A 57,671-nucleotide genomic window follows, 5' to 3' on the forward strand; every position below is an offset into this window, starting at 1 on the left:
ATAAATTCGGCAAACTGGAATACCGCACGGTGCGGTTTGAGACGGAAACGTTGGACACGCCGAATTACCAGGGCAATGCGGTGGTGAACTACACCGAACGGGAAGTGCCCTACACACGCGTCATCGAGCACAAGCATTTCGAAATGTTCGGTGCGGAAGTGTACCAATGTCCTAAGACCGTCGTGTCACGCGAATACAGTTCGGAATGGACCGAGGGAAGCGAACCTTATTATCCGGTGAATGACGAGAAGAACAATGCACTCTACTTGAAATACAAAGAGCTGGCAGACAAGGAAACCAACGTTATCTTCGGCGGACGGCTGGCAGAATATAAATATTACGACATGCATCACATCGTAGAAAAAGCCCTGCTTTTATAAAGAGCCAGTCGTTTCTATACACGGTACAGAATACCTCGAATCAGAAACGCACCATCATTTCCACCACCAGCTTATCCTGTTCCGACTCCAAGGCAAGCGAACGGCCGGCATAAAAATACTTTTCGTAATTTATAGTCAATCAGAAATGAATTGCGAAAAAATCATTTGTCATGCTGAGTGCCTATTTCCTGCGGAAAACCCATTCGATTATGACAAATTGTAAATTCGTCATTGGTAACGAAGTGAAGCATCTCGGATGCGCCCACGTGGATGTACACGAGATCCTTCACGTTCGTTCAGGATGACAATACAGGATGACAATACATCAAGAATTTTTCGCAAACCAATTTTGTTTTACTATAATCCTCTATAATCGAAGCTTTTCTTGGAAAACGTGTTCCAATGTATAGAATTGGTATTGCTCTAAAGATATAAATTGTATGTATCCTTCAGCATATACAGGAGTTACAATTTCTCTACAGGAATCCTGCCCAACATTCCATTCCAAACCGAATCGACTTCCTCATCCGAAAGAATCACGCCTTGAATGAATTTGAGTAAAGAGGAGAGTTTTCTTCCTCTTTACTCTTTTTATAGCATGTTATTTTATACCTTTGTAAACAAAACTAAGATAGAAAGTATGGACAAACCCATGAACCGAATAAAAGAAGTGCTTGAAGAACGTGGTATCAAACAGACATGGCTGGCAGAGAAACTCGGTAAGAGCTTCTGCATGGTTAACTCATACGTTTGTAACAGACGGCAGCCAAGTCTGGAGGTGCTGTTTCAGATAGCAGAGATTCTGAATGTGGACGTGAAGGATTTAATAAACGACAAGAAATGATGAAAAGATGAGTTTAAAATGATATGTTTTTCCAAAGCGCCATTCTTCGTGGTTTCAAAGAGCCAAAATGGCACTTTGAAAAACAGCATTAGTAACTCTGCTAATATACATGTACATAGGAATAGGAATAGGAACATGAACAAGCAATACCAAATAGATGAGCAAAGCCTCTTGAAAGCCCAACGTTTGTTTGAGTCGGATGATATAGACAAAATAGAGGTTGGCACCACAAAAGGTCTGTGTGCCATACACAAGTATCTTTTTGACGGACTTTATGACTTTGCCGGAAAGATACGCAACCTGAACATAGCCAAAGGCGGATTCCGCTTTGCTAATTGCCTGTACTTGGAAGCGATACTTCCGGTTATCGAAAAAATGCCCGAAAGCACCTTTGAGGAAATCATCGCCAAATATGTGGAAATGAACATCGCCCATCCGTTCATGGAAGGAAATGGTCGTGCTACCCGAATATGGCTTGACATGATGCTGAAGAAGAATCTCGGCAAAGTGGTGGACTGGCAAACCGTTGACAAAGACCTTTATCTGCAAGCCATGGAGCGAAGCCCCATCAACGATTTGGAACTTCGGGTATTGCTCCAACCAACCCTGACCGACAAAGTCAATGACCAAGAAGTTATCTTCAAAGGGATTGAGCAATCGTATTATTACGAAGGATATAGCAAAAGAAACGATTAACTTGCAATTCTATTACAAATGGCAAAGAAAACAAAATCATTCTCACATATAGAGGCACAAGACGCATTGGAACACCTGAACAAAACAAAACCGACAGGTGAAGAATTGGTGTACGACCTCCTACGGATATTCTGTGGTTATGGCGACGGAAACATCCGTCGCATCCGTGACGGAGTGGGCAACAAAGCGAAGGATGGACGCACCGTGCTTATCCCCAACCTCATTGCATACAGACCGAAAGCTGAACTCGACTTTCACGATGAAATCAAAGCGATGCAGGCAGACCCGAAGATAGCCAAGCATTCGCCACGGCTTTATGTGGTGAGTGATGGTAAGACGATTGTTGCTGTTGATCCCAAAGAACTGGATATTTATGAGAATGAGGTAGCGTTGATGTGGAAGGACTTTGATTTCTTTTATCCGCTTGCCGGCATTGAGAAGATACGCCACATGGAAGAAGCGGAAGCCGATGTGAAGTCTGCCGAACTGATGGCAAAGATTTTCGATGAGATACGTCGTCACAACGACATTAAAGACAAAACGGAGATGCACAACCTCAACATCTTCATGTCCCGTCTGCTCTTCTGCTACTTTGCCGAAGATACAAACCTGTTTCCCGAACCGCAACTGTTCACCAATTCCATCAAGCAACATACGGCTGAAGACGGACACGACCTTGCCGAGTTTATTGACCGCGCTTTCCTCGCCATGTCCACTAATGACCCTGCCGTGCGCGATTCCTTGCCCATGCAGTTTTGTGTATTCCCTTACGTCAATGGCGGACTATTCGAGAAGCGAGTGCCGATACCTATACTTAGCCGCCGTGCCCGCATATTGATGATTAAATGTGGGGACTTCGACTGGAAAGACATCAATCCCGACATCTTCGGCTCGATGATACAGGCGGTAGTCACGCCGGAAATGCGTGCCGGATTGGGTATGCACTACACGTCTGTACCCAATATCATGAAGCTCATCCGTCCTTTGTTCTTGGACGGACTGTATGAAGAATTTAGCGTAGCAAAAGACACACAGGATAAAAAACGACTGCGCCGTCTCTTGGCACGTTTGGGTACCATCAAGTTTTTCGACCCTGCCTGCGGTAGTGGCAATTTTCTGATTGTAAGTTATAAGAAAATCCGTGAACTTGAAATCCTTATTTGGGAAGAATTACGAAAGCTTGGTGTACCGGAACTGCCGCTTTCAAACGTCAGCCTGCAACAATTCTATGGTATAGAGATCGACGATTTTGCCTGTGACACCGCCACACTTTCACTTTGGCTGGCCGAACATCAGATGAACAATAAATTTGAGGAGGCTTTTGGTATTCGTCCCAATGCTTTGCCCTTGCGTCCGAGTGGGCATATTGTTTGTGGCAATGCATGCCGGGTGGATTGGGATACTGTCTGCCCGCACACGGCAGAAGACGAGGTTTATGTGATGGGAAATCCGCCGTATTTGGGGAGCCGTAGACAAAATGACGAGCAAAAAGCAGATATGGAATTTATTTTCCATGACAACTATGGAGAATTAGATTATATCTCATGCTGGTTTATGATTGGCTCAAACTATATAAAAGGTTCTAAGGCAAGGTACGCATTTGTATCAACCAATTCTATATGTCAAGGTATTCAAATGTCTTTGCTATGGAAAAGGATTTTCGCAAATAATGATGAAATCAACTTTGCTTACACCTCTTTTAAGTGGTCAAACAATGCCAAATACAATGCCGGAGTAACAGTTATAATTGTTGGGGTAAGCAATTCAAAAGACATAAAAAAACGAATTATATATAGTGGCGCAAGTTCTAAAATCGTTGAAAATATCTCTCCCTTATTGATTGATGCTCCAACTGTTTTTATTGAAAGCAGGATGAAGCCGTTGTTACCTAATATACCAACAATGAACTTTGGAAATATGCCTGCCGATGGTGGACTTTTTTTATTCACAAGAGAAGAAAAAAACGAGTTTATTAATCAAGAGCCTTTAAGTGCAAAGTTTTTTCGACAAATTTATGGTTCTGATGAATTTATTAATGGAAAAGAACGTTGGTGTTTATGGTTATATGGGCATAATATAAATGAATTTGATAATATGCCTCTAATTATGCAGCGTATTGATAAGGTACAAGAAGTTAGATTGAAATCATCACGCCCACAATTAGCAAAAACGCCGCATCTTTTTGCCCAAATAACACAACCGTTAGGTATAAATTTTATAATAATACCAAGTGCTTCGTCAGAACGTCGAGAATATATTCCGATAGGATATTTAGATAGTTCTAAATTGGCAACCAATTTGTGTTTAGTTATTGGCACAAATGACATTTCTCTTTTCGCTATTCTCACCAGTAAAATGCACATGGCATGGGTAAAGACGGTGGGCGGCAGACTGGAAACTCGATACCGTTATTCTGCCCAACTTTGTTATAACACATTTCCTTTCCCAACGATTAGCGAAGCACAAAAAGCAGAGTTGGCAAGTCTGGCACAAGACATACTTGACTTGCGTGAAGAACATTTTGACATGACACTTGGCGAAATGTATAATCCTGAATCCATGCCCGATGACTTGAAAGAAGCTCACCACCTCCTCGACCTTGCCGTGGAGCGTTGTTATCGTCCTGATCCTTTCACCTCGGACGAAGAGCGCCTTGAATGTTTGTTTAAGTTGTACGTTAAAATGACGAAGAAATGAAAACGGATATGAAAGATAAAGAACTTGACATAGCCTATTTCCTGTCGTTCTGTATGGAACAGTACAAGAATAAACATCAGATGAGCGGTGAAGAGGTCGCTATCTTATTTAAACAATATGGTGTGTTTCCCTATTTGGAAGATAACTTTGAGGTACTTCATACGCAAGGCCATCGGTGGCTGATGGATGAGATAGATGAATGGATAAATAACCGGAAAAACGAGGCAAAGGAGGTTCGTGTATGAATTTGGAAATAACAGATAAAAATCTATACTTACTGTTGCCCGGTAAAGTCAGCCGAGTAGCACAAATGTATGCTGATGACCAAAAGATACCACTTACAGAAGCCCTTTACCGGTTTTATAGCTCAGATACCTACAAAAAACTGGCTGAAGAAACTACAAAGTTCTGGCACTTTGGTCCTGTGGCTCTCTACGAAGAATTTTCAGATGAATTAAACAGAAAGGGAAGAAAAATGGCAGTGAATAATCTGGTAAACATCCAATATGCCCAAACGGGCAAATCAAGCGCAACCAACGACATGGGTATGCGCGAAATGCAAGCAATGGTTTACGAACAACGCAACCGTCCACATCTGTTGGTGAAGGCTCCGCCCGCATCAGGCAAGAGCCGCGCCATGATGTTTGTGGCTCTTGATAAACTGGCACACCAAGGCATACGGAAAGTGATTGTAGCGGTACCTGAAAAATCCATTGGACGCTCATTCAAAGACACCGACTTGAAGAAATACGGCTTCTTTGCCGACTGGCGTGTTGCACCTTATTATAATCTGTGCAGCTCGTCCGGAAATGAAACATCGAAGCGAGAGAAACTGATAGAGTTCTTGTCACCTTCTACGGCTGCAAAGATTCTTGTCTGCACACATAGCACATTGCGCAACGCGATGAAAGATGTTCCGAATGAGCTACTCAATGACGTTTTCTTTGGCATTGACGAATTCCATCACACTTCGGCAGACGTAAACAACAACCTCGGCGAACTGATAAGACGATTACTTAACGAAACGACGGCACATATCCTGGCAATGACGGGCAGTTACTTCCGAGGAGATGCAGTGCCTGTGATGCGTCCGGAAGACGAAGCCAAGTTTCAGCCCACTATTAACTATAATTACTACCAACAACTGAGCGGTTACAAGTATCTGAAAAGTTTGGGTATTGGTTACCAGTTTTTCACTGGCAAGTATATCAATGCCATACCCGAAGCACTTGACACCACGAAGAAAACATTGATCCACATACCCAATGTGAACTCCAAAACATCGTATGCACAAAAGTATGACGAGGTAGCTGACATCATAAGCTGCATCGGAGAAATAGTCGAAACGGATTACGAGCACTTCATCCACAAAGTGAGAACACCAGACGGGCGCATCTTGAAAGTAGGCGACTTGGTGGAAGATGATACAAGAAGACGCGATGCCTTGCAAGCCTACTTGCAACGGATGAACTCGCGCGACGCACTCGACATACTGATAGCTCTCGGAACAGCAAAAGAAGGTTTCGACTGGACATGGTGCGAATGCTGCATCACCATCGGTATACGATCGTCGCTGACAGAAATCGTACAAATCATAGGTCGTTGTACTCGTGATTGCGAAGGAAAGACGCACGCACAGTTTATCAACTTGATACCTTGTCCTGATGCGGCACAAGAAGATGTATCGATGGCTGTCAATGATTTCTTGAAGGCTATATCCGCATCGCTGCTTATGGAACAGGTCATGGCACCACGCTGGACGTTCAAGACCAAACGTGACGATGAAGACGAGAATACGCAAGGAAAAGACAAGAAGAAAGACAAAGATGATTCACACACTATTGAAGTGGAAGGATTGCCGACACCTACAGAACGTGCGCAAGCCATCATTGACAACGACCTCGATACATTGATTGCTTCCACACTTTCGGACAAGAATATACGTGAAGCCATCATCGGCACAGATACGGCTGAAATGATTACACAGGTATATATACCCAAGGTCGTCAAAGAAAAATATCCGGAATTGACAGATGAAGAGGTTGACCAAGTGTCGAAACACGCCATACTGACTATTGCGACGCAGGGACAGGAGATTACTGTGGATGACAGCGGAAACAAATTCATTCGCATGGCCAATCGTTTCATAAATCTTGATGACTTGTCTATCAACCTGATAGATTCGATAAACCCATTCCAACGGGCTTATGAAATACTTTCCAAGTCGCTTACCCCCGAAGTGCTTCATACCATTCAATACGAGATTGAATCGAAGCGTGAGGATATGACAAAAGAAGAAGCTATTCTTTTGTTTACGAAATATCTACCTAAGTGGAAAGAGGAACATGACGGAAAAGTGCCGACACTCAATGAACCGGATGCTAACGGGCGACGCATTGCCTTTGCTATTGACTACTTGCGAAAACTAAAACAACAATATCTTGCTAAGAAACAATGATAAACTGGGACGAAGAACTTGAAAAGATATTTGCCGACCCGCTGTTTGCCGATGTGACCGCCCCACAAAAGAAAGTAACATCAAGCGACAGGTTGATTGCTGGGTTTCAGCGTATCACCGAATTTGTAGAGGTGCATAATCGTCTACCACAAAGATGTGACGACCGGGAAGAGCGTTCCCTTTACAACCAGTTGCAAGGGATTCTTAAAGACCCTAAGAAAATGGAGCGATGTAAACCATACGACACAATGGGAGTTCTGAATGAAACGGATAATCACGGTGTTTCTGAACCATTGTCTACTTATGGAAGTACACCCCAAACAGAAGAACAGCAACTTGCCGATATATTCAACGACCCACTTTTTGCAGATGACAGCCAAACAGACAATGGGCTGTTTGACTTGCCGGACTACATGCGGCAGAAGTTGCAAGAACGGCAGGAAGCTGATTACATTGCGCAAAGAGTAAAGTGCGAAGATTTTGAGCGTTACGAAGCTGGATTCAAAGAAGTTCATGTAGGACTGAAATCTGGTAAATACCGCCTGATAAAGTTCAAGGAGGCACATGTGAAATCTGGACAGTATTTCGTTGAAGACGGTATGCTTGTTTATATAGCCGGAATGGACCGGATAGAAAAAAACCGTCATGGGAAAAAAAACAGTCGCACACGCTGTATTTACGAAAATGGTATGGAATCGGGCATTTATATGCAAACGCTTTGTAAGAACCTATACCATTCAGGCTATACGGTGCAAGACGTGTCGGATATGGAAGAAAACTATCTGACCAATAAGTTTTCCATCAACGCCAACGATGTGGAAAGCGGCATGATATACGTACTTCGTTCTTTGTCAAAAGACCCCGAAATAGCGGCAATCCCTAATCTCTACAAGATTGGTTTCACCACCACTCCGCTTGAAGCACGCATTGCCAACGCCAAAAATGAGCCGACTTACCTGTGTGCTGATGTCAAAGTCATAGCCACATGGCGCGTGTACAATGTGAAAAGTTCTACTTTCGAGGCGTTGATACATAAATTGTTTGATTGTGTACAACTGCAAGTTACTATAGACGGGAAGAAACCTAAAGAATGGTATGTTGTTCCATTTAATGCCATAGAACAAGCTGTAACCTATATAATCAATGGTAAATCCATTGCATACGATAAAAACATCGAACAAATCATTGTGTTGAACGAAGAATAAAAAATAAGCTATCAATGATATGTGTTTCCTCACTAAATTCTAACAGGTAATGAATGACTTTGAAGAATATATAAGACAAGGCGAGCCTCAGAAGAAAGAAAAAGGCTATGCTTGGCAAACGGCCATCGGCTTGCAGGCAGTGGACGATTTGAAACCGTCCGAATATCTGATACAGACGGCTCGGCAGCATATCGAAGGGGATATAACTATCGAAGAAGCCAAGCAACTGATTGACACCTACTATCAGTCTAAGACGGCCAGAGCCGACTTGGATGACAGGACAGAGGAGGCTGATAAGGTTTCGGCACGTATCGCCGAAATCTTGTCGGAAAAGACATTCACATTCTCTCCGGTTGAATATATCACCATCCACCGACGTCTTTTTCAAGGTATCTATAAATTTGCAGGTAAGATTAGAGATTACAATATCACCAAAAAGGAGTGGGTATTGAAAGGTGAAACCGTGTTATATGCCAGTGCCGATAGCATACGCGAAACTCTTGATTATGATTTCGGGCAAGAGAAAAATTTCAGCTATAAAGATTTGAACATCCATGATGCCATCACCCACATTGCCAATTTTATATCAGGAATTTGGCAGATACATGCTTTTGGAGAAGGCAACACCCGTACAACGGCAGTTTTTACCATAAAATACTTGCGCACTTTCGGATTTGACATCAATAACGATGCGTTTGCCAAGCATTCGTGGTATTTCCGCAATGCCTTGGTTCGTGCCAACTACAACAATCTAAGCAAAGGCATATACGCTACCACTGAATATATTGAAGTGTTCTTCCGAAACTTGATTCTATCCGAGCAGAACGAACTGAAAAATCGAATGATGCTTGTACAGGAATCTTTTCCACAAGAAAGGCAAAGTGCAAATGCAATGAATGAGACGCTCTCAAAGTGCAATATTTGCACTTTGGATTGCACTTTGGAGGAAATGGCGGTGCTCAACTTCTTACGGGAACAACCCAAAGCTACACAAAAAGAGATTGCTGTGCACATAGGCAAATCTGAGCGGACCGTCAAGAGTATTACCGTAAAATTGGTTGAAAAAGGCATTATCGAACGAAAAAACGGCAAAAGAAATGGTTTTTGGGAGATTAAAAAAAATGGTTTGAACCACTAAATTTTCATCGTGAAATATAATAAACACAATAAATAGGATGAACGAACAGAAACTGACAAAATATCTCGCTTCTTATAAAGAATGGCTGACTCAAAATCCGTCAGCAGCCAATGAGGCAAAACAAGAACAGATGGAAGCACAGCAAAAAGCTCATGCTTTCACCAAAGAGCGGCTTCTTTCCCTGTCGGAAGATGACTTGTTCGAATATCTTTCACCCCTATGGGCCATGGCGATGTGGGGCAATAAGCATTATCAGATTGATAATATCATAGAAGCCAACGGGATTGAATTGCTCCGTAAACAATTCGCCAATTTGATTTATGGAGAAGCCGACATTGAAAAGCGATGGGATGATTTTCGTTCAAAGATTAAAGGTATTGGTCCGGCTATTATGAGCGAGCTGTTATGCAAAACTTATCCCGCACAATATCTACTCTGGAATAAAAAGACATACACCGGATTTAAAACTTTGAACATTAATAACCTCCCACGCTATGAGGCAAGATTGGACGGGAAAATGTATGCACAGTTATCCGGCATCGGACGAGAATTGCTGGCGAAGTCTCAGGAATACGGATATAATGAAATCTGCGATTTGTTGGCGTTAAATTCTTTTATATGGAATGAGTTACAAGACGATTCTATAGATTGCACCATTTCCGACAAGGAAGAAGAACTTATTGCCACGAGCAAAAAAGATGCGACTTTCATCCACAATGACATCCGGGACAAAGTGGCAGAAATCGGTCATTGCCTAGGTTTCCGGGCTGAGGTTGAAAAGAAAGTTGCCGCAGGCGCGGTGGTCGATGCAATATGGGAAGTCACCATTGGGAACATGGGGCGCGTGATTTATGTGTTTGAAGTTCAAACTTCCGGCTCTATCGACAGCCTGATACTAAACTTAATGAAAGCCAAGAACAACAAAGCGGTTCAAGGCATTGTCGCCGTCACAGACCAAAAACAGATTGAACGGATTAAAAAAGAGATAGAATCGCTCCCCATAAAAGAGGAAGTGAAATTTTGGGATTACACAGAGGTGCTAAGGATACATGAAGCCTTGCAATTCGTAAATGAATCCATTAATCGGCTCGGACTTGTTCCGAATGGTTTGTAACAAAAGATGCTGCATTTATGAATGATTCCAAAGTCAAATAAATGATATGGAGACCTGCTATCGTCTGAGCTTCGAAGCTCATTTTCGTCTGGTAACCATTCATCCGTGGGTGGACGGCAATGGACGTACCACAAGGCTTCTGATGAATATCATACAACGACAGCTGGGGCTAATCCCGTCCATTGTAACGAAAGATGCTAAAGGCGAATATATCCAGGCTTTGATTGAAAGCCGTGAGCAAGAAAACAACACGATTATCCAAGATATCATGCTTGCCCAGCATATCACCAACCTTGAAAGCAGGATTTTACAGTATCAGCAAAGCATAAATGATACTGTAAACAATAGAGGTGATACTGTAAATGATACTGCAACGCGATTTATTACCCTGATTAAGGCACATCCGGAATATACTTACGATGAATATGCCAAAGCACTGAACATTGGTCGGGCTACCGTAGCTCGTTATATTAAAAAACTGAATGGAAAGGTTATCAAACGCATCGGCTCGGACAAAAACGGGCATTGGGAAATTATAACAAACGGACAATGATGATAAAGAAAATTCTTTTTCTGCACGGTTTCTTCGCTTCGGGCAGCTGCATACCAGCACAAGCATTGAGGCAAGCATTTGCGAGCAAAGCAGAAGTCCTCACCCCCGACCTGCCTTTGCATCCGAAAGAGGCATTGGCATTTATTGAAGATATCTGCCAACAAGAAAACCCCTGCGTATTGGTGGGCAATAGCAATGGCGCATTCTTGGCACAAATCGTTGCTTCTCGCCATGGACTACCCGCCCTATTGGGCAATCCTTACTTGGAAATGACCTGCTTTCTCATCGAGCGTATAGGAGAGCATGAATATAAATCGCTACGGGCAGATGGGCACCAGAAACTCGTAATAGACCAACTGTTAATAGACGAATTTGCCGAAGTACAAGCTCACCAGTGGGACAATTCACACCCAAAACTCTCCGACCGCATTTGGGGATTGTTTGGGGAGAATGACCATCTGGCACATTTTGAACCGTTGTTCCTGCAACACTATACGCACGCCTATCATTTTCCCGGTGGGCATACACCTACAGCGGAAGAAGTGCGGGAGTATTATGCGCCGTTGGCGGAGAAGCTTATGTGTCATAACACATCCCTCTAAAACACACAAAGAAGCCATTCTTTGCTTAAACTGGCAAAGAACGGCCCTCTGTTTTTACTCCATTGATTCCCGAATAATGCGCAAAGTTTCTTTCTTGTATTCCCTTCGGTTATACTCCTCTCCTCTGCACATCCAGCAGCTACAAGGAGTACCTGTAGACTGATAAACCTTTGCCCATTTTTCCTTTGCCAACTCGAACCAATGCGGATGATTATTCACACTTCCATCCTCATAAATAATAGGATGCTCGTAAGCGGCATAAAGAATCATACGAGCCTTAAACACACGCGCCATTTGTTGGCGTCTCCAAAGTTTGTTTCTTTTGTCCATCGTCTCTTTGTATTAAAGTTAGGATGAACAATGATTTTACTTTTATGAAACTTAATGTACCCATAGTTATTCCTTTTTATTATTCTTAATTCATTGACTTGAAGACTCAACTTCCTCAAAAGAGCTTCCTCACATCCATCGAAAGGAAATCCTTCGCACCAATACCACCATCACCTACAATAAACGCCGATTGCGGATTGAACAATTTGCGAAATTTATCCACCCCATCTGTCCGTTTCTCCGCATTGCTTTTCACCTCAATGGCCACCACCGAACCTTTCTTGTGCAAAACGAAATCTACTTCATCATCCCGCTCACGCCAATAAAATACTTCAAAACGATGCACGAAAGCTTGACTTACCAGATAGGCACCGATACCCGATTCAAAGATTCATCCCCATGCCTTGCGGTTGAGAATGGCTTGTTCAAAAGTTAACGGGCTATACACCATCTTCAACGCATTGTTATATACCTGTAACTTAGGGATGCTGGCACATCGCCTTGCCATATCCACGCTGAACTTCTAGAGTCCGCAAAGCAATCCGCTTTCATCCAACAGATTGATATAACCCGCTAATGTTACTGTGTTCCCGGCATCTTGAAGCGAACCCAACATTTTGTTCAATGAAAGCAATTCCCCTGAATAAGCCGCCCCCAGCTCGAAGGTCTGGCGAAGTAAGGCAGGCTTGCTAATCGGCGTATCCATCAGAATGTCCTTATTGATGGTAGCTTCGATGATAGCCGACTGGATATATTGGCTGAAGCGGTCTTCGTCGTCTATCAAAGTAGCCGCACCGGGATAGCCTCCATAAAACATATATTGGTCGAGTGAAAAGCCTAAACACTCCTTCATTTCCTGATAACTCCAATGGCTCATGCGTATTTCCTCGAATCGCCCTGCCAATGACTCAGACAATCCTTTTTCCAATAACACACGGCTGCTTCCTAAAAGCAAAACCTTGATGTTACGGTCATGAAATGTATCATCGTCCCACTCTTTTTTCACCACCTCGCTCCAGTCGGCAATCTTCTGTATTTCATCAATCACAAGGATTACGCTCTCCCATCCCCGGCTTTCCTTCAAGCTGCGCACAGCCGCCCAACAATCAGAAATCCAAGCACTGTTCGTAGCCGGAACATTGTCGGCAGAAAAGAATTGGTAAGGCATATCCAAATCTTTAGTTCCTATGTTTGTAATGTGCTAGCAAAATAGCATAAAGCCAAGAGAATTATTAAATTTGTAAATGAAAGAAATAACTTAATAAAACCTATGACTTTATGCAGAAACAAAGTAACACATTAAATTTTGAAGGACAAAATATTTACGTAGGAATTGATGTGCATCTGAAGAGTTGGACAGTAGCATCTTTGTGAAAGTAATCAAGCATTCCTTGTCTAAATCTCTACAAATATTTCTTCCATAATCCCGCAATATTGCTATAATCCACCATTTCTGTTAAAATTCTGTTTCACTCAGAACCTGTTTTGAATTTGCCGCACGATAAATTCAAAACAGGTTCTAAAAGGTTGTTGTTATTTCTTCTTCTCTCAGTGCAGATAACTTCGTCTGGTGTAAGATTAATAATCTTCCGCTTGTAAGATTAATAATCTTGCAGCCTGAAGATTAATAATCTTACAGCGGATGGACCTGTATGCGGTGCGAAAACGAGGCGGATATTATTGACACTAAATTTTCAAAAAACACATTTTAATGCCGCTTAAAGTATAAGTTTTCGAGGCATTTTTGCTTTTGCGATATGACAAACCCTATAACCCGGTAACGAAAAAACAAGCAAAAGACTCTCCACTTTCCGAAAAAATAGTATCTTTGTCACAAGATCAAGGTATCTTTATTTTTCACAAAAAGCAAACTATAATCTATGGCATCGTCTATACTGATAGTGGAAGATGATTTGGTTTTTTCAACCATGATGAAAACATGGCTGACGAAAAAGGGATTCGAAGTAGACACGGCAAGTACCAATGCACGGGCACGGAAGCTGCTTGCCGAACACAGGTATGACCTGATTCTGTCCGACCTGAGACTACCCGACCAAGACGGCATCCACCTGCTGGCATGGCTGCGGAACCGGTCTTGCCATACCCCCCTCATCATCATGACCAGCTATGCGGAAATACAAAGTGCCGTAGAGGCCATGAAGCAAGGAGCAAGCGACTACATCGCCAAACCCGTACAACCCGACGAACTGCTGAAGAAAATAAAAGAAGCTGTCGAAAATGCGGAAGCGCCTGCCGCCCCGGGAAGTGAAAAAACGGCTCCACCTGTCACACAAAACTTCCTGGAAGGGGAAAGCGAAGCGGCACACCAACTGTTCAACTATGTACGCCTGGTAGCTCCCACGCAAATGTCGGTGCTGATAAACGGCGCAAGCGGAACGGGCAAAGAATACGTGGCACACCGCATCCACGAACTGAGCAAACGTAACGGCAAACCGTTTATCGCCATTGATTGCGGCTCAATCCCCAAAGACCTGGCAGCATCAGAGTTTTTCGGACACGTAAAAGGCTCATTTACAGGCGCACTGACCGACAAGGCGGGTGCTTTCGAAGAAGCAAACGGAGGCACACTCTTTCTGGACGAAATAGGAAACCTGAGCTACGAAGTACAAATACAGTTGCTGCGTGCCCTGCAAGAACGGCGCATCCGCCGCATCGGTTCGACCAAAGAAATCGAAGTGGACGTACGCCTTATCTGTGCCACCAACGAAAACCTGAAAGAGGGCATTGCCAAAGGGACTTTCCGCGAAGACCTGTACCACCGCATCAATGAGTTTACCCTACGCATGCCCGACCTGAAAGAACGCCGGGAAGACATCCTGCTCTTTGCCAATTTCTTCCTCGACCAGGCAAACCGCGAACTGGAACGCAACCTAACCGGATTTGACGCGGCGGCAAGCGAAGCACTCCAACGCTATCCGTGGCCAGGCAACCTGCGCCAGCTGAAAAACGTAGTAAAACGTGCCACACTGCTGGCACAAGGCAACTTCATCACTCCACTGGAACTGGGGGAAGACATACTGAATCCGCCGGCAGAAACCAACGACACACCATTCAGCCTGCACAATGGGGAACAGGAAAAACAGCGCATCCTGCACGCCCTGCAACGTACCGGAAACAACAAAAGCAAGGCGGCACAACTGCTGGGCATAGACCGGAAAACGTTATACAACAAAATGAAACTGTATAACATGATGAATAATGAATGAACTTGAAGCCCGCATATGTGTGGAATAATTCCACAATATTGTGACAGATTTCCACACATTCCCCACATCCCTCTTCAAGCCCAATCCGGGCACAAGGCTCATTATCAGCATCCTGGGAAAGTCCAACGGACCTGGCACGGCATTTGCCCTACATTGGGTGTAAGAGAGAATTGAAACAAGAAAAAATTAAAGGAAACTGGACTAAACAAAGGCTAAACTATTACCCAACCCCATAAATAAAACAAGTCAAAAATTAGTATTTCAACATACTATCTTTTGATAAAATGAAGATGCCTATGTGTTAATAAGGAAAGAGGATGCTGTGAAGCATCCTCTTTTTGCTTTCTTGTGTAGCCTGCGTCCGATGATAGCTTCAGACTTTCCTTTCCACCATGCCTTATACCGACAATACCGATTACGAAGGGTATTACCAACAAGTGCTTTACATCATCTTCACCTTGACGGGATATTATGTAGACGTAGAAGCGCACACCTCGAAAGGACGGATAGACGTGGTAATGCGCACCGCACATATAAATTATTCCTGCCCCAAAGGATTGCCATACCGGCAAAGATTTATTAACTTTGCATCAAACCCTATAAACAACACCCATGAGATACTTAGACCCTAAGGCCGACCTGACTTTCAAGAAAGTATTCGGCGAACATCCCGACCTGGTCATCAGCCTGCTCAACGCATTGCTGCCTTTCGATAAGCCTGAAGAAGAAATAAAGGAAATCGAATACCTGACTCCGGAACTGGTGCCGGAGACACCGCTGAAGAAAAACAGCATCGTAGACGTGTGCTGCAAAGACAAAGCGGGCAGGCAATTCTTGGTGGAGATGCAGATGCTTTGGTCGACCGCCTTTATGCAACGCGTGCTCTTCAACGCCTCGAAAGCATACGTGCGCCAGCTGGGAGGAAGGGAAAGCAAATACGAACTGCTACAGCCCGTCTATTCACTCAACCTGGTAAACGATATTTTCCTGCCGGATGTACCGGACGCTTACCACGACTATCAAATCGTTCAAGTGGAGCATACAGACAAGGTCATCGAAGGACTGAGGTTTATCTTCGTGGAGCTTCCCAAATTCAAGCCACAAAATTTCAAAGGCAAGAAAATGGCGGTGCTCTGGCTGCGCTACCTCACGGAAATAAACGAACAAACCCGCCAAGCCCCCAAAGAACTGCTGGAAAATCCGGAAATCAGCAAAGCCGTAACAGAAATCGAAGAATCCGCCTTCAGCGATGCGCAACTCTGGTGGTACGATGACTTCTGGGATGCCGTACGGGTAGAGAACACCCTGATAAGCGATGCTTTGCGGGAAGGTATGGAAAAAGGCATGGAAAAAGGAATGGAGAAAGGAATAGAGAAAGGCAGACAAGAAGGAATGCAAGAAGGCATAAAACAGAGTAACATCCAAAATGCACGCGGCATGAAAGCAGAAGGCATTCCAACTGAAATCATAGCTAAAATAACAGGTCTCACACCTGATGAAATTGCAAAGCTATAAAAGAAAAAGAAGAAGCGAGACTTATCTGGATAATTCACACTGAGACAAGCCTCGCTTCTTTTATCTATACCATACGCACTTGGGACCTTACATCTATTTCATGCGAAGCATTACAACAAAAGAGTTATTTCAATGATTCAAAAGGAGTAATAATATAGAAGCATAGGCTTCTACCCCCTTTAACACCTTATAATTATAATCCCTGAAAGGCTTTCCACAGATTGCCGTCGGGCACGGGAGCCGTAACCACTATCTGCTCTTTCGACACCGGATGAACAAAACATACCTTTCGGGCATGAAGGCAAATACTTCCGTCGGGATTGGAGCGCGGAAAACCATACTTCAAGTCACCCTTTATCGGGCATCCTATTTTTGCCAACTGACACCTTATCTGATGATGACGTCCTGTCTTCAGGTCAACTTCCAGCAGGTAATAATTTTCCGAATGCCCGATAAGGCGGTAATGAAGTACCGCCTTTTTCGAGCCATTCACCTCTTTATCATAAGCATACGACTTGTTCTGTTTTTCGTTGCGCACCAGATAATGCACCAATTCACCTTCTTCGACCTGAGGACATGTCTTGACAACTGCCCAGTAAGTTTTTTTCACCTCACCTTTGCGGAACATCTCATTCAGACGCGCCAATGCCTTACTGGTCTTGGCAAAGACCACCAATCCGCTCACAGGACGATCCAGCCGATGTGTCACTCCCAAGAAAACATTGCCGGGCTTGGCATATTTCTCCTTGAGGTATTGCTTTACCGTCTCCGACAGAGGCACATCCCCCGTTTTGTCGCCCTGCACGATTTCAGAAGCAGTCTTATTGACGATAATGAGATGATTATCTTCGTACACTACGGTCATACACTCGGTCGGGGCAACATTACATGTTCATACCGCCATCTACCTGAATCACCTGACCCGATACGTACGACGACATATCCGATGCCAGGAACAAAGCGATGTTTGCCACATCCTCGGGCGTACCGCCACGGCGCAACGGAATGCGTTTGTTCCATTCTGCCTTTACTTCATCTGACAATTGTGCAGTCATATCGGTGATGATGAAGCCCGGAGCAATGGCATTGGCACGGATGCCACGCGAACCCAATTCCTGAGCAATAGACTTGGCAAGACCAATCAAGCCAGCCTTCGAAGCTGAATAATTACATTGTCCGGCATTGCCATGTACACCTACCACCGAAGCCATATTGATGATATTACCACTACGCTGGCGCATCATAATCGGCGTGCAGGCATGAATGAAATTGAAAGCCGATTTCAAGTTGACGTTAATAACAGCGTCCCATTGCCCTTCGCTCATACGCATCATCAGACCGTCTTTGGTAATACCGGCATTGTTAACCAAAATATCAATAGAACCGAAGTCGGCGTGAATTTGCTCTACCACCTTGGCGGTATCTTCGAAATTGGCAGCATTCGAGGCATAGCCTTTTGCCTTGACTCCCAAAGCGGCAATTTCGGCTTCGGTCTTCTTTCCATTTTCATCAATAACCAAATCTGTAAATGCGATGTTTGCTCCTTCAGAAGCAAATTTCAATGCAATTGCCTTACCGATACCGCGTGCAGCACCGGTAATGATAGCTGTTTTTCCTGTTAATAATCCCATAATCTTTAAGTTATTTAGTTTTTTGGTTTGTAAGTTTGTTAGTTTATAAGTTTTTTCAAGTTAAACGTAGTTACTTGAAGGACAATAATCCTGCTGCTGAAACCGATGCTAAAAGTATTGACATCTAACTCCTCATTGGCATTTTTACAATTTTCTTCCCAATGCCCCGTAGACAATCTTTGCTACGTAACGCCAGCCGATTTCATCGTCAAGGTCTTCGCCTATCTGACCGCGTATGTAGGGCACCTCAATCCCTTTTATGCAATAATGCAGAATGTCGGCAGTTATCTCCACATTGTCGATATCAAACAGTCCCTGCTCTTTTCCTTCCTTCAGCACAGTACGGAAAAGCTTCATTTCATTGGCATCAAAATGCTTGCGCATTGCTTCCACACGCCAGATATCGCGAAAGAAATTGGCACGCAGCGTACCGTTGCGATATACCGCCAGCTTGACAATATCCAAATGGGTGGAAATAAGTTGAAGAATCTTTTCATCAGGAGGAATATCTTTCTGGGCAACTTTCTCCATCGTATCGGAAAGCATTTCCAACTCCGACTTGACTACAGCCATATAAATCTGCTCCTTATTTTTAAAATAAGTATACAGCGTACGGCGTCCCTTTTTCGAAGCCACGGCAATATCGTTCATTGTCGTAGCATCCACTCCTTTCTTGGCAAAAAGCTGTCGGGCTACGTCTACTAATTTTGCTCGGGTCTTCAGTACGGTCATCGTTAATCCTTAAAATTGCACAATATCTATATAACGTGAGCAAAAGTACAGTTTTTCTTCCGACTACACAAATTTTTTTTATTGTCTTTTTGGAGTTAAAAGAAGTCAGAAGGAACCAGAGGGAAAATAAAAATGCAGACATGCATATTGTCTTTTTATAGTCCTCGAAAACAATTCGCAAAATTAACCTGGGCAAAGAAACTGTTTTGAATTTATCGTGTGCTGGTTTGGAATGAGTTTTTGAGGCATTTCCGTTTGTGTGATGAGAAAGATAGCGGACTATCTGACGAAGGACAGAAGCGGAAAGGACAAAAAAAACCGCCCAAAGCACACACGAAAACGAATACATCAAACCAAGAAAAACTTTTTGGAGAAATTCAAAACAGTTAAACAAGCTCCATATAAAATCTGCTGCAAATCCGAAGAACAAGCGAAAAAAATCTGCAAATCATTTGCATATTTAAAAAAAAGTCTCTACCTTTGCACTCGATTTAAGAAAACAATGATTAACATCGCGGAGTGGAGCAGTTGGTAGCTCGTTGGGCTCATAACCCAAAGGTCGTCTGTTCGAGTCAGGCCTCCGCAACCAGAAGCAGGAGAGGAACGGAAGTTTCTCTTTTTTGTTTTATACGGATATAGGAATATGCCTGAAGAAACAAAAACCCCTCTTTCCCTACTGCTTCCCTACCGAAGTCTAATTTTCAACTGAACACTATGGCACGTATCTACAACCAACTGACCGAACTTATCGGCAACACCCCTCTTCTAAAGCTGAACCGATTAGGAAACGCACATCATGTCCAAGCCTCCATTATGGCAAAACTGGAATACTTCAATCCGGGTGGAAGTGTGAAAGACCGCGCCGCGCTTGCCATGATAGAAGATGCCGAACAGAAAGGGCTTATCGCATCTGGAGCCACCCTCATCGAACCGACCAGCGGAAACACTGGTATCGGAATGGCATGGATAGCCAATATCAAAGGGTATAAAACCATCCTCACCATGCCCGAAACTATGAGCGTGGAACGACGGATGCTACTGAAAACAATGGGAGCACAACTGGTACTCACACCGGGAGCAGAGGGCATGAGCGGAGCCATCCGAAAAGCAGAAGAACTGCACCGTGAACTACCTAATTCTATTATCTTAAAGCAATTTGAGAACCCTGCCAACCCACTTGCCCACCTGCATACAACGGCTGAAGAAATATGGCAGGATACCGATGGAAAAGTGGACGTGTTTATAGCCGGGGCAGGAACTGGAGGCACGATAAGCGGAGTAGGAAAAGGACTGAAAACCCATAATCCCCACATCGAAATCATCGCCGTAGAGCCAGACAGTTCGGCTGTATTATCGGGAGAAAAAGCCGGAAGCCACCGCATTCAGGGCATCGGTGCCGGATTTGTCCCGAAAAACTATTATCCGGAAACAGTAGACCACATTATCCGCATCAAGGATGATGACGCCTTTCGTATCGAAAAAGAACTTGTCATAACCGAAGGTCTGCTGACAGGTATCTCATCTGGAGCCGCCGTATGCGCTGCCCTTCAGCTTGCTGTACAACCGGCTTATACCGGTAAAAACATTGTGGTGCTTCTACCTGACACAGGAGAAAGATATCTTTCCACCTTTTAAGAGCCTGTTAGTTAGAAGGAGTTAAAAGCCTATTGGTTTTCAACTCCTTTTAACTCTGTGAAATAACTCCTTCTAACTCCTTAGTCTTAAAAAAGCTTCTCTATATCTTCCTCTTTCAGCACAGCCAGTACGGTCTTGCCATCGGGAGTATAATTAGGGGTAGGAACGGCAAAAAGTTCGTCCACCAGATTATTCATCTCTTCTGCCGTCAAGACTTGTCCCGGCACAATGGCCGAAGCTTTTGCCAGCGATAAGGCCAGCGCCTGCTGTATTTCTTCTTTCACGTCCTTACCTTTCTCCATCGCAGTCTGAACCAAGTCGGTCACCAACCGCTCTGGATTCAGTCCTTCGATGCCTGCGGGTACACCATTGATGGCATACGAGCCTCCACCCAAATTGCTCAAATCGAATCCCAAAGCTTTCAAATCGTCCATAATCGTTTCCAACACCGGTATTTCGGAGACAGAGAAATGTACCATCTCAGGGAATAACATGCGTTGTGATACGTGCCGCTTGTCGGCTATCTGCTTCATATAACGGTCGAACAAGATGCGGATGTGCGCCCGTTGCTGGTCGATAATCATCAGCCCCGATTTTACGGAAGTCAGTATATAACATCCTTTATACTGGTAATGCTGTGTAACGCTCTCTTTCACGGTTGCTTCGGGATGTGCATCGTAGAGTGTAGGAGAAGCCGGCTGTATTTCTTCCGTATGCCAGCTATCCTCAGAAGCGGGTGTTTCCGCTTCAAGCTGCCAGGCATTGCTTTTCCGCTCCAGTCCCTCGAACAAAGGCTCCCATTGCGTATGCTTCTGGCGAGAGGAAGAAGGAGAATACGAAGAGGGAGGAGCCGTTGAAGTCTTTACATCAAACGGATTGTAAGAAGGATCATACGATAGTGACGGCTGCACAACCCCAGCTTGCTGGTCGGGCTCAAATGCCGGAATATCGGGCATCCCTTCGGTATCGAAATCAATGGAAGGAACAGCATTGAAACGTCCCAGTGTCTCTTTCACCGCCGCCGAAAGGATTTGCCAGATAGCCTGTTCGTTTTCAAACTTGATTTCAGTCTTGGTAGGATGGATATTGACGTCAATATTGGCCGGTTCCACCTCAAAATAAATGAAATAAGATACTTGTTCGCCCACGGGTATCAAGTGTTCGTAAGCATCCACCAATGCTTTATGAAAATAAGGGTGGCGCATAAAACGTCCGTTGACAAAGAAGAACTGGCGGGCGCCTTTCTTACGTGCTGTTTCAGGCTTACCGATAAACCCGTGTATTTGCACCATACTGGTAGTAACGTCAAGCGAAAGCAATTCCTGATTCAGTTTTTTGCCAAACACGCCCATAATGCGCTGGCGCAAAGGCAAGACAGGGAGATTCAACATTTCCGTGCCGTTATGATGCAAAGTGAACGAAATGTCAGGATTCACCAACACGATGCGTTCGAACTCGGTCAGGATATTACTCAGTTCTGTCTGGTTCGACTTTAAGAATTTGCGCCGTGCCGGCACGTTGTAAAAAAGATTCTTCACACTGAAATTACTTCCGCAAGGACACGCCACTGCTTCCTGCCCTTCTACTTTCGAACCGGAAATAGTCAGCAGTGTTCCCAGCACGTCCCCTTCCTGACATGTACGCAATTCCACCTGTGCCACTGCAGCAATAGACGCCAAGGCTTCTCCTCTGAATCCCATTGTGTGGAGGGCAAACAAGTCGGATGCCTCACGAATCTTCGATGTCGCATGCCGCTCGAATGCCAGCCGCGCATCTGTTTCCGACATTCCTTTCCCGTCATCAATTACCTGTATACACGTTTTTCCAGCATCCGTTATCAGCACATCTATATGATGCGCACCTGCATCCACTGCATTCTCCACCAATTCCTTTACCACGGATGCAGGACGCTGTATCACTTCGCCCGCCGCAATCTGATTAGCTACGGAATCGGGCAACAAACGTATCACATCGCTCATATATTCTATACTCCTAAAGAAATTTCATCTGTCAACTATCTGGTATGGAAGAATCGGCTTCCTCCACATTCTCCTTTTCCTGGTTTCCAGCCTCTGTATTTCCGGCATCACTTTCCGACGGAGCCTTTTCTTCCACTTTCTTTTCAGGTTGGGCCAACTTGTCAAACAAGTGCTGGTTCGGAAGTTCTATCGGGCCACGTACATTCTTCTTCAACTGATCTTCTGCTTTCTTGGCACGCCAGTTGAAAATATCCTCCTTATTCAACGGACGGATGTAATCGAACCACACAAAGTTCTCCAATTTGTCTTTCCCTTTCGGAATCATCAACATCGGATACAAAGTACCGTTCGACTGGGGGCTCATTACCATCCGTTCCAATTTCTGGTGCTCCAGATAGATTTCCAGTTTACTCGTCTCAGACACATTCATACCAATCAGCGTACTGTCCGAATCCATCGGATAATAGACCAGGCGTACCGAGCCGATAACTTCAGTCTTATGCATTTCCCCATCGCGGAAATAGGCTTTCATCTCCTTTCCCGTCACCTGATTATACATTGTCGAATCCAATTCTTCTACCGACAATGCCTGATTGATGATATGAGCCCAGTCAATGGTGCTGTCATTCATATAAATGCATATCTTCTCTCCTACCAGTTGTTGATTCTTGTTCCACAAAATAGGATCCTGGTACATTGTCAGACAACTGTCTTTGGTAGAGAATACCAGCGAATCTGCGACTCCCTGCACATCCGTACGATAGAAACGCACCTTATGAAAAGCCTGCATCTCCCTGAACATCGTATCCGTATCCAGATGGAAAGTGCGCATCATCAGCGTATCACCGTGAAGAAACAAACTGTCCCCCTGCGAATAATCAATCCCCACCGCCTTATCGGTAGCAAAGGCAAACTTGGTCTTCTCATTATAAAAGCCATATTCGCCGGTCATCATATTCTTGTTGATGGTATCGGTCATCACCATGTTGCGGAATGCTTCGCCCGTTCCTGCATCACGGTCATAATACAAGGTATCACCAGTCAGCTGTTTCCCGTCATTGGTCAGAATCGAGCGGTTGTACAAATAGGCTTTTCCGGTCATCGTATTATATGTACCCAGCTCGGAATAAATATGGTTATTGTCACTGTCTATATCCGACGGCCCCACGATGTTGGCTATCTTCGTCAGCGTATTATATTCCAGCGTATCCGAAGTCAGCGTAAACTGCGGGTTAACCAGCTGTACGTTATAATTGAACACCGATTGCTTCGTACTGGGATTGTATTCACCCCATTCCGAAGTCAAGACGTTCTGTTCGTCCATCAGTGTTCCTCCGTCAAAAAAATAGCCGAGATTGTACACACGGTCATAGTTCAGACTATCAGTCAGCAACGTAGTATTCTTATTCTCCATCCGTACGTTCATACGTACTTCAGCAATCTGCGTATTCCCGTCATAAAACAATCTGTCTCCATACAGAAAAAGCGTATCTCCCTGATTCATCTTGACATTGCTGAAGGCTTCAAACGAACTTATCTTGTCATAATAATAAGCACTGTCGCAATACATATACACACTATCGTGCCGGAAAACGACATTGCCCACCACGACCTGTGCATCAGGATGACGGGAATCTTTCCGCAACAAGTCCGAATGTATCAGATAAACCTTGCTCTTGGGTTGCTGTTTCTTGGGAGCTGTCTGTTTCTGAGGCATTTGCCGCTTTTGCGCCACCGAATCCTCCTGCGTCCCGGCTATCTGCGAACGGAGCGGTTTCTGCGCCAAAAGACAAAAGCCGAAAAGGCATAGGACACTCACCAAAAGCGCCCTATGCCCGTTTATCCTATATTTCCTGTTCTTTTCTTTTTGCATCATAACTTTTTCAGTTCATCGCTTAATCCATCCCGGATATTTGAATTCGCAATTGCGCCATTTCGGACTGATACGCACATAAGTGTTCTTCTGCTTGTCAACAATCCATTTCTGAAGCTTCTCTTCGCTCCTCTTTGAAGTTACCATCGCCTTCAGACGCTGATAGTCTTCCGTAATGGTAGCCTTATGTCCGTCAATGCGGTTCTTCAGTTTCACAATGGCACACACCTGCTTGCCGCTTGAGTTAATCATCGTAAAAGGTTTTGAGATTTCCCCGATCTGCATGCCTTCCACAACTTTCGCTACATCTTGCGAAACCAGTCCGGCAAGTTCCTGCATCTCGAAACGGGAAGTATTCGATTGCGGATTGGCAAGCAAACCATGATTGTTTCGGGTATCCTTATCCATCGATATCCACGTGGCGGCATCATCAAACGAGAATTTTTCTTTCCGGATGTCATCGGCAATGGAATCCAGACGCGCCAAAGCAGCATCAATGTCTTTTTGGTCTACTTTGGGACGCAACAGGATATGACGGTAGTTCACACGGTCGCCTCGTTTTTCTATTAACTGTGCAATGTGAAAACCAAATTCCGTTTCGAACACCTTCGACACCTTTTTGGTATCTGTAAGGTTAAACACCACATTGGCAAATTCGGGAACCAATGCACCACGACCCGTAAATCCACCTTCACCACCACGGCGTGCCGTACCAGGGTCTTCCGAATAGAAACGTGCCAAGGTAGAAAAAGAAGTCTCGCCTTTATTTACCCGGTCGGCATATTCACGCAACTGTGCTTTCACCCGTTCTATCTCTTGCTCCGAAATTTTGGGCTCCTGCGTAATAATCTGCACCTCCACCTGTGTAGGTACGAACGGAATGCTGTCTTGAGGCAGTTTGTTGAAATAGTTACGCACCTCGGCAGGAGTGAGCTTGATGTCGCCCACGATTTTCATCTGCATTTCTTGCACTGTCTTGCCGTCGCGGACATTCTCACGAAGCATTTCACGGATCTGCGTGTAAGTCTTATTATAATATTCTTCCATTTTCTCCCGCGAGCCGATTTGTTCAGTCAGCCACGAAATGCGTCGTTCCACCTCTTGAATCACATCCTGGTCGGACACCACGACACTGTCCAGTTCTGCCTGATGCAAGAAAAGCTTCTGCACCGCCAGTTCTTCTGGAATCACACAATAAGGATCACCGTCGAAATGCCTGTTTTCGTATTGTGCGTTCAAACGTTCGTTTTCTACATCTGATTTCAAGATAGCCTCGTCACCCACTACCCAGACGACCTCATCTATTACATTGTCTTGGGCATAAGCAGAAATCCCTGCCAGCAACAACAGCATGCATACACACCATCTGATTACTCTAAACTTATTCATTGTCAGGTTTATAATAAATTATGTCATTAGCCTCCGAAGCCTCTTTATATAAATCATGCTTCATCTGATTTATAAATTCCACACGCTTCAGATTAATTATCATTTCTTTTATCTCATTCTTGGCATATTCCAGCGGCAGGCGGTCACCCTTCGGAAGAAACTTTTCCACATGCAGGAAATAACAGAAAGCCGTATCACGTACCTCCACATTCTTGTTCCGGTTCAAATAATCGGGATCTGTATCCAACGCATCAAGGGGAAGTTTCAACGAAAATTCCGACACCGGACGCCAACGGTCGTAAAAATAATCATAACTCACTGCATGGGCAATGCTGAACTTTTCCAACCTGTCCACAGCCTCCTGCGTATGTTGCTTGTACCATTTCCGCACCAGATTCAAGTTTTGCGTATGCAAAGGAACTTTGACAAACACACCTTGTATGTAAGGTTGCTCTGCTTGAAATTGTCCGGCATGCCGCTCATAATACGCACTGATTTCTTCCTCACTTACCTCGTTGCCCAACTTCTGTCTTACCAGTTCTTCCTGATAAGCATGCATAATCAGTGCCCGCCGGTAAGCCTCCACCTGCTGGTCTATCTTTACATTGTCGGGAATATTCCCCTCTGCCTTACGGTAAAGCAAGTTATCTTCCACCCAATTACGGATATACGCCTCGGCAAATTCTACGCTGTCTTTCCCTTTCACACCTATCGGCATCGCCGCATCCACGTCTTCTTTGTACAGAAACGCATCCCCCACCTCCACCAGCGGGGTTTTCCCCTGATGGTTGAGCGTCTTGGTGCAAGCAGTCAAGACCAGCAATCCTATGGTCAAGAAACATCCTTTATTCATCTGTGACGTTTTTCGTCTGAAAGAGCGAACGAAGATACAGTTTTAATCGATTACTTCCGCTACAATTAACGGTTTTTATATATCAAAGTACGCAATTTTTCGTCATTTTACGATTAGAAAAAAACATAGAAGAAACTTACACATTTATGAACCGCATAGCTGCCTTGCTTGTAAGATTATTAATCTTACAAACGATGCAGCTATATGGCGAAGAGAACAAAGCTTGCTTGTCATGCCGGATATGTGAGCCGGCGTAACGGAAGAAGCGGATTGGCTATCCAGCATGACACTGGAAAACAGGAATAACACCGGCTGTGTGTATTCCATAACAACTCCCCTTTAACTTCCTGGTGGCTAAATGCCGACATTCAGCTGATATTTTCTTCATTTTCCAATACGCGTCCTTAATTCTTCCAATTGTCTCATTTTCAAAATTCTGACAAAATCCTTTTTCACTTGTCCATACACATCTGTATAATTTTCCGGTCCCTTCTTCAACCGTTTACCTACCACAATAGCATACGGATAACGTGGGTCATGCGGCATCTCTCCACACTTGAAAGCCAACTTATCGATATACGGATTCTTTCCTATCTGAAACAATCCTACCTGTATCACAGCATCCACCTCGGGATGTTCTGCCTGCCACATCCGAAACACTTCTTCCATCTGCTCCATCGGAACTTTTTTCAAACATTTGCGAATGCGTGAAGCGCTTTTTTTATCTTTGCAAAGCACTACAGCCCCTTTGTAATGTGGAAATTCCCATGCATAAGCCTTCTTGTTAGCTTCGAAAAAATGCTTCAATTCATTTTCATCGCTAACATCAGGCAAAGGATGACGAACATCCCACCATGCCGCCAGCATACAGTTCTTTACCTCCGTCAGACAACGTTCCACTGCTACATCTTTTCTTTCACCGTGTTGCCATTGCATATAACGCGACCGGTTAAGTGCCGGATTTTTCTCTCCCAACCGGTCCAGATAAATCTCCAGAAAAGGACTTGCTTCCTCATAACTGATAGCCGGCTTCCGGTCGACTAATTTGATAATATGCACGCCCAACGGCGACAAAAACGGTTTCGTATAGGTTCCCTTCCGCATTGTATCCAAACGACAAGAGAACTCCTTCAGCAAAGCCACCGACGGACACCATTGTGCTTCGCATCCTTGTTCCAGATATATCTCGAAAGGCATTCCGCCCTGCAACGAAACATACACCGAATCCATTTGCCGGCAAACCTGCCCTACTTCGTTCCGGGTAGCACGTTGCGGAAGCAACCGGACAATTTCTTCCAGTTTCACCCAGCCTTTCGCCGAATAACGTTCCACACTTTCACGGTAAAGCGCATGCAGTACAGAATCCTGGCGACCTGCATCAAGCAACACCGCCCGCAATGCCTTTCCTTGTTCCACCTTACAACGGTGACGGAAAGCAGGCACGGTATCCCAGCCACAACGTTTGGCATCTGCCACCTTCAGAAGAAACAATTCATCATCCAATTTATCGGCATAAAGAAAAGAAGCAGCCTTCAAAAAACAAATGAAAAGAATCAAGATTCTGGACAATTTCATACGATATGCTTATAAAAACGAAAGACACAAAGACACAAGATATTTACAGTTCTATCTACGAAGTACAACCGCTGTAAATCGTAAACAAGCAGTAAATAAAAACTTGGTGTCTCTGTGCCTTTGTGTAACAATATCTTATCCTTATTGCGGACGACTGTAGTTAGGAGCCTCGCTGGTAATCGTCACATCGTGAGGATGACTTTCCAATACACCTGCATTGGTAATACGCGTGAATTTCGCATTGTGCAATTCCATAATGTTATGCGCACCACAATACCCCATTCCTGAACGCAAACCGCCTACTAACTGATAAATCACCTCATACAATGTACCTTTGTAAGGAACACGTGCCGAAATGCCTTCCGGAACCAGTTTCTTTACATCGGTGGTCGAACTCTGGAAATAACGGTCTTTCGAACCATTTTCCATAGCTTCCAAAGAACCCATGCCGCGATAAGACTTAAATTTACGTCCGTTGAAAATAATGGTATCGCCCGGTGACTCTTCGGTACCAGCCACCAATGAGCCAATCATTACGCAATAACCACCTGCAGCCAATGCTTTGACTACATCACCCGAATAGCGCAAGCCACCGTCAGCAATCAAAGGAACACCTGTACCTTCCAATGCTTTTGCCACATCATAAACAGCAGACAACTGAGGTACACCTACACCAGCAACCACACGTGTAGTACAGATAGAACCCGGACCAATACCTACCTTCACAGCATCAGCACCAGCCTCCACCAGCATCTTTGCCGCATCACCCGTAGCCACGTTTCCTACCACGATATCAATATCAGGGAAAGCCTTCTTGGCTTCTTTCAACTTTTCGATAACATACTTCGAGTGTCCGTGAGCCGTATCAATCACAATAGCATCGGCACCAGCCTTTACCAACGCTTCCATACGTTGCAACGTATCATTGGTTACACCTACACCCGCAGCCACACGCAAGCGACCTTTAGCATCCTTGCAAGCCATCGGTTTATCTTTTGCTTTGGTAATGTCTTTATACGTAATCAGACCTATCAGTTTACCATTCTCGTCTACTACCGGTAATTTCTCGATTTTATTCTTCTGAAGGATATCCGATGCCGTTTCCATATCCGTACCCGGAGCTGTAGTCACAATGTTCTCCTTGGTCATCACCTCGTCGATACGCTTATTCATGTCACGCTCAAAACGAAGGTCACGGTTGGTCACGATACCTACCAGATAGTTTTCGTCATCCACTACCGGAATGCCGCCAATCTTATATTCTGCCATGATATCCAGCGCATTCTTTACCGTGGAACCACGTTTAATGGTCACCGGATCGTAAATCATACCATTCTCGGCACGCTTTACGATAGCCACCTGACGTGCCTGCTCTTCAATAGGCATATTTTTGTGAATAACACCAATACCTCCTTCGCGGGCAATAGCAATTGCCATCTGCGCTTCGGTAACGGTATCCATGGCTGCCGTCACAAACGGAATCTTCAATTCAATGTTGCGTGAAAACTTAGTCGTGAGATCGACTGTTTTTGGTAAAACTTCTGAATAGGCAGGAATCAACAATACATCATCGTAAGTCAATCCGTCCATCACTACTTTATCTGCAATAAATGACATAGGGTTTATGTTTAGATTTTATTGCGTGCAAATGTACGAATTTTATTTGAATCTAAAAAATAGCAAGACATTTTTTCACTTATTTCTCCTGTTTTTTTAGGTTTCAGGCTCTTCCCAAGCAGCAATTTGCTTTTCATGATACTGCCACCCTATGCCGTTCTTACCTCACTACTTTTCTTTTATAAATGCTATCAACGTTTCGATATTTCCACAGGCCACAGGCTCTCTACCTGCGGGATGCCATACAAATAAATCTGCTTCTCCAGAACCGGCATCAATATATGCTTCCGATTCCACTTCACGGTCGGCACAAATGGCATAACGGCGTAAAGCTTTCTGCACCATGTCATATCGATACCCCTCTCCTGTCAGCCTGATGCTTCTTACATATTCGGGCGCAATACGGAACAATCCGCTCCGGCGATCGAATGCAATACCCTCGCGGGTAAAGAAAGTCTCCAATGTACCGTCCAACGAAAGATCTTCGGGAGTCCCGACAACTACCCCCTGCCGGTCCATCAACCAAAGCTTATCAGCTATCTGAAGTGCCAGCTCAAGGTCGTGCGTAGAAAGAAATACGGTCTTATCCAAACCATGTGCCAGCGTGCGCAGCAAACGCATCATTTCTACCTTGCTGGGAAAATCAAGAAAGGCGGTCGGCTCATCCAACAAGATGACCGGAGTCTGTTGTGCCAAAACCTTGGCTATCATCACCTTTTGACGTTCTCCATCGCTCAAAGTATGTATCATACGGTCAGATAATCCGGCAATACCTACCTGTTGTATCGCCTCTGATACGATACGCTTATCTTCTTTGCCCAGTGTTCCCCAAAAACCTGTATACGGACTTCTTCCCAAACCTACCAGTTCTTCCACACTCAGATTGGTCACTTCGCACCGTTCTGTCAATACAATGCCTATCAGTCTGGCAAGCTCCTTATCTGCATAATCCGACAAACGTTTGCCTGCTATCCATACTTCCCCAGCCAAAGGAGGTTGGGAAGCCGACAAAGTACGCAATAAAGTAGACTTTCCAGCCCCGTTCGCCCCCAGCAAACAAGTCAGTTCACCATTATAGACAGATGCATTAATATCCGATGCCACACGTATCACACTGTGTTTTCCAGTATAACCGGTAGAAAGGTGTCGAAGCTGAATTACAGGTTTTTCCATCATACATGCCAAACATAAAAAAGAGAAGCCACCCTTACAAGGTGACTTCTCCCATTGTTATCATTTATTAATCAAAACACGTCTTATGACCGATGATTAATCGTTTACTGATGCCATGTGAGCAATCAGATCCAATACTTTGTTAGAGTAACCGATTTCGTTGTCATACCAAGAAACAACTTTAACGAAAGTATCAGTCAAGTAAACACCTGCGTTTGCATCGAAGATAGAAGTCAACGTGCAGCCCAGGAAGTCAGAAGATACAACTGCATCTTCAGTGTAACCCAGAACACCTTTCAATTCGCCTTCAGAAGCTTCCTTCATAGCAGCGCAGATAGCTTCTTTAGTAGCCGGTTTAGCCAAGTTTACAGTCAAGTCAACAACTGAAACATCCAAAGTCGGCACACGCATAGAGATACCAGTCAGTTTGCCGTTCAGTTCAGGAATAACTTTACCTACAGCCTTAGCAGCACCTGTAGAAGACGGGATGATGTTGCCAGAAGCAGCACGGCCACCGCGCCAGTCTTTCATAGAAGGACCGTCAACAGTCTTCTGAGTAGCAGTAGTAGAGTGAACTGTAGTCATCAAACCGTTTACAATACCGAACTTGTCGTTCAATACCTTAGCAATCGGAGCCAAGCAGTTAGTAGTACAAGAAGCGTTAGAAACGAACTGAGTACCCTTAACGTAAGTCTTTTCGTTTACACCGCAAACGAACATCGGAGTAGCATCCTTAGAAGGAGCAGACATAACTACGTATTTAGCACCAGCCTGAATGTGAGCTTGAGCTTTTTCCTGAGTCAGGAACAAACCAGTTGATTCAACAACGTATTCAGCTTCTACTTCATTCCATTTCAAGTCAGCCGGATTCTTTTCTGCAGTTACGCGGATTTCCTTACCGTTAACAATCAATTTGCTATTTTCAACGTCAGCTTCGATAGTACCGTCGAATGCGCCGTGCATTGTATCATACTTCAACATGTAAGCCAAGTAATCTACCGGGCACAAGTCGTTAATACCTACGATTTGGATATCGTTTCTTTTTTGAGCTGCACGGAATACGAAACGGCCGATACGACCGAAACCGTTAATACCTACTTTAATCATTTTGCTTAATTTTTAAAGGTTTTATAATAATGTTATAAACACTCTCTGTTTTCGGTTGCCCCAGCAAGAAGTCTGTTCTTTCTTTCTGACTGCGTTGCAAAAATAAGCAATTCTTTCATAAGTTGAGCACGAAAAGTATTAAAATTAAGAAAAAAACAAGTTACATTTTACCACTTCTTCCTTAAAAGCTCTGCTTTCCACCTCCGAATATATCATTTTGCAATCCCTACTTTACATGGCAGGATTTTTTCCATCAGAATGACAATCGCATTGTACAACACACACCATGCGTCTGTATATCGGGATTATCGCGATAATTCAGACGCCATACATAATCCAGACGGAGAAACTTGAAGATATTCTCTATACCTACACTGGCTTCCATATAAGGAGCACGCCCCAGCTGTGAAGTCTCTTCCGGAAAACGGAACAGACCTTCACCATTTTTTACAGGATTGTTCTTATCTGTCAAGTGTCCCCATAATCCACGAAAGCAAAACACCTCACGCCACTTCAATTTCTTAATCAGCGGAATGCGGTTGAACAAATTTCCATTCATATAATAAGTAATGTCCCACGAAGCATACTCATCATTTATAAACTCCATAGCATTCATGTTCGTATAAGTTTCGGGTTGGATGGTATAAGTAAGGTTGGCATTAGGCAATATCAGAAGCGGATAAGGCACCTTGTTCCATACCTTGCCTGCTTTAAGAATGACATCCAGATAGCCGAACGCCGAAAACCAGAAACGTTTCTGCATGCCGACATCCGTACGCTGATAAGTGTACGACGACCCCAGTACCCCTTTCTTCGCCATCACGTGACTCAAATTGAATATCAAGGCATCAAACGTAATCGGAATGCGCTGCGTACGGGTCTGGTAATATTTCTCGTCCTTACCATAACGCAATTTGATTTCCAGTTCCGTCATGTCATAATGATTACGTGGCGTTACGCTTCCGTCTGTCCCGATGCAATCGAAAGGAGCATATGGCGTGGCATATTCACGCCGGTTACGGAGAATCACGTTATACGAAAACCCGTTGTAATGTTCGCGTGTATAAGTCAGTTCGGCATTCCGCAAGTATGTGGCACGCGTGTCTTTCTTCCGGCGGATAGCAAGCATCACATTGTCTTTGCTGGTATACATGTAATTCTGCCCCAGCTTGTTGATATCATACATATACTCCAAGCGAAGGGAATGCATGGGATATTCCATGCGGTACGTCTGGCGAGGATTGAACGAATATTCCACCATGGCATCGTATTTTATCTTCTTGTCGCGCGTGCCATACGCAGCATAGCCTTCAAAGAACCAATGCTTGTCGAAAACAGGAGTCGTACCTCCACCTACACGAAAACGTGCACCTTCGATGGCATTGCCGTTAATGGTACTGTTCATCGGTCCTAAATCGAACCGGTTCTTCCGGGAATCTTTATTAGTAGGAATATAACCTGAAACCAAAGTTGTCACCACCTTTTCGGTCACATAAAAAACAGGAATCGACCGAAGCCTCTTCATCAACTGTTCTACTGAATTGGGATTTTTCTTGCGCGCAACTTGCGGGCGATGTTCTTCCCAATAATCCTCCGAACGGCTATAAGCCTCTTTTTGCGTAATAACCGGTGCACTTTGAGCAAAAATCTGCCTTTGTCTGTCATCGGGAGGAAGAAATGAATGATGATCGTATACTATCAGCCGCTGGGCATACATGCCTTTCGATTTCTCACTCAGTTTAAAGTTTACCCGGATATCATCTTTCTTTAAAATACGGATATTGGCAGAATCCCGTTCAAACACCTGCTCAATAGTCATACCTGATACAAAATTCAGGTTGATGTCTTTCGGAACATTAAGTATCACTTTCTTGACAAAATAGGTAGAATCAAGCGTAACGAACAAATGCCCCGTAAAACCGAACGACTCGGAATTGAAGGGCACAAATCCCAAATCTACACATTTACGACCTTCCACCTGAAGCGTATCGAGCAAATAATACTTATAAAATCCCGGTCCGAAAGTAGATAGTGGACTGACAAAACGCTGAAGAAACAATGAAACATTATTCTGGAAAATATCCACTTCCTGAAAAGCTTCGCTCAGGAACTGCTGTACCCCGTCACGCGAAAACACTTCATCTACTCCCGATGACTTACTTCCCATCAGCAAACGTTTCTCCGACTTGGGGGACTTCCGGTAATATACCTTCTCCAAGCGTTCTTTTTCTGACAAAGGAAGTACCGTAGTCCCTACTTCAAGTGTATCAATAAACTCGGCAAGAAAATCAAATTTTCCTATTTTCCCACTCTTTTTGGGCTTTGGCTTATAATCATTCATAGCAAAGACCATTTTCTCATATTGGTCATAACTGAAATAATCTTGATTACGCGGGTCATTGCTCTCGCGTCGGTCAATCACTTGTCTGGCAAACCGCACTGCAGGATTATCCTTTCTCCTGTATCGTTCACGTTTCGGCTTCACCACGATATCGCTCAATGTGACACCACTCGGTATCAAGGCTATGTCAATCCGGTTGATTTTCCCCAGCTGAACCGTAATATTACGGGTATCGTATCCCAAATAAGAAACCTGCAGGCGGTTGACCGATACAGATGTAGCCAAGCGGAAACGCCCGTCATCTCCGGTACGTGTACCAGCAGAAGTACCTTCGAGCATCAGCGAAGCGTATGGCAATACTTCTCCGGTCACCGAATCACGCACGGTTCCTTCGATAACGGTCTGTTGCCCGTAGGAAACTACCGGGAAACACAACATCATTACAAGCCAGACAATTTTCTCCTTCATATTCTCCTTATTATAAATACTTCACCTGCCAGGCTTCGAAATAAGCAGGCTTTTCCACCATCAGTTCCCCCTGTGCATCGATAAACAACTGCACCGTGGTGCCCTCGGCACAAAGCGTATGGTCGCTTGCACGAAAGACCTGATACATATAATCCAATCTTGCACCGGGCTTGTACACATAGCGGGTATGTATTTCGACACCATCGTTCAGCAAAAGCGGAGCATAATAGCGGACACGTAAATCATATACAGGCGCATAAATGCCTTCCCGCTGCATATCGGCATATCCGATGCCCGGATAATGCCTGCCGAAAGACTCTCGTCCGTCTTCGAAATATGTCACATAAGAACCATGCCATACCCGGCGCATCGAATCGATTTCGCTAAACTTCACTTGCACCTGGCAAATGTCCAACAACTCTTTTTTCATATCTTATGGAAGTTGAAATGCTGTATCCGGCACATGGGCATCCAGCATAAAACCGGAAAAGTCATAACGGGTATAGTTCTGCCCCCGTTCATTCATCTGCAAGCTCTTACACTCTCCTTTCTGCAAGTCGACGGTCAGTACAAAAGAAGAAAACAACAATCTGCGGCGCACCTTATTTCCTCCATCTACCCGAGGTGTTACTGTCAAGGTACAAAGACCATCTTTCTCTTCCATTTTCACCTCTGCCAGTTCTTCGGGACTAACCGAAATATCCATGCCCAGCACCATTTGCTTGAACACCTCTACCAGCGATTCGAATTGAGCTTGTGTCTGCCCTTTTGCCACGCTTTTACGTCCCGATTCTACCATCGTAAATTCATTGCCTTCCATCAGCAACATATCCTTATCTCCTTCGAAACGCATGCACATCCGTCCGGGAGCCTTGAAATAAAGTTTCCCATCCAATCTGGCATCTTCTGCAAAAGCTACATTGTGCTTGATACGCACCACAGAAGCCGTAAGCGTATGCACACTTCTATACTTCTTCATGACTTGTGTCATGCCGGCACCTTGTGCCCACATAAATGTAGTACATGCCAGCAAAAATACCGACAAACATACCAGCCATCTTTTCATCGTTGTTCTCATGTATAAAGTCCTCCATCAATTGATATTACCTCTCCCGTAATGTATCCGGCTTCGGGCGAAATCAAAAAGCCGACCAATGCCACCACTTCCCGGGTCAAGGCATATACATCCGTCTGTAATTCCATATATGTTCTGTCTTTAAATTAACTATATTCTATTTCTGTATCACTTGCTTCCATATCCAATCCCGTCCTATAATTTCCGCACACGTGAAAAGCGCGGTCATAGTTACACCTTGCACACCATGCACCATCAGGCTTTGTCCTGTGAGGAACAGGTCGGGAATGGGCGTACGCACCGGAAGCATCCCTCCAAACGGACTGTTGAAATCTTTCCGCATGCCGTAAGCCGACCCGTCGGGAGTATGCACATAGTCACGGTATGTAAGCGGAGTACTGGTATAACATTGCACGACCGCTCTCCGCAAACCAGGTATACACGATTCGGCCAATGTCATACAGGCATCTGCCATACGGAGTTTCATTGCCTCATACTCCGGTCCTCTCTTACCTACTTGGGTAAATATCCATGGACGGCACAGACTCCAGTCCATCGGAGCCAATAAATCGATTTGCCGCACATACTCTCCTCCATCGTCCGGAACATGACTGGCTGCCAATACTCGGTCAATTTCTCCATCTGACGGATATGTCCAAATATCAGGATGCCGATATACATAGTAATTCCAGTTCGCATAAGGCAATGCATGAGGTTTCAGGCACAACGATACCGTAAACATCCCATTGGTGTTTTCCTGCCGGCATATCCGGTGACGATACACATTCTTCAGCAATCCCCCTTGCTTCAACATCCGGCACATCTCTGCCGGATGGGTGGCACAAATGAATTGTATCCCTTCGTAAATTCTTCCGTCCTTACACCGGACTCCCGTCAGTTGACCTTCCTTTTCCAGTAATTCATCTACTTCCGCATTACATATCACCTCTCCTCCCTGCGAACGGATTTGTTCTGCCAACGCCTCTGCTATCAGCGAACCACTGCCTGCAATCCGCCAACTACTGCCCACATAACCACAATAGCCATGAGCAAATGTAAACAACGGCAATGTGTCTTTTCTCAGTTCCATCTTCAGTGAAGCACCACTCAGCACGTCGACCAGCAAAGAATCGTCAAACTTCTCCTGCAGATACCGGTACGCATTGGTCTCCAACATCCAAGTATGGAAATCCATATCCGATGAATGAGGGTTCAAGGCATTCAGCTGCATTTCTTCCGTCCGCTTCAACAAATCAGCATATTGGTATAAGGCATCTCTTTTCGCCGGAAACTCATCGGCAAGCATTTGGGCAAACCGGTCATAACCTTGTGCCAGTGCAAAGGTACGCTTTCCTATCATCACACGGTCGACCACCTCATCCATGCGCTTCCACGGAAGTTTCATCAATCCCAAATAGTCGAATACCCGACGCAAGAGTTGTCCTTCCTCCAGTCCTCCCACATAATGGAACCCTGTATCAAACTCCATTCCTCCCCGGCGATAACTCTGGATACATCCACCTGTATGCTTTCCTTTCTCCAGCACGAGCAGGCGTTTTCCCGCCCGTGAAAGGATACAGCCACACACCAGTCCCCCCAGTCCGCCTCCTATTATTATAATGTCGTATTTCATTTCTTCTTCTGAATCATTCTGAACACAGCGGGCTGTAGCACATAAGAGATAATAACAGCCGCCAGCAATCCGACCAAGGTAGAGAAGCCCACCGAACGGATTGCCGGATGTACCGCAAACAACATTGAGCCTACAGTTACCACTAATATAACCGCACTGAAGAAAATAGCGGTTTTATGGTATCCCAGCAATCGCGTGTCGCGTTCTTCTCCTATCAGTCCACTCATGACAAAGATGCTATAATCCACTCCGATACCAAAAATAAAAGTAGAGATAATGATGTTGATAAGATTAAAACTCATATCGAACAACACCATCATTCCCAATACAATAAGCCAACTGAATACAATCGGCATAAATCCCAGTAACGTATACCGGATATTCCCCCTGAAGCTGAAAAACAAGACCAGCAAGACAAAAAGCATAGAAACCCATTGCAATACACTGAAGTCATCGTTCAATTGCATCAAAGTATCCGTAGTATAATAATAGGTATCCAACACCAACATGTGAGGCTGTGTTGCAATAGCATCGCAAATACGATGATAATCGCTCGTCTTGCTACGCACCGTATCATTGGCGCATCTCACCGACGTAAAACACAGGTATTCGCCATTATACGATTGCTCCATTAATGTAGACTGATATCCTGCAGGGATGATACCCGCCTCATACAAGGCATCCGGATGATAATCGGCAGTAGCATATTCGAAAAACAAGTCAAAAGCTTCGGGACGCAAGCCAACCTGAGGTGCCGTACGGGTAATCAACTCGTGCACCCGTTTCAGACGGTCTTCGTTCCAATATGCTTTCCAGGCATCTATACGTTCTTGTTGCACACGTAAAGGAACGAATATCCGGTCGGTACGTGTATAGCCTTTCACCAGTCCTGCCTGCTGAAGCGAATCCAGTTTCCGGGCCATTCCGGCAAAACGCTCCACCGCCTCTTCCATCGTAGTTCCAGAAGTGGCGAAATATTTCTCTTTATCGCCCGTATACGTCTTGCTTCGCAACAATTCTTCCGAATAAGTGGTAATATCTGCCTTATATCCCAGGTTATGCATATCAGCATCAAAGCGTGTGCCTCCGGCCAGGTAAAGTCCGATACAAGCCACGGTTACCACCAGAATAACAATCAATAAAGGTTTGCTTCTGTCGAACGGCACTGCATTGATACGGTCAATTAAGGCAAAGGCACGCCGGTTCAACTTATTTCGCTTCGGACTTAAGAACTGCGGCAAATAGATCAAGCTGAATGCCGTAGTGCCCAGAATGGCGAAAGTGGCAAAAAGTCCGAAGTCCTGCAACAACTCGGTACGAATAAATACTACTCCCATAAACGAGCCAATGGTTGTAAGACAACCCAGACACACCGGCTTGACTTCGTCACGCAAGACCTGTTCGGGATTACCAACATACTTATAATGGGTGATGATGTGTAACACATAACTGAATGCCACACCCAAAATAACCGCTCCGATACCCAATGCCAACAATGAAAATTGTCCCTTGATGAAATACATCAAAGCAAGTCCGAATAACGTTCCGAACAGGACGGGCAAGACCAACAAAGGAAGTGTATCCCAATTGCGATAGCAAACAAAAATAAAAGCCAATACGAAAAGCAACGAACCGGAAAGGGTGCCAGCCAAGTCCGACTTGATTTGTTTCGAATTATAAAAGCCACTGGCAGGCGTACCGTGATAAGCTATTTTGATGTCAGGAGCCGTCTGGGCAAATTGAGCTATCTGTTCATTCAACATCGTAAACAAAGCAGAACCTTGACCTGTATTAGTTGCCGAATAGCGGGGCGTAATAAATGCCACACACACCGTAGAGTCACTTACGAAAATATGCCCGTCAAGGATTTTATAACCTCCTTTTTTCTCTCCAGCTGATGCCGGCAAGAATTGCTCCTTCAGAAGCATACGCATACCTAGCGGATCCATCTGGATAAGTTCGGGATATAACGTGCCTATCGGGCTGAGCAAATCCTTCCGGTTCATCTCCATCTGCCGGCGAAAATGCTTTTCGGTCAGCATCGTGTCGATGCAGGCATAAAAGCTTGTATCGATATAAGCAGGAAAATGTCCACTCAGGTAATCAATGGCATCCGGCAAGAGTTCTTCAGGCAAACGGTAAAACACCTCCTCTATCACCCGGTGTAATGAATCGGACAAGGCATCCTTAGCCTGCAACGAATCAATAAAGGCATCACACACCTCTGCCATACGTTCGGTAGAAACACCCTCTTTGCCTTCGAACACCAAAAATGTCTTGTCCTTAATACGCAAGTTGGCAAAAGCCAGCTTGGTCGTACCATCTTCGTTTTTCGAAGAAGGCATCAGTTTATTGATATCCTCCTCCAGATGAATGCATGAAGCACAATACCCAAAGAAAGCAAACAACACAACCAGAGATATCCAACACACCATACGATGACGCCGGAAAAAACGATAAATTCTGATGCAAAGTTCTGTCATTTCTCTATCTCTCCTTTAAATTCCATATACGTAATACCTGCATCGGATAGAGTAGCGGTCAACAGGAACCTCCCTTCCCCCAATACCTGAAAATGCAGACGGAGATCCAATTCGGGACACACATCGGGAGATGCCAGCGAAGTAAACCGGCATTGTTTAATGAAAACAATAGATACACATTTGCCTACCGCTTCTTCCACACATTCTTTCATCATCTCGATATTACATGCCCCCGGACATACTGGTCTGCCGGGGAAATGCCTCCGATATACATCGCATCCGGGCAACAAAGCAACATGAAAAAGAGCGTCTTCGGCTCCATAATGTGCACTATATACCTTATAATAATTGTTTCTGAGTAACATGTCTCAACTCTCTTAAATGGATATTTTCATCTGAGTATCTGCTACCGGAGTACCGTTGCCGAAAGTCTCTCCTCTTACCAGAGTGATGCCTTCCGCTTCGGCTTCTATTGTAATCCGGGTATGCAGGATTTCTCCCGTTTGCGGACAACGGTAGCAATGGAATTTCTTCACTTCACCAATATATCCTACCGGAGGTTCGGAAGCTCCGGCCTGCAAAGCCCAATAACCGGCAAATGCCAAAGCCGACTGAGCAATATGCTCAATGATTCCCGCCTCTTCCAATCGTCCGTCCGGAGCAACAAAAAAATTGTCCGGACGGATTTCCAACGAAGTTTCCGCATACGCATGCTCCACCTTATCCAGCCTGTCGACCATGATTATCGGCTCACGTTGTGGAATCAACGCCTGTATATCCACTTTCATCATGCCGCAGGCAAATGTGATTCGATATAATCATACAAATCGGTAAACGTCTGTATCTGACGCAAATCCGAAACAGGAATCTTCACCTGATAAGTCTGCTGGATAAGTGCCACCAGGTCTACCAGACTCAGACTGTCCAGCGAAAGGGTTTCCTTAACATTTGCATCGGGAGTCAATGTAGATGCTTCTACTTCAAATTCTTCTGCCAACAACGTGTTGACTTTTTCAATGATTTCTTCGCGTGTCATAACTTAGTTTTTATTTATTTATTTACTTAATTTATAAATCATCATACAAAACAGCTCCATCGTATCCGTCATCCCTCATTCCGGACAATCAACGTCGAATTTGTACCTCCAAAGCCGAACGAGTTCGACAAGAACATATCGAAATGTATGGGACGCGTCTCCGGAAGCACATGAATACGGGCTGTATCTTCATCGGGATGCTCGAAATTGATGTTTCCGGCTATGAAATCATTCTTCATCATCAGAATGGAATAAATCAGTTCGCTGGCACCAGCCATCCACATCTCGTGCCCTGTCTGGCTCTTGGTGGAAGTGACCGGTACCGGAAGCTCGCCAAACACCTGTGCTATCGCCAGTGCCTCCCGGCTATCACCGATACGTGTGGAAGTGGCATGAGCATTGATGTAACCTATCTCATCGGGAGACACGTTCCCATTCTTCAGACACAGTTCCAGCGAGCGTGCCGGACCTTCTACATTGGGAGTAGATATATGCGCACCGTTGCCCGAGAATCCCCAGCTTACGACTTCGGCAAGGATAGGAGCACCTCGCTTTACAGCATGTTCGTAACTCTCTACAATCAACGTAGCTGCCCCTCCTCCAGGCACCAGACCATCCCGGTCCTTATCGAACGGACGACTTGCCTTGGCAGGTTCGTCCTCACGTATAGAGAACGACTGGATGCCATCGAAAGCCGCCACGCCATACATATTGGCTTCTTGCGCTCCACCGCACACGATACAATCCTGCAAGCCATTTCGAATAAGCAAATACGCAAGTCCTACCGACTGGGAGCCTGAGGCACAAGCGGCGGATGCTGTCAGATTGATACCTTTCAATTTAAACAGACAAGCAAGGTTCATAGTCACGGTAGAGTTCATCGACTGGAAAATGGTACCGCTTCCACATGCCGCCGTATCGTGAAACTCACGAAACTTGTCAAGCCCGGTCATAGTAGCTTCAGACACCGAATCATTTCCATAAATGATGCCTATTTCATGCTGCTCGATATAGTCAGGCTCCAGTCTGGCCTGCTCCAGTGCCGCACGTGTAGCCATATAGGCATATTGCGCCTCTTCGGGCATAAACTGACGCAGATTGCGCGACACAAAAGGTTTCAAGTCGGGCTTGGCTATCTGTGCACATAAAGCCGAACGGAATCCTGCATCCTTACGTTCAGGACTGAATACGATTCCACTTTTTCCTGTATACAAAGACCGGCACACTTCATCCAGTGTCGTACCCAGACACGACCAGATACCCATACCGGTTATTACTACTCTTCTCATATTCTATCAGTTTATTATTTTATTCCAACACTTTCCGATAACACCGCCTCCTTTTCACGATTTCCGGATGTAGAGGTTTCCATTGTGAAAGTTCCTTTACGTTTGTTTCCAATTGCGGTCCTGTTTCTGCCCAGGTGAAACCATACTTGTTATAGACCGGTATCAGATCAGCAAAAAACAAGGCATTCACACCCAATCCCTGGTAATCAGGGCGGACAGCTATCAGAAAAAGTTCTGCCTTCTCTTCCCGTTTCCATTTCAATGCACGCAGCAACGGATACCATCCCCACGGGAAAAGTCTTCCACCTCCCTTCCGTAACGCATTCGAAAGACTGGGCATCGTTATCGCTACGCCTACCAGCTCACCTTTCTCATTCTCTATCACAGGAAGCAACTGCAAGTCAAGCAAAGGCAAATAACGTTTCAGATAGCCATCTATCTGCCTGTCCGACAATTCGGTATATCCGAATAAAGGAGAATAGGCAACATTCAATAAATCGAATACTTTCTTACCATAATTACGTTCTGAAATGTCGGCCGAAGTCAGCTTCCTTACCTGCAAACCAAACATTTCTTTCGACAATTCCGCCACACGGGCATATTTAGGTGGAATCTCCTCGGGAACCTGTACACGAATCTGAACCCAATCGACTTCTTTCTCATAACCCAATGCTTCCAAATGACGGGGATAATACGGATAATTATAGATGGTAATCATAGAACTGACCTGCTCGAAATCATCCACCAGCATACCTTCCTTGTCAAAGTCGAAAATTCCCATCGGTCCCTGTATCGCATTCATTCCCCGTGTCCGCCCCCATTGTTCTACAGCACGAAGCAAGGCTCCCGCCACCTCAATATCATCGACAAATTCAATAAAGCCGAAACGCACGTTACGCGTATGCCACTTTTCGTTGGCACGATGATTAATGATGCCGGCAATCCTCCCTACCGTATCTCCATGACTATCATAAGCGATGAATGGCTGAATATCCGAGAAATCAAGCCCCGGATTTTTCCGTTTGTCGAACGTCTCACGTATATCCATATCCAAATCAGGCACATAATAAGGACAATCCGCATACAACCGATGGGGAAACCGTACGAAATCGTCCATTTCACGCCCGGTCTGAACCTCTTTTACTATCAATTTTTCCATAACGATGACGAAATTATAAAAGGTGAACCTAACCGCCAAAACCAAGTGTGATATTGACGAACTTTAGTGAAAAAAAGAACAAAATTCATCCGGAAAGCCTCCTTATTCCGATAGTTGCAAAGAGGATAGGCTTACATTTTTCCATTTCAGAATAACGATTCAAAACAAATTAATATGAATACGGACACTTATACTATATGTGGTGAGAAAAGGCACAATTTCATACCACGCATGGTATAAAAAACATACGTGCCGGAAACGATGTCCTGCAAAAATAAACCTCCGCAAAAATTAAACACGTTTGCGTTGGAATTTTCAACACCCTGTTTTCAATTCTCAATTTAAATGAGTACCTTTGCCCAATCTTTCAATTTTATACAGAACTGAATATGCAGGAAAAGATTATTATTCTCGATTTCGGCTCGCAAACCACGCAGCTCATCGGACGCCGCGTGCGCGAACTGAACATGTATTGCGAGATTGTTCCCTACAACAAGTTCCCTTTCGGCGACCCTTCCGTCATTGGTGTGATTCTGTCGGGAAGCCCTTTCTCGGTTTACGATGAAAAGGCTTTCAAAATCGATTTGAGCAATATCCGTGGCAAATATCCGGTTTTGGGCATCTGCTACGGTGCACAATTTATGGCATACACCAACGGAGGCAAGGTAGAACCTGCCAATACCCGTGAATACGGACGGGCACATCTGGCTAAGTTCGACCACGATAACCCGTTGCTGAAAGATGTCCGTGAAAACTCGCAAGTATGGATGAGCCATGGAGACACCATTACGTCTCTACCCGAAAATTTCAAGATTATCGCCTCTACCGACAAAGTAGCAGTTGCCGCTTATCAGGCAGAAGGAGAAAAGCTATGGGGGGTACAGTTCCATCCTGAAGTGTATCACACTGAAGACGGCACGCAAATCCTGAAAAACTTCGTAGTAGACATCTGCGGAGGCAAACAAGACTGGAGCGCGGCGTCATTCATTGAAACTACAGTTGCGCAACTGAAAGAACAATTAGGTGATGACAAAGTAGTACTCGGGCTGAGCGGAGGTGTTGACTCATCAGTAGCAGCCGTGTTGCTCAACAAAGCCATCGGCAAAAACCTGACTTGCATCTTTGTCGACCACGGTATGTTACGCAAGAATGAATTCCGCAATGTACTTCATGACTATGAATGCCTTGGCCTGAATGTCATCGGTGTTGATGCCAGCGAAAAATTCTTTACCGAACTGGCAGGCGTGACCGAACCCGAACGCAAACGCAAAATCATCGGCAAAGGATTCATTGACGTATTTGATGAAGAAGCGCACAAAATACATGATGTGAAATGGCTGGCGCAAGGAACCATCTACCCCGACTGCATCGAATCGCTCTCCATTACCGGAACAGTAATCAAAAGCCACCACAACGTAGGCGGATTACCCGAAAAGATGAATCTGAAACTTTGCGAACCGCTCCGTCTCTTATTCAAGGACGAAGTACGCCGCGTAGGCCGTGAACTGGGTATGCCCGAACACCTCATCACTCGTCATCCTTTCCCCGGACCGGGACTTGCCGTACGTATCCTGGGCGACATTACCCGCGAGAAAGTACGCATCCTTCAAGATGCCGATGATATTTTCATCCAAGGTCTACGCGATTGGAAAACAAAAAATACTGAAGGCAAAGAAACTGCGCTCTACGACCAAGTATGGCAAGCAGGTGTCATCCTTCTACCTGTGCAGAGCGTAGGTGTAATGGGTGATGAACGCACCTACGAGCGTGCAGTTGCACTACGTGCCGTAACAAGCACTGATGCCATGACAGCCGACTGGGCACACCTTCCTTATGAATTTATGGCAAAGGTATCGAATGACATCATCAACAAGGTGAAAGGCGTAAACCGAGTTTGCTACGATATTTCATCGAAACCACCTGCCACAATCGAGTGGGAATAAAAAAATGAATGTCCATCAGCCGATACATATCTTCGTTTTCAGGAGATATGTATTGGCTAATCAGGACATTCATTAAGAAACTGCTTCTTAATCCCTATTTGTATAAATCAGATCTTGTATCCCCATTCATCAAGAGCAAATCCCCAGTGCTTTTCCACCAGCTCTACTGTTTCCGGCTTATACTGGTATTTGTTCTTCTTATAGCCTTTCTTCTTGTTGACGTATGCCTCAATGGCAGGACGTGCTTCTTCGAATCCAGGAAGAGAAAGTTTCTGATAGATTTCCTGCGTCAGGTCGAACGCGTTCTTTTCATAATCCTCGAAACGCACCTCTACCAGGTTGCCCTCAGGAATGAAATGCTTGTCAGCCTCATATTTGTGATAGAGCTTGTCGTACACCGTGAGGATGTTCTGCTGCAACTCTTCAGGACTGATGTCTTGAAGTTGGAGAGGTTTGATGGTATTGGTGAAGAAACTCCGGGTAGACTCGAATACCGTATACGGATTACGCATTAAATAGATAAACTTGGCATTGGGAAACATCTTCACCAATTCCTTCACGCGGCCTGTGTGAGGGGGATTCTTACTGAGAAACTGGGTGCCTCCAGTGTTCCAGAGCGAAATCTTGATAAGCTTGGTAAAAGTTTCCTCAAACACTTTCAACTCAGCATCCGTGACATCTTCGAAAAGCAAATACTTATCGGCATACTCTTGCATGTGCTTGGGCAGGAACCAAAAGTTATAATACGTATAAGGCATCATATTGGTAAGGGCGAACTCTTCCTCCTGAGGCAGGTCAACGGCAAGCTCCATGTTATCGGTAGGACGCTTGTCAGGCATTAGCCAGCTCATGTTTTTCTTAAAGAAAGGTTGCCCCCACATCATCAGATGCGGGAATACGGTCTGGTAGGTAGTGTTATAACCAAAATGTTTGTCACATGAAAAAACATTGTGCATAAAGGTGGTTCCGCTGCGCCAGTGCCCTAAAATGAATACCGGATCATGTTCGAGCGGCTTCTGTGCCAGGAGGCTTGCATACTTCTTATCCTGCAAGGGTTTCAATACAGAAAGCAGACGGCACACTGCTTTTGTCAGACGGAACTTTCCCCGATAAGCAGAACCGATGGCACGCCCTTTGGTTATTTCGTTGAATGTCTTCCAGTCGGCACCTACCAAGGTGTTAACCGGCAATTTGCTAAATTCTAATAAGCCCATATTGTAAATGAAGAATTAAGAATGAAGAACTAAGAATGATGTGAACCAGTCAAAATTCTTCATTCTTAATTCTTCATTCTTCATTAAAAACTTATTTCTTTATCTCTATTGCGTATCCACGGCGTTCCAATTCTTTTGCAATGGTTTCGATGGCATCATAGTGTTCGGGAGCAATCCCTAACTTAGGCAGGTCTAGTACCGGGATTTCCATCGTAGTATGCATGTCCTTGTCGTCTACCTTGCCGATAATCATGCCAGCTGCACTGGTATTGTTGGTTATCGGATCGATAAGAATGAACGCCCCCGTCGCCTTATTGCAGGCATAAGGGTCGAAGAAAAGCTCTTTCGATGACGTGAACACCACGTGAGCTATCTGGTTCAGCTCCAAAGGCAGTGTTTCTTTTGTCAACTGTCCATTTTCAATTGAAAGGTGTTCCATCGTGTTGACATCCACCTTGTACTTGATACTATCGATGCGTGTGCGGCTGGTATTGGTAGTTTGTTTCAGGAAGAACGATTTTTCCATATCCATCTTTTCTTCGTCCATCCAGACAAGCATCGCCTCAAAGTTACGTCCTACCAACGGCATATTGTCAGGATGCACCAGCATTTCGCCACGTGACACATCTATTTCGTCCTCCAAGGTCAGAGTGACCGACATAGGCGGATAAGCATAATCGCATTCTCCATCAGAAGCATAGATTGCCTTTACACGGGTTTTCTTCCCCGAAGGCAATGCCATCACTTCATCTCCTTTGCGCACGATGCCCGAAGCCACTTTGGATGAAAATCCGCGGAAATCGAGATTAGGACGCAAGACGTATTGCACAGGATAACGGAAATCTTTCAAATTATGGTCGTTACCAATGTGCACGGTTTCAAGATATTCCAACAAGGAAGGACCTGCGTACCACGGAGTACGTGCCGATTTTTCGACCACATTATCTCCATCAAGTGCCGAAAGTGGAATACAAGTCACATCAGGCACACCCAATGGAGCGATGAATGCTTTATAATCCGCCACTATTTTATCAAATATTTCTTCCGAAAAATCTACAAGATCCATCTTGTTCACCGCCAATACCACGTGTTTGATGCCTAATAAGGAAACAAGATAAGAGTGGCGGCGGGTTTGGGTAATGACTCCGGCACGTGCATCAACAAGAATTACCGCCAGATTAGCGGTAGAGCCTCCGGTAATCATATTGCGCGTGTATTGCTCGTGCCCCGGAGTGTCGGCAATGATAAATTTACGGTTGTTGGTAGAGAAATAGCGGTAAGCAACATCAATGGTAATCCCCTGCTCGCGTTCTGCTTTCAACCCGTCGAGCAACAAAGCATAATCAATGTGCTCACCGGCATTCCCCACACGTTTGCTGTCGCGTTCCAATGCCACAAGCTGGTCTTCGTAAATCTTCTTGCTATCGAAAAGCAAGCGTCCGATAAGAGTAGACTTTCCATCGTCTACCGAACCGGCAGTAAGGAACCTTAACAGGTCTTTCTCCTCATCTTTTTTCAGAAACTCTTCAATTGACATACGGCCTCTGGCTTCGCCTTCCATCGGGTTTCCTGATTTGGTTTTATCTATTTCTTCCATTTTTCTTCAATTAATAATTAACAATTAATAGTTAATAACGGTACATGAATAGGTAATGAACAACAAACGAATGTAGGAATCGTTATTAATTATTCATTATTAATTATTCATTTAAAAGTATCCTTCCCGTTTCTTCTCTTCCATACTTGCGTCCTGGTCGAAGTCTATAACACGGGTTGTGCGTTCGCTCTTGGTGGTGGTCATCATTTCCTCCACAATCTTCTCTATGGTATCGGCATCGCTTTCAATAGCCCCTGTAAGCGGCCAGCACCCCAAAGTACGGAAACGGATTTTCCGCATTTCAATCTTATCGCGGTATTTCTCGGGCAGACGGTCATCATCAGGCATAATAAGCTGACCGTCAATATTTACTACCGGACGTTCCTTGGCGAAATACAAAGGCACAATAGGTATCTTTTCCAAACGGATATATTGCCAGATATCCAGTTCTGTCCAGTTGCTCAAAGGAAAGACCCGGATGCTTTCCCCTTTACGGATACGAGTATTGTAGATGTCCCACAGTTCGGGACGCTGGTTCTTGGGATCCCACTGATGGAATTCGTTACGGAAAGAGAAGATGCGTTCCTTGGCACGTGATTTTTCCTCATCACGGCGTGCTCCTCCGAAAGCAGCATCAAACTTATATTTATCAAGAGCGTGAAGCAACGCTTGCGTCTTCATCAAGTCTGTATGTACCTTACTTCCGTGAGTAAAGGGACCTACTCCGGCACGGAATGCTTCCATATTACTTTCCACAATAAGTTTCCAGCCGTGTTCTTTGGCATATGTATCACGAAACTGAAGCATTTCCTTAAATTTCCATTTCGAATCAATGTGCATCAATGGAAAGGGCGCTTTGCCCGGAGCAAAGGCTTTTTCGGCAAGGCGCACCATTACCGACGAATCTTTTCCGATACTGTACAGCATCACCGGGTTTTCAAATTCGGAAGCCACCTCACGAATGATATGAATAGACTCGGCTTCGAGTTCTTTCAAGTGGCTCAAGTTGTATTCTTCTTGCATAATTTATAATGTTTGCTTTTTCTTTTTTTTCATTCCTTACTCAGAGGGGCGGACACTTTGGGCAAAATCAAGTGCAGGAGCTGGTTCACTGATTCTTCGAGCGAAAACTTCGAAGTATCGAGCGAAAGTGCCGGATGTTGAGGTGCTTCAAACGGAGCCGAAACCCCTGTAAACTCCTTGATTTCCCCACGACGTGCCTTGGCATACAAGCCTTTCACATCACGCCGCTCGCATTCTTCTATCGGCGTACTGACATAAACTTCCACAAAATCATCCGCACCAATGATATGTGCTGCCATTTCACGAAGTTCATTGTTCGGACTGATAAATGCGGCAATGGTAATAATACCTGTATCAACAAACAACTTGCCAACTTCGGCTATGCGACGGATATTCTCTACCCTGTCTTCTGGCGAAAAGCCCAAATTATTGTTGATTCCACTCCGGATATTGTCCCCATCAAGGATGCGGCAAAGCAATCCCCGTTGTTGCAGTTCACGTTCAAGCGCAATGGCAAGAGTACTCTTACCCGACCCACTCAGTCCGGTAAACCAAATCATCAATCCACGTTGCCCCAGCAGTTTCTCCTTGTCAGCACGGGACAGCATCTTGTCGAATATAGGATAAATGTTGTTCATTTATTATCATTCTGTTTACTATCTATATAGCCGGACATTAAAGATATGCAGATTTATCTGAAAAACAAGCCCTTCGGATATAACGTTTCCGCATCTCTTTCGTCCGCATTGAAAATCACACTTGTACAAAAGGCCATATCAGCGGGATAAGACCTACCGATAAAATCATCACAATCAAATCCATCGGAAGACCAATCTTCAAGAAATCGGTAAACCGATAATTACCAGCTCCCTGCACAATCAAGTTAGTCTGATAACCGATGGGGGTAGCAAAACCTGCCGATGCAGCAATGCAGATAGCGATGAAGAAAGGCATCGGATCTACGTTGAATTCTGCAGCCGTTTCCAGCGCAAGCGGAAAGGCAAGTGCTGCTGCAGCATTGTTCGTTACTAGTTCGGTAATAACCAGTGTGACAAAATAAAGCAACGCCAAAGCTCCCCAAGCTCCCAACGAACCAGACACATCTTTAATAAAATTGGCTATCAACGCCGCCAGTCCGGATTCTTCCATCGCCGCACTGATAGCAAAGGCACAAGCTATGGTGATAAGTATGTCCCAACTGATATATTTAGTATATTTTTTCGGAGGAAATATCTTAAGCCAAGCCATCACCACAGCCGTAACCGATGCAAAGAAAAACATGTCCATCTTCACACCGGGAAAACGTTCCTGAAAATAAGGAAGCTCACCGATAGTAGCACCGATAATCATAATTAACAAAAGCGCCAATGCCGTCCATTTCTTCCACCCAGGCATCGGACGCGAAGGTATCTCCTGCCCATTGGTCATCATCAGGAAAACGGAAGAATCTCCCCACGCCTTGGTAAACTCATCATCAGCAAGCAATACCAGTGTGTCACCTTCCTGCAACCTCACTTCACCCAAATTTTTGGTAATGACCTGACCTCCCTGGCGTATTTCCTTGATATCAGCCCCATAACGACGTTTAAAATCAAAATTCTTCAACTTGCGCTTCAAACCAGGAAAACGTGATGCCAACACCACTTCTACTATATGCTGTCCTTTCACTTCCGCCGCATCTGCCTCTTCTTCCTCAAAATTATCGGGCCGTTCGGCTGGAAGCAGTTTCTTCGAAGTAAACAAAATGAAAAGAAGTCCGGCTATTGTGATGGGAATGCCAATATAGGCAAGATCGAACATCTTCAACCCCGGCAAACCACGGTCAATCATCATACCGTGAACCACCAGATTGGTAGATGTTCCGATAAGTGTACACAACCCACCCAAAATCGTAGCATACGACAAAGGAATGAGGAACTTGGTACACGAAAGCCCAACTTTTTTTGCCCAGTTTTTCACAATAGGTGCAAAGATAACCACTACTGGAGTATTGTTAAGGAAAGCCGAAAAAGCACTAACAACAGGCAACAGACGCAACTGTGCCTGCATTACCGACATTTTCCGTTCGGGTAACAATTTCTTAATGACCGTGGCAAGTGCACCACTTTGGCGCACACCTTCACTCACCAGAAACAACAAAGCTACCGTTATCATGCCACGATTGCTAAATCCGGCAACCATCTGTTTGGGAGTGATAATACCTGCCGCCATAAACACCACGACCAATGACAACAGTACAATGCCCGGACGCATTTTATCCAAGATAAGCGCAACGAGCATCCCTATCAGCCCCAGCAACACAAAAAGTATTTCAAAATTCATAGTCTTGAAAAGTTTATTTTTAATTCAGAAGTCATGTCTCGCCGGAATCAGAAGCAACAAAAGACCAATACTTCAGAGTGACTGATATCCGACTCCCCTTTAATTTTCCACATAGTTCCCTTTAACTTCCAATATAATTCCGTTCGGCTTCCAAATATAACTCCGTTTAACGACCAATACAAGGATAAGCGATAAACCACGGATTCAACAAATCTTCTTTATTATACCGAAGGGGAAGATTTGTCTCAGCCTGATACACTTCACCTCCTGCTGCACGTACAATAGCGTGTCCGGCTGCTGTATCCCATTCCATTGTAGGTGCAAATCGGGGATAGACATCTGCTTTACCTTCGGCTATGAGGCAAAGTTTCAACGAGCTTCCTTTCGACACGGTTTGTACTTCGGTATATTTCTTTTTCATTTCATCGATAAAATGCTCGGTTTCAGCATTGAGATGCGAACGCGAAGCCACGACAACAAATGTACCGTATGTCCGCCCATCCGGGTAAGGCAAACGTTGTGCACGTCCTATCAGGCTCTCTAGTGTATCCTCTGGATTCAAACGGGCAACGTGTTCCAGTTTATAAGCCCCCAAAACCTCATCAGCAAAATACAGCTCTTCCCTGACCGGTATATATATCACTCCAGCCTCAGGACGTCCGTCTTTCACAAAAGCAATATTTACCGTAAATTCTCCATTACGCTTGATAAACTCTTTGGTACCGTCCAAAGGATCTACCACCCACAATTCATTCCAGCCTCTTCGCTCGGCAACAGGTATTTCTTTACCTTCCTCGCTCAACACAGGATAAGGCAATGCCGACAATTCCTGCACAATAATCTGATGCGACTTGCGGTCGGCTATCGTCAAAGGCGAATTGTCAGCTTTCCGTTCCACCTCGAAATCTGCGTTCGGGTCGGTATATACTTCCATAATAGCAGCCCCGGCTTTCAAAGATGCCTGTATGGCTACAAATAGTCTGTTTTTATCCATATTGTCTTAAATTGCCGTAAAATAACGGCTTTTTATCCATATTATATTGGTTGATATTTCATTTTTTCTGTCCGCGTACTTACATTATAACTTCTTTTATGACTTCGGAGCCCGCTTCAAGTCGCTTGCCTGATGCCAAAGCCGCCACATATAATAAGCACAATGGGTAAAAGCAAAGACAAAAGAAATGACCAGCAAAGTCTTGTCGGCTTCCCAACCTACAGTCTGCTGGTGCCATAAACCAGTAATTACACTCAGCACAGCCAGCACCAGTCCTAAGATATTCAATACCGTATCGCCTTTACGATAAACCCTTCCTGGTTCCAGTTTACTGTGTTTTCTTCCATAACTGACATAGATATCCAATCCTATCAACATCCAAAGAACCAACCGAATCCACGTGTCGGCCGGCAGAAAACACATCATACACAAACAGGTAAGGATACCCATAATGGGCACAAAAGGGACCCACGGCGTCTTGAATGCACGATGCACATCAGGCATCGTCTTACGCACAATCAGCACAGCAGCACAAACCAATGTAAAAGCAAGCAAGGTACCGATACTGGTCATTTCGCCTGCCACTTGGGCAGGAACAAAACCGGCAAGCAAGCTTACCACTACCATAAACAGGAAATTACTATGTACCGGTGTACGGAAACGTGTATTGATACGAGAAAAAAAAGGAGGCAACAAACCATCGCGGCTCATACTGAGAAACACACGGCTCTGACCAAGTAAAGTAACCATAATCACCGAACAATAACCAAAAAGAATGGCAAGTACAATTGCCTTATTCAGCCACGGGTAAGCAGGCATTATCACCCCCTGCGCATTGGCATATCCCATCTGCTCGATAGCCACAGCTACCGGAGCTATACCTTCCTGACCTTTGAAATCTGTATAATGAGCTACCCCCGTCATCACATGGGCAAAAAGAATGTACAATATCGTACAGACGAGCAAAGATACCAGAATACCAATAGGCATATCGCGTTTGGGATTCTTCGTTTCTTGTGCCGCAGTACTTACCGCGTCGAATCCCAGGAAAGCAAAGAACACAATGGCTGCCCCCCGCAAAATACCCGACCATCCGAACTCACCCAGTTTTCCGGTATTTTCAGGTATGTATGGCACATAATTATCTGCCTGAATGAACTTCCAACCCAAAATGACAAAAACCAGAATCACACTGATTTTCAAAAATACAATCAGTCCGTTGAAAAACGAACTGCCCGCCGTCCCTCGCATCAGAATAAGGCTCATCAATACCACAATCACCATGGCAGGTATATTGACTATGCCCCCATCCCACGGACAAGCAGTCAATGTATGGGGCAAATCAATGCCTGCTCCTTGCAGAAAGACCACCAGATAACGGCTCCAACTGATACTGACCGTAGTAGCAGCCACGGTATATTCCAACACCAGGTCCCATCCGATAATCCAAGCTATCAGTTCTCCCATAGTGGCATACGAATAAGTATAAGCACTACCTGCCACCGGAATCATTGAGGCAAATTCGGCATAACAAAGCCCAGCAAAACAGCATCCTATCGCAGCTATGATAAACGAAAGCGTAATAGCAGGTCCCGTATATTCCGAAGCCACTGTCCCTGTAATAGAAAACAGCCCGGCTCCGATAATCACGCCTACCCCCAAAGCCACCAGACTGACCGGTCCCAATACCCGTTTCAGGGTCTTATTTCCTGTCTGCCCGACTTCTTTCTGCAGGGCATCTATGCTTTTTCTGACGAATAATCCTTCCATTTCTTGCAAGTTGCATATTGATTTTAGGATGCAAACATACAAAAAAACCGTGAGTTGAGGAAAAAGAAGTCAAACTTTACACCACACAATAAACTTTAAGGAGTATTTTCCCCTTCTTTCCGCATGCTGAACTCGCACCCGCAATATTGCTGGTTATAGAAATCATATTCCTTGATAATCTGGATGCGGCGTTCGCTCAACCCGCCTTTCCGCCAGTTCTTGTCCCACCACGTCACGTCGGGATAAGGTTCTACGGCATAGCGTCCGGCTTCGTTAATCTGGTCCAAGCTCTTCCAACGTGAAGAAGCAAGCGTAGTAGTAATCACCGTAAAACCGTGTTCATGGGCATAACGTGCCGTATCACGCAAACGCAACCTGAAACATTGCAGGCAACGCCCTCCCCTTTCCGGCTCCCCTTCCAAGCCACGAACCGCACAACGCCACGCCTCGTGGTCGTAATCGGCATCGATGATATCCAAGCCCAACGCCTGTGCATAACGGGTACATTCCTCTTTCCGGATCCGGTATTCCTCTTCCGGATAAATGTTCGGATTGCAATAATAAATGGTAGGGCGTACCCCGTGCTGCATCAGGCATTCAATAATTGCCGATGAACAAGGCGCACAACATGTATGCAGCAATACCTGTCCGGCATTGCCCGGCACTTCCCAGTCTTCTTTTTTCTTTTTCATACTTTTTAATGAAGTGACGAGGTGACAAGGTAACGAGTTGACAAGGTCTTAAATAGTTCTACCTATGTATCTAAAGCCTTGTCAACTCGTGACCTTGTTACCTAAAAAACAATGGAGCCAGCCATTCGGGCACTTCCACCCCCTGCTCCTTGATATTCTCCAGACAAGCTTTTCCTTTCCGCGTAAGCGTGAAATACATCTGGCGTTTGTCCTGCTCGCCCAGCTTGCGTGCCAGCAAGCCCTTATCCTCTACCGAACGGATAACCTTCGAAGCATGCGACGAAGTCAATCCCGTACAAGAGATAATGGTTCCTGCCGTCACGGTTTCCGCTCCCACACTACACAACACCATCGCCTCGTTGAGCGACACCCCGTAAGTTTCCTCCAACCGGTTCTCCAGTTCGGAAAGCCCCTTCAGCAAGTCACGCATCACACATATACATTGTATCTTTTCCATAATCAAATAAACAGATTCATATTTGCCTCACCGGCACGGTCCATATAGGTCGCCACGCCACCTATCGTCACACAGTCGAGCAGTTCCTCACGCTTTATTCCCATCACGTCCATCGACATCTGGCAAGCTATGAACTCCACCCCGTTGGCAATGGCTTGCTGGCGGAGCGATTCGAGCGAATCTACTCCCTTTTGCTTCATGACATACCGCATCATCTTCGAACCGATTCCGCCCATATTCATTTTCGAGAGCTTCAGCTTCCGCGAATCAGAAGGCAGCATCATGCCGAACATCTTGCCGAAAATATCCTTCCGTACCTTCGGCTTTTGTTCCTTCTTAATGGCATTCAGTCCCCAAAACGTAAAGAAGACGGTCACCTTCTCACCCGTAGCAGCCGCTCCGTTTGCGAGTACAAAAGTAGCTAAAGTTTTATCAAGGTCATCACTGAAAAGAATAAAAGTTTTGCCTTTCCCGCCAACTGCCGTTTTCTGTCCTACGGCAGGAACCGTCTGGGTTTTCTCTATCCGCACCCGATACACTCCGTTTTCTTCCGTTTTCGAAAGGAAACGATTACCTGTCGTACGGCACCACGCTTCTGCATCACGTGGAAATCCGGCATCGGTAGCACTTACCTCCAGACATTGTCCGGGCTGCAACGCTTCCATTCCTTGCTTCAGCTTCAGTATCGGTCCGGGGCACTGCACGCCGCATGCATTGACCTTTATCACCTTATCTGGCTGCATATCCGTTCCAGAATCTTTTTCCCCGCCAGCCGAAACACAAGGGGTGCCTTCCGAAGGCAGTTCCACCGGTGTCACGGCAGCCTTATACGTCTTAATGCCTCCGGCCAGATTGCGCACCTCTTTAAATCCATGGCCTTTCAGGATATTGCTTGCCAGATAGCCACGCAATCCTACACCGCAATACACCCACACCGGCTTATCCCGCGGTATCTCGTCCAGATGCTCCCGCAATTCATCCAACGGCATATTAACAGCCCCCGGAATGGCTCCTAACTCAAATTCATCTTGGGTACGCACATCCACTAAAGTCACCCGACTCAGGTCGGCATCCCTCAATTCGCGCCAATACAGCGGTGTCATCTTTCCGCTCAGGATATTTCCGGCTACGTAACCGGCTATTGCCACCGGGTCTTTTGCCGAAGAAAAAGGAGGTGCATACGCATGTTCCAGCCGGGTCAGGTCGTACACCGTTCCGCCTTGCTTGATAACCAGGGCAAACTCGTCAATCCGTTTGTCTACCCCGTCATATCCTACTATCTGCGCCCCGTACAGCTTTCCGTCTTGGGGCGAAAAGACTACTTTAACCGCCATTTGCAACGCACCCGGATAATAACCGGCATGAGAAGCCGAATGCGTCGTAGAAGAAAGGTAAGCAATTCCCATTTGCTTCAAACGCTTGGCAGGCAAGCCGGCAGATGCCACGGTCATATCGAACACCTTGGCTATGGACGTACCTATGGAACCTTCATACACTGCCTTGTTCCCGAATACGATGTTGTCCGCCACGATGCGTGCCTGACGGTTTGCCGGACCGGCAAGAAAATTCAGCCACGGCTTTCCCGTAACGGGATGCGGAAACTCTATCGCATCCCCCACGGCATAAACAGCCTCATCCGAAGTCTGCAGATATTCATTCACATAAATGCCTTTCATCTCGCCCAGCTTCAATCCTGCTTCCGAGGCAAGGCGCGTTTCGGCACGCACTCCGATAGACAATATCACCATATCCACCTGCAAGCGGATACCCGACTTGAAGGTCACTCCTAAGCCCGCATCCGTCCGTTCGAACGCCTCTACCGCCTGCCCTAAATACAGCTTCACCCCTTTTT

General features: G+C 45.1%; 46 protein-coding genes, 1 tRNA gene and 4 pseudogenes (2 of these 51 cut by a window edge). 17 read left to right on the forward strand and 34 right to left on the reverse strand.

From position 1 onward, the window contains the following. The 11 genes from glf to B5F78_RS00325 all read left to right on the forward strand — a co-directional run. Positions 1-380: the 3' portion of a UDP-galactopyranose mutase gene (gene glf, locus B5F78_RS00275; protein WP_087405642.1), read on the forward strand. Its footprint begins 742 nt before the window's first position; the window shows 380 of its 1,122 coding nt (coding positions 743-1,122); its start codon lies off the left edge, out of view; the stop codon is at positions 378-380. Positions 381-1,020: 640 nt separating this feature from the next. Continuing rightward, positions 1,021-1,224: a helix-turn-helix domain-containing protein gene (locus tag B5F78_RS00280; protein ID WP_087396703.1), complete on the forward strand. Its 204-nt coding sequence runs from the start codon at positions 1,021-1,023 to the stop codon at positions 1,222-1,224. A gap of 135 nt (positions 1,225-1,359) precedes the next feature. Continuing rightward, positions 1,360-1,920: a protein adenylyltransferase Fic gene (fic, locus tag B5F78_RS00285; RefSeq protein ID WP_087405643.1), complete on the forward strand. Its 561-nt coding sequence runs from the start codon at positions 1,360-1,362 to the stop codon at positions 1,918-1,920. A gap of 18 nt (positions 1,921-1,938) precedes the next feature. Beyond that, positions 1,939-4,617: a DNA methyltransferase gene (locus tag B5F78_RS00290; RefSeq protein ID WP_087405644.1), complete on the forward strand. Its 2,679-nt coding sequence runs from the start codon at positions 1,939-1,941 to the stop codon at positions 4,615-4,617. Next, positions 4,614-4,862, forward strand: a complete 249-nt coding sequence (locus B5F78_RS00295) for a DUF3791 domain-containing protein (RefSeq protein ID WP_087405645.1) — start codon at positions 4,614-4,616, stop codon at positions 4,860-4,862. Before B5F78_RS00290 ends, B5F78_RS00295 begins: the two co-directional genes overlap by 4 nt. Next, the gene (locus B5F78_RS00300; protein WP_239473349.1) at positions 4,859-7,075 is read left to right on the forward strand and encodes a DEAD/DEAH box helicase; all 2,217 of its coding nucleotides are present in this window, start codon (positions 4,859-4,861) and stop codon (positions 7,073-7,075) included. Before B5F78_RS00295 ends, B5F78_RS00300 begins: the two co-directional genes overlap by 4 nt. Further along, complete coding sequence (locus B5F78_RS00305) at positions 7,072-8,280, forward strand: GIY-YIG nuclease family protein (protein ID WP_087405646.1); 1,209 nt, start codon at positions 7,072-7,074, stop codon at positions 8,278-8,280. Before B5F78_RS00300 ends, B5F78_RS00305 begins: the two co-directional genes overlap by 4 nt. A gap of 49 nt (positions 8,281-8,329) precedes the next feature. Then, positions 8,330-9,418 carry a Fic family protein gene (locus tag B5F78_RS00310; protein WP_087405647.1) on the forward strand — a complete coding sequence of 363 codons (1,089 nt, stop codon included), beginning with the start codon at positions 8,330-8,332 and terminating at the stop codon, positions 9,416-9,418. 37 nt (positions 9,419-9,455) lie between these two features. Continuing rightward, positions 9,456-10,532: a hypothetical protein gene (locus tag B5F78_RS00315; protein WP_087405648.1), complete on the forward strand. Its 1,077-nt coding sequence runs from the start codon at positions 9,456-9,458 to the stop codon at positions 10,530-10,532. Positions 10,533-10,578: 46 nt separating this feature from the next. Further along, a complete protein-coding gene (locus B5F78_RS00320; RefSeq protein ID WP_239473350.1) occupies positions 10,579-11,085 on the forward strand; it encodes a Fic family protein in 507 nt (168 codons plus the stop codon). Then, the gene (locus tag B5F78_RS00325) at positions 11,082-11,687 is read left to right on the forward strand and encodes a YqiA/YcfP family alpha/beta fold hydrolase (protein ID WP_239473351.1); all 606 of its coding nucleotides are present in this window, start codon (positions 11,082-11,084) and stop codon (positions 11,685-11,687) included. Before B5F78_RS00320 ends, B5F78_RS00325 begins: the two co-directional genes overlap by 4 nt. A 54-nt stretch (positions 11,688-11,741) precedes the next feature. Here B5F78_RS00325 and B5F78_RS00330 read toward each other — a convergent pair whose 3' ends face one another. Together B5F78_RS00330 and B5F78_RS18005 are read right to left on the reverse strand one after the other, a co-directional pair. Next, positions 11,742-12,017 (reverse strand): hypothetical protein, encoded by a 276-nt coding sequence (locus tag B5F78_RS00330; protein WP_087396455.1) that lies wholly within the window; start codon positions 12,015-12,017, stop codon positions 11,742-11,744. A gap of 115 nt (positions 12,018-12,132) precedes the next feature. Continuing rightward, positions 12,133-13,185, reverse strand: a pseudogene (locus B5F78_RS18005) (ATP-binding protein). Positions 13,186-13,897: 712 nt separating this feature from the next. On the opposite strand from B5F78_RS18005, the gene B5F78_RS00340 reads away from it, so the two are divergent. The 3 genes and pseudogenes from B5F78_RS00340 (at position 13,898) to B5F78_RS00350 (ending at position 16,759) form a co-directional block, all read left to right on the forward strand. Further along, a complete protein-coding gene (locus B5F78_RS00340) occupies positions 13,898-15,244 on the forward strand; it encodes a sigma-54-dependent transcriptional regulator (RefSeq protein WP_087247157.1) in 1,347 nt (448 codons plus the stop codon). Between the two features lie 371 nt (positions 15,245-15,615). Continuing rightward, a pseudogene (locus B5F78_RS17715) lies at positions 15,616-15,771 on the forward strand (PD-(D/E)XK nuclease domain-containing protein); the annotation flags it as partial. Positions 15,772-15,856: 85 nt separating this feature from the next. Next, positions 15,857-16,759 carry an Rpn family recombination-promoting nuclease/putative transposase gene (locus tag B5F78_RS00350; RefSeq protein ID WP_087405650.1) on the forward strand — a complete coding sequence of 301 codons (903 nt, stop codon included), beginning with the start codon at positions 15,857-15,859 and terminating at the stop codon, positions 16,757-16,759. Positions 16,760-16,952: 193 nt separating this feature from the next. Here the strand turns inward: B5F78_RS00350 and B5F78_RS00355 are convergent, their stop codons facing one another. From B5F78_RS00355 to B5F78_RS00365, 3 genes are all read right to left on the reverse strand, one after another. After that, positions 16,953-17,624 carry an RluA family pseudouridine synthase gene (locus B5F78_RS00355; protein ID WP_022041037.1) on the reverse strand — a complete coding sequence of 224 codons (672 nt, stop codon included), beginning with the start codon at positions 17,622-17,624 and terminating at the stop codon, positions 16,953-16,955. A 19-nt stretch (positions 17,625-17,643) separates the two neighbouring features. Beyond that, on the reverse strand, positions 17,644-18,390 hold the full coding sequence (gene fabG / locus B5F78_RS00360) for a 3-oxoacyl-[acyl-carrier-protein] reductase (RefSeq protein ID WP_087207423.1): 747 nt from the start codon (positions 18,388-18,390) through the stop codon (positions 17,644-17,646). Positions 18,391-18,534: 144 nt separating this feature from the next. Then, entirely contained in the window at positions 18,535-19,122 is a 588-nt protein-coding gene (locus B5F78_RS00365; protein WP_022041035.1) for a TetR/AcrR family transcriptional regulator, read from the reverse strand. A gap of 513 nt (positions 19,123-19,635) precedes the next feature. Between B5F78_RS00365 and B5F78_RS00375 the strand changes: the two genes are divergently transcribed. Together B5F78_RS00375 and cysK are read left to right on the forward strand one after the other, a co-directional pair. Next, a tRNA-Met gene (locus tag B5F78_RS00375) sits at positions 19,636-19,711 on the forward strand. 125 nt (positions 19,712-19,836) lie between these two features. Continuing rightward, the gene (gene cysK / locus B5F78_RS00380) at positions 19,837-20,757 is read left to right on the forward strand and encodes a cysteine synthase A (protein ID WP_087405652.1); all 921 of its coding nucleotides are present in this window, start codon (positions 19,837-19,839) and stop codon (positions 20,755-20,757) included. Between the two features lie 86 nt (positions 20,758-20,843). On the opposite strand, the gene mutL is transcribed toward cysK, so the two are convergent. The 19 genes and pseudogenes from mutL to B5F78_RS00470 all read right to left on the reverse strand — a co-directional run bounded on the left by mutL (position 20,844) and on the right by B5F78_RS00470 (position 43,807). Further along, complete coding sequence (gene mutL, locus B5F78_RS00385; protein WP_087405653.1) at positions 20,844-22,736, reverse strand: DNA mismatch repair endonuclease MutL; 1,893 nt, start codon at positions 22,734-22,736, stop codon at positions 20,844-20,846. A 157-nt stretch (positions 22,737-22,893) separates the two neighbouring features. After that, a pseudogene (locus B5F78_RS00390) lies at positions 22,894-24,612 on the reverse strand (OstA-like protein); the annotation flags it as partial. Positions 24,613-24,624: 12 nt separating this feature from the next. Further along, positions 24,625-25,998, reverse strand: a complete 1,374-nt coding sequence (locus B5F78_RS00395; protein ID WP_087207431.1) for a peptidylprolyl isomerase — start codon at positions 25,996-25,998, stop codon at positions 24,625-24,627. Continuing rightward, positions 25,991-26,851: a peptidyl-prolyl cis-trans isomerase gene (locus B5F78_RS00400; RefSeq protein ID WP_022041030.1), complete on the reverse strand. Its 861-nt coding sequence runs from the start codon at positions 26,849-26,851 to the stop codon at positions 25,991-25,993. Before B5F78_RS00400 ends, B5F78_RS00395 begins: the two co-directional genes overlap by 8 nt. Before the next feature lie 384 nt (positions 26,852-27,235). Beyond that, positions 27,236-28,426, reverse strand: a complete 1,191-nt coding sequence (locus tag B5F78_RS00405) for a foldase protein PrsA (protein ID WP_087405654.1) — start codon at positions 28,424-28,426, stop codon at positions 27,236-27,238. 141 nt (positions 28,427-28,567) lie between these two features. Next, positions 28,568-30,043, reverse strand: coding sequence for an IMP dehydrogenase (guaB, locus tag B5F78_RS00410; RefSeq protein ID WP_022041027.1), 1,476 nt, complete (start codon positions 30,041-30,043; stop codon positions 28,568-28,570). A gap of 168 nt (positions 30,044-30,211) precedes the next feature. Continuing rightward, positions 30,212-31,216, reverse strand: a complete 1,005-nt coding sequence (locus B5F78_RS00415; protein WP_087247231.1) for an ABC transporter ATP-binding protein — start codon at positions 31,214-31,216, stop codon at positions 30,212-30,214. A gap of 96 nt (positions 31,217-31,312) precedes the next feature. After that, positions 31,313-32,323 (reverse strand): type I glyceraldehyde-3-phosphate dehydrogenase, encoded by a 1,011-nt coding sequence (gene gap, locus B5F78_RS00420; protein ID WP_022041025.1) that lies wholly within the window; start codon positions 32,321-32,323, stop codon positions 31,313-31,315. Positions 32,324-32,576: 253 nt separating this feature from the next. Next, positions 32,577-35,132 (reverse strand): DUF5686 and carboxypeptidase-like regulatory domain-containing protein, encoded by a 2,556-nt coding sequence (locus B5F78_RS00425; RefSeq protein ID WP_087405655.1) that lies wholly within the window; start codon positions 35,130-35,132, stop codon positions 32,577-32,579. 10 nt (positions 35,133-35,142) lie between these two features. After that, positions 35,143-35,562, reverse strand: coding sequence for an acyl-CoA thioesterase (locus B5F78_RS00430; RefSeq protein ID WP_022041023.1), 420 nt, complete (start codon positions 35,560-35,562; stop codon positions 35,143-35,145). 3 nt (positions 35,563-35,565) lie between these two features. Further along, positions 35,566-36,198, reverse strand: a complete 633-nt coding sequence (locus tag B5F78_RS00435) for a LolA family protein (protein WP_087207437.1) — start codon at positions 36,196-36,198, stop codon at positions 35,566-35,568. Positions 36,199-36,206: 8 nt separating this feature from the next. Then, a pseudogene (locus B5F78_RS16705) lies at positions 36,207-36,299 on the reverse strand (3-oxoacyl-ACP reductase FabG); the annotation flags it as partial. A gap of 65 nt (positions 36,300-36,364) precedes the next feature. Beyond that, positions 36,365-37,840, reverse strand: coding sequence for a phytoene desaturase family protein (locus B5F78_RS00440; RefSeq protein ID WP_087207439.1), 1,476 nt, complete (start codon positions 37,838-37,840; stop codon positions 36,365-36,367). Then, a complete protein-coding gene (locus B5F78_RS00445; RefSeq protein WP_087405656.1) occupies positions 37,837-40,323 on the reverse strand; it encodes an MMPL family transporter in 2,487 nt (828 codons plus the stop codon). Before B5F78_RS00445 ends, B5F78_RS00440 begins: the two co-directional genes overlap by 4 nt. Continuing rightward, positions 40,320-40,688: a beta-hydroxyacyl-ACP dehydratase gene (locus B5F78_RS00450; protein WP_087405657.1), complete on the reverse strand. Its 369-nt coding sequence runs from the start codon at positions 40,686-40,688 to the stop codon at positions 40,320-40,322. Before B5F78_RS00450 ends, B5F78_RS00445 begins: the two co-directional genes overlap by 4 nt. Before the next feature lie 12 nt (positions 40,689-40,700). Continuing rightward, positions 40,701-41,114 (reverse strand): beta-hydroxyacyl-ACP dehydratase, encoded by a 414-nt coding sequence (locus B5F78_RS00455; RefSeq protein ID WP_087405658.1) that lies wholly within the window; start codon positions 41,112-41,114, stop codon positions 40,701-40,703. Continuing rightward, positions 41,111-41,359, reverse strand: a complete 249-nt coding sequence (locus tag B5F78_RS00460) for an acyl carrier protein (protein WP_022041016.1) — start codon at positions 41,357-41,359, stop codon at positions 41,111-41,113. The genes B5F78_RS00455 and B5F78_RS00460 overlap by 4 nt, the downstream gene beginning before the upstream one ends. A gap of 68 nt (positions 41,360-41,427) precedes the next feature. Continuing rightward, a complete protein-coding gene (locus tag B5F78_RS00465; RefSeq protein WP_022041015.1) occupies positions 41,428-42,648 on the reverse strand; it encodes a beta-ketoacyl-[acyl-carrier-protein] synthase family protein in 1,221 nt (406 codons plus the stop codon). A 19-nt stretch (positions 42,649-42,667) separates the two neighbouring features. Then, positions 42,668-43,807, reverse strand: a complete 1,140-nt coding sequence (locus B5F78_RS00470; RefSeq protein WP_087207443.1) for an N-acetyltransferase — start codon at positions 43,805-43,807, stop codon at positions 42,668-42,670. Between the two features lie 389 nt (positions 43,808-44,196). Here B5F78_RS00470 and guaA point away from each other — a divergent pair, with 389 nt between their 5' ends. Next, complete coding sequence (gene guaA / locus B5F78_RS00475; protein ID WP_022041013.1) at positions 44,197-45,750, forward strand: glutamine-hydrolyzing GMP synthase; 1,554 nt, start codon at positions 44,197-44,199, stop codon at positions 45,748-45,750. A gap of 107 nt (positions 45,751-45,857) precedes the next feature. Here guaA and B5F78_RS00480 read toward each other — a convergent pair whose 3' ends face one another. The 10 genes from B5F78_RS00480 to B5F78_RS00525 all read right to left on the reverse strand — a co-directional run. Beyond that, entirely contained in the window at positions 45,858-46,964 is a 1,107-nt protein-coding gene (locus B5F78_RS00480) for a sulfotransferase family protein (RefSeq protein ID WP_087209167.1), read from the reverse strand. Between the two features lie 91 nt (positions 46,965-47,055). Next, the gene (gene cysN / locus B5F78_RS00485; RefSeq protein ID WP_022041011.1) at positions 47,056-48,561 is read right to left on the reverse strand and encodes a sulfate adenylyltransferase subunit CysN; all 1,506 of its coding nucleotides are present in this window, start codon (positions 48,559-48,561) and stop codon (positions 47,056-47,058) included. 111 nt (positions 48,562-48,672) lie between these two features. Next, on the reverse strand, positions 48,673-49,584 hold the full coding sequence (gene cysD / locus B5F78_RS00490; RefSeq protein ID WP_022041010.1) for a sulfate adenylyltransferase subunit CysD: 912 nt from the start codon (positions 49,582-49,584) through the stop codon (positions 48,673-48,675). 29 nt (positions 49,585-49,613) lie between these two features. Further along, on the reverse strand, positions 49,614-50,222 hold the full coding sequence (gene cysC, locus B5F78_RS00495; RefSeq protein WP_087247143.1) for an adenylyl-sulfate kinase: 609 nt from the start codon (positions 50,220-50,222) through the stop codon (positions 49,614-49,616). 115 nt (positions 50,223-50,337) lie between these two features. Then, the gene (locus B5F78_RS00500) at positions 50,338-51,906 is read right to left on the reverse strand and encodes an SLC13 family permease (RefSeq protein ID WP_022041008.1); all 1,569 of its coding nucleotides are present in this window, start codon (positions 51,904-51,906) and stop codon (positions 50,338-50,340) included. A gap of 166 nt (positions 51,907-52,072) precedes the next feature. Continuing rightward, the gene (gene cysQ / locus B5F78_RS00505) at positions 52,073-52,900 is read right to left on the reverse strand and encodes a 3'(2'),5'-bisphosphate nucleotidase CysQ (RefSeq protein WP_087209173.1); all 828 of its coding nucleotides are present in this window, start codon (positions 52,898-52,900) and stop codon (positions 52,073-52,075) included. Positions 52,901-52,996: 96 nt separating this feature from the next. Continuing rightward, positions 52,997-54,670, reverse strand: coding sequence for an amino acid permease (locus B5F78_RS00510; RefSeq protein WP_087405659.1), 1,674 nt, complete (start codon positions 54,668-54,670; stop codon positions 52,997-52,999). Positions 54,671-54,765: 95 nt separating this feature from the next. After that, positions 54,766-55,362, reverse strand: coding sequence for an epoxyqueuosine reductase QueH (locus B5F78_RS00515; RefSeq protein ID WP_022041005.1), 597 nt, complete (start codon positions 55,360-55,362; stop codon positions 54,766-54,768). Between the two features lie 97 nt (positions 55,363-55,459). Continuing rightward, the gene (locus B5F78_RS00520) at positions 55,460-55,819 is read right to left on the reverse strand and encodes a winged helix DNA-binding protein (protein ID WP_013617504.1); all 360 of its coding nucleotides are present in this window, start codon (positions 55,817-55,819) and stop codon (positions 55,460-55,462) included. Positions 55,820-55,821: 2 nt separating this feature from the next. Then, positions 55,822-57,671, reverse strand: the 3' portion of a protein-coding gene (locus tag B5F78_RS00525) for an FAD-dependent oxidoreductase (protein ID WP_087405660.1). It continues 604 nt past the right edge of the window; only the last 1,850 of its 2,454 coding nucleotides appear in the window; its start codon lies off the right edge, out of view — the gene reads right to left on this strand; it ends in the stop codon at positions 55,822-55,824.

This window comes from Bacteroides sp. An279, assembly GCF_002159615.1.
In the GTDB taxonomy this organism is placed as follows: Bacteria; Bacteroidota; Bacteroidia; order Bacteroidales; family Bacteroidaceae; genus Phocaeicola; species Phocaeicola intestinalis.

What these genes read in the sequence shown, in the direction of transcription:
- B5F78_RS00280 (WP_087396703.1), top strand. Translation starts at nt 1,021, where the DNA reads ATGGACAAACCCATGAACCGAATAAAAGAAGTGCTTGAAGAACGTGGT.
- fic (WP_087405643.1), top strand. Translation starts at nt 1,360, where the DNA reads ATGAACAAGCAATACCAAATAGATGAGCAAAGCCTCTTGAAAGCCCAA.
- B5F78_RS00290 (WP_087405644.1), top strand. Translation starts at nt 1,939, where the DNA reads ATGGCAAAGAAAACAAAATCATTCTCACATATAGAGGCACAAGACGCA.
- B5F78_RS00295 (WP_087405645.1), top strand. Translation starts at nt 4,614, where the DNA reads ATGAAAACGGATATGAAAGATAAAGAACTTGACATAGCCTATTTCCTG.
- B5F78_RS00300 (WP_239473349.1), top strand. Translation starts at nt 4,859, where the DNA reads ATGAATTTGGAAATAACAGATAAAAATCTATACTTACTGTTGCCCGGT.
- B5F78_RS00305 (WP_087405646.1), top strand. Translation starts at nt 7,072, where the DNA reads ATGATAAACTGGGACGAAGAACTTGAAAAGATATTTGCCGACCCGCTG.
- B5F78_RS00310 (WP_087405647.1), top strand. Translation starts at nt 8,330, where the DNA reads ATGAATGACTTTGAAGAATATATAAGACAAGGCGAGCCTCAGAAGAAA.
- B5F78_RS00315 (WP_087405648.1), top strand. Translation starts at nt 9,456, where the DNA reads ATGAACGAACAGAAACTGACAAAATATCTCGCTTCTTATAAAGAATGG.
- B5F78_RS00320 (WP_239473350.1), top strand. Translation starts at nt 10,579, where the DNA reads ATGGAGACCTGCTATCGTCTGAGCTTCGAAGCTCATTTTCGTCTGGTA.
- B5F78_RS00325 (WP_239473351.1), top strand. Translation starts at nt 11,082, where the DNA reads ATGATGATAAAGAAAATTCTTTTTCTGCACGGTTTCTTCGCTTCGGGC.
- B5F78_RS00330 (WP_087396455.1), bottom strand. Translation starts at nt 12,017, where the DNA reads ATGGACAAAAGAAACAAACTTTGGAGACGCCAACAAATGGCGCGTGTG.
- B5F78_RS00340 (WP_087247157.1), top strand. Translation starts at nt 13,898, where the DNA reads ATGGCATCGTCTATACTGATAGTGGAAGATGATTTGGTTTTTTCAACC.
- B5F78_RS00350 (WP_087405650.1), top strand. Translation starts at nt 15,857, where the DNA reads ATGAGATACTTAGACCCTAAGGCCGACCTGACTTTCAAGAAAGTATTC.
- B5F78_RS00355 (WP_022041037.1), bottom strand. Translation starts at nt 17,624, where the DNA reads ATGACCGTAGTGTACGAAGATAATCATCTCATTATCGTCAATAAGACT.
- fabG (WP_087207423.1), bottom strand. Translation starts at nt 18,390, where the DNA reads ATGGGATTATTAACAGGAAAAACAGCTATCATTACCGGTGCTGCACGC.
- B5F78_RS00365 (WP_022041035.1), bottom strand. Translation starts at nt 19,122, where the DNA reads ATGACCGTACTGAAGACCCGAGCAAAATTAGTAGACGTAGCCCGACAG.
- cysK (WP_087405652.1), top strand. Translation starts at nt 19,837, where the DNA reads ATGGCACGTATCTACAACCAACTGACCGAACTTATCGGCAACACCCCT.
- mutL (WP_087405653.1), bottom strand. Translation starts at nt 22,736, where the DNA reads ATGAGCGATGTGATACGTTTGTTGCCCGATTCCGTAGCTAATCAGATT.
- B5F78_RS00395 (WP_087207431.1), bottom strand. Translation starts at nt 25,998, where the DNA reads ATGAATAAGTTTAGAGTAATCAGATGGTGTGTATGCATGCTGTTGTTG.
- B5F78_RS00400 (WP_022041030.1), bottom strand. Translation starts at nt 26,851, where the DNA reads ATGAATAAAGGATGTTTCTTGACCATAGGATTGCTGGTCTTGACTGCT.
- B5F78_RS00405 (WP_087405654.1), bottom strand. Translation starts at nt 28,426, where the DNA reads ATGAAATTGTCCAGAATCTTGATTCTTTTCATTTGTTTTTTGAAGGCT.
- guaB (WP_022041027.1), bottom strand. Translation starts at nt 30,043, where the DNA reads ATGTCATTTATTGCAGATAAAGTAGTGATGGACGGATTGACTTACGAT.
- B5F78_RS00415 (WP_087247231.1), bottom strand. Translation starts at nt 31,216, where the DNA reads ATGGAAAAACCTGTAATTCAGCTTCGACACCTTTCTACCGGTTATACT.
- gap (WP_022041025.1), bottom strand. Translation starts at nt 32,323, where the DNA reads ATGATTAAAGTAGGTATTAACGGTTTCGGTCGTATCGGCCGTTTCGTA.
- B5F78_RS00425 (WP_087405655.1), bottom strand. Translation starts at nt 35,132, where the DNA reads ATGAAGGAGAAAATTGTCTGGCTTGTAATGATGTTGTGTTTCCCGGTA.
- B5F78_RS00430 (WP_022041023.1), bottom strand. Translation starts at nt 35,562, where the DNA reads ATGAAAAAAGAGTTGTTGGACATTTGCCAGGTGCAAGTGAAGTTTAGC.
- B5F78_RS00435 (WP_087207437.1), bottom strand. Translation starts at nt 36,198, where the DNA reads ATGAAAAGATGGCTGGTATGTTTGTCGGTATTTTTGCTGGCATGTACT.
- B5F78_RS00440 (WP_087207439.1), bottom strand. Translation starts at nt 37,840, where the DNA reads ATGAAATACGACATTATAATAATAGGAGGCGGACTGGGGGGACTGGTG.
- B5F78_RS00445 (WP_087405656.1), bottom strand. Translation starts at nt 40,323, where the DNA reads ATGACAGAACTTTGCATCAGAATTTATCGTTTTTTCCGGCGTCATCGT.
- B5F78_RS00450 (WP_087405657.1), bottom strand. Translation starts at nt 40,688, where the DNA reads ATGTTACTCAGAAACAATTATTATAAGGTATATAGTGCACATTATGGA.
- B5F78_RS00455 (WP_087405658.1), bottom strand. Translation starts at nt 41,114, where the DNA reads ATGATGAAAGTGGATATACAGGCGTTGATTCCACAACGTGAGCCGATA.
- B5F78_RS00460 (WP_022041016.1), bottom strand. Translation starts at nt 41,359, where the DNA reads ATGACACGCGAAGAAATCATTGAAAAAGTCAACACGTTGTTGGCAGAA.
- B5F78_RS00465 (WP_022041015.1), bottom strand. Translation starts at nt 42,648, where the DNA reads ATGAGAAGAGTAGTAATAACCGGTATGGGTATCTGGTCGTGTCTGGGT.
- B5F78_RS00470 (WP_087207443.1), bottom strand. Translation starts at nt 43,807, where the DNA reads ATGGAAAAATTGATAGTAAAAGAGGTTCAGACCGGGCGTGAAATGGAC.
- guaA (WP_022041013.1), top strand. Translation starts at nt 44,197, where the DNA reads ATGCAGGAAAAGATTATTATTCTCGATTTCGGCTCGCAAACCACGCAG.
- B5F78_RS00480 (WP_087209167.1), bottom strand. Translation starts at nt 46,964, where the DNA reads ATGGGCTTATTAGAATTTAGCAAATTGCCGGTTAACACCTTGGTAGGT.
- cysN (WP_022041011.1), bottom strand. Translation starts at nt 48,561, where the DNA reads ATGGAAGAAATAGATAAAACCAAATCAGGAAACCCGATGGAAGGCGAA.
- cysD (WP_022041010.1), bottom strand. Translation starts at nt 49,584, where the DNA reads ATGCAAGAAGAATACAACTTGAGCCACTTGAAAGAACTCGAAGCCGAG.
- cysC (WP_087247143.1), bottom strand. Translation starts at nt 50,222, where the DNA reads ATGAACAACATTTATCCTATATTCGACAAGATGCTGTCCCGTGCTGAC.
- B5F78_RS00500 (WP_022041008.1), bottom strand. Translation starts at nt 51,906, where the DNA reads ATGAATTTTGAAATACTTTTTGTGTTGCTGGGGCTGATAGGGATGCTC.
- cysQ (WP_087209173.1), bottom strand. Translation starts at nt 52,900, where the DNA reads ATGGATAAAAACAGACTATTTGTAGCCATACAGGCATCTTTGAAAGCC.
- B5F78_RS00510 (WP_087405659.1), bottom strand. Translation starts at nt 54,670, where the DNA reads ATGGAAGGATTATTCGTCAGAAAAAGCATAGATGCCCTGCAGAAAGAA.
- B5F78_RS00515 (WP_022041005.1), bottom strand. Translation starts at nt 55,362, where the DNA reads ATGAAAAAGAAAAAAGAAGACTGGGAAGTGCCGGGCAATGCCGGACAG.
- B5F78_RS00520 (WP_013617504.1), bottom strand. Translation starts at nt 55,819, where the DNA reads ATGGAAAAGATACAATGTATATGTGTGATGCGTGACTTGCTGAAGGGG.